The sequence below is a fragment of the Halocola ammonii genome, assembly GCF_049334165.1.
In the GTDB taxonomy this organism is placed as follows: domain Bacteria; phylum Bacteroidota; class Bacteroidia; order Flavobacteriales_D; family Sanyastnellaceae; genus JBEGHD01.
Map to the genome: position 1 here is coordinate 115,343 of NZ_JBEGHD010000001.1, position 57,671 is coordinate 173,013.

At 46.1% G+C, this 57,671-nt stretch carries 48 protein-coding genes and 2 tRNA genes (2 of these 50 running past the window's edge); 21 read left to right on the top strand and 29 right to left on the bottom strand.

The genetic code is table 11. The features are described from left to right. From ABHV44_RS00460 to ABHV44_RS00510, 11 genes are all read right to left on the bottom strand, one after another. A protein-coding gene (locus ABHV44_RS00460; protein WP_459072664.1) for a 4'-phosphopantetheinyl transferase family protein crosses the window boundary here: on the bottom strand, positions 1 to 97 show its 5' portion. Its footprint begins 440 nt before the window's first position; the window shows 97 of its 537 coding nt (coding positions 1-97); its start codon is at positions 95 to 97; its stop codon lies off the left edge, out of view. Further along, positions 94 to 351, bottom strand: a complete 258-nt coding sequence (locus ABHV44_RS00465; protein ID WP_459072665.1) for an acyl carrier protein — start codon at positions 349 to 351, stop codon at positions 94 to 96. The genes ABHV44_RS00460 and ABHV44_RS00465 overlap by 4 nt, the downstream gene beginning before the upstream one ends. Then, positions 348 to 1,628 (bottom strand): beta-ketoacyl-[acyl-carrier-protein] synthase family protein, encoded by a 1,281-nt coding sequence (locus ABHV44_RS00470; protein ID WP_459072666.1) that lies wholly within the window; start codon positions 1,626 to 1,628, stop codon positions 348 to 350. Before ABHV44_RS00470 ends, ABHV44_RS00465 begins: the two co-directional genes overlap by 4 nt. A 138-nt stretch (positions 1,629 to 1,766) precedes the next feature. Next, positions 1,767 to 2,225 (bottom strand): 3-hydroxyacyl-ACP dehydratase FabZ family protein, encoded by a 459-nt coding sequence (locus ABHV44_RS00475; RefSeq protein WP_459072667.1) that lies wholly within the window; start codon positions 2,223 to 2,225, stop codon positions 1,767 to 1,769. 1 nt (position 2,226) lies between these two features. Continuing rightward, positions 2,227 to 3,018: an enoyl-ACP reductase FabI gene (locus ABHV44_RS00480; protein WP_459072668.1), complete on the bottom strand. Its 792-nt coding sequence runs from the start codon at positions 3,016 to 3,018 to the stop codon at positions 2,227 to 2,229. Positions 3,019 to 3,436: 418 nt separating this feature from the next. Next, entirely contained in the window at positions 3,437 to 4,495 is a 1,059-nt protein-coding gene (locus ABHV44_RS00485) for a type III polyketide synthase (protein WP_459072669.1), read from the bottom strand. Positions 4,496 to 4,501: 6 nt separating this feature from the next. Continuing rightward, positions 4,502 to 5,206 carry a methyltransferase domain-containing protein gene (locus ABHV44_RS00490; protein WP_459072670.1) on the bottom strand — a complete coding sequence of 235 codons (705 nt, stop codon included), beginning with the start codon at positions 5,204 to 5,206 and terminating at the stop codon, positions 4,502 to 4,504. 2 nt (positions 5,207 to 5,208) lie between these two features. Then, positions 5,209 to 6,333 (bottom strand): NAD(P)/FAD-dependent oxidoreductase, encoded by a 1,125-nt coding sequence (locus tag ABHV44_RS00495; RefSeq protein ID WP_459072671.1) that lies wholly within the window; start codon positions 6,331 to 6,333, stop codon positions 5,209 to 5,211. A 65-nt stretch (positions 6,334 to 6,398) separates the two neighbouring features. Then, on the bottom strand, positions 6,399 to 7,190 hold the full coding sequence (locus ABHV44_RS00500) for a family 1 encapsulin nanocompartment shell protein (protein ID WP_459072672.1): 792 nt from the start codon (positions 7,188 to 7,190) through the stop codon (positions 6,399 to 6,401). Between the two features lie 21 nt (positions 7,191 to 7,211). Next, positions 7,212 to 7,571 (bottom strand): encapsulin-associated ferritin-like protein, encoded by a 360-nt coding sequence (locus ABHV44_RS00505; protein ID WP_459072673.1) that lies wholly within the window; start codon positions 7,569 to 7,571, stop codon positions 7,212 to 7,214. Positions 7,572 to 7,792: 221 nt separating this feature from the next. Continuing rightward, on the bottom strand, positions 7,793 to 9,364 hold the full coding sequence (locus ABHV44_RS00510) for a hypothetical protein (protein ID WP_459072674.1): 1,572 nt from the start codon (positions 9,362 to 9,364) through the stop codon (positions 7,793 to 7,795). Between the two features lie 215 nt (positions 9,365 to 9,579). Between ABHV44_RS00510 and hemA the strand changes: the two genes are divergently transcribed. From hemA to ABHV44_RS00540, 6 genes are all read left to right on the top strand, one after another. Next, positions 9,580 to 10,818, top strand: a complete 1,239-nt coding sequence (hemA, locus tag ABHV44_RS00515; protein ID WP_459072675.1) for a glutamyl-tRNA reductase — start codon at positions 9,580 to 9,582, stop codon at positions 10,816 to 10,818. Between the two features lie 57 nt (positions 10,819 to 10,875). Beyond that, a complete protein-coding gene (locus tag ABHV44_RS00520; RefSeq protein ID WP_459072676.1) occupies positions 10,876 to 11,091 on the top strand; it encodes a hypothetical protein in 216 nt (71 codons plus the stop codon). Then, complete coding sequence (locus tag ABHV44_RS00525) at positions 11,084 to 11,494, top strand: putative toxin-antitoxin system toxin component, PIN family (protein WP_459072677.1); 411 nt, start codon at positions 11,084 to 11,086, stop codon at positions 11,492 to 11,494. The genes ABHV44_RS00520 and ABHV44_RS00525 overlap by 8 nt, the downstream gene beginning before the upstream one ends. Before the next feature lie 374 nt (positions 11,495 to 11,868). Continuing rightward, on the top strand, positions 11,869 to 12,474 hold the full coding sequence (locus tag ABHV44_RS00530; RefSeq protein WP_459072678.1) for a hypothetical protein: 606 nt from the start codon (positions 11,869 to 11,871) through the stop codon (positions 12,472 to 12,474). 71 nt (positions 12,475 to 12,545) lie between these two features. Next, the gene (hemC, locus tag ABHV44_RS00535) at positions 12,546 to 14,132 is read left to right on the top strand and encodes a hydroxymethylbilane synthase (RefSeq protein WP_459072679.1); all 1,587 of its coding nucleotides are present in this window, start codon (positions 12,546 to 12,548) and stop codon (positions 14,130 to 14,132) included. Continuing rightward, positions 14,125 to 14,730 carry a DNA-3-methyladenine glycosylase gene (locus ABHV44_RS00540; protein ID WP_459072680.1) on the top strand — a complete coding sequence of 202 codons (606 nt, stop codon included), beginning with the start codon at positions 14,125 to 14,127 and terminating at the stop codon, positions 14,728 to 14,730. The genes hemC and ABHV44_RS00540 overlap by 8 nt, the downstream gene beginning before the upstream one ends. Before the next feature lies 1 nt (position 14,731). Here ABHV44_RS00540 and ABHV44_RS00545 read toward each other — a convergent pair whose 3' ends face one another. The 5 genes from ABHV44_RS00545 to ABHV44_RS00565 all read right to left on the bottom strand — a co-directional run bounded on the left by ABHV44_RS00545 (position 14,732) and on the right by ABHV44_RS00565 (position 19,736). Then, complete coding sequence (locus ABHV44_RS00545; RefSeq protein ID WP_459072681.1) at positions 14,732 to 15,520, bottom strand: helix-turn-helix domain-containing protein; 789 nt, start codon at positions 15,518 to 15,520, stop codon at positions 14,732 to 14,734. A 63-nt stretch (positions 15,521 to 15,583) separates the two neighbouring features. Continuing rightward, positions 15,584 to 15,793, bottom strand: coding sequence for an alkylphosphonate utilization protein (locus tag ABHV44_RS00550; protein ID WP_459072682.1), 210 nt, complete (start codon positions 15,791 to 15,793; stop codon positions 15,584 to 15,586). 21 nt (positions 15,794 to 15,814) lie between these two features. Beyond that, positions 15,815 to 16,468, bottom strand: a complete 654-nt coding sequence (locus ABHV44_RS00555; protein ID WP_459072683.1) for a 3-oxoacid CoA-transferase subunit B — start codon at positions 16,466 to 16,468, stop codon at positions 15,815 to 15,817. Positions 16,469 to 16,479: 11 nt separating this feature from the next. Continuing rightward, positions 16,480 to 17,184: a CoA transferase subunit A gene (locus ABHV44_RS00560; RefSeq protein ID WP_459072684.1), complete on the bottom strand. Its 705-nt coding sequence runs from the start codon at positions 17,182 to 17,184 to the stop codon at positions 16,480 to 16,482. Positions 17,185 to 17,291: 107 nt separating this feature from the next. After that, complete coding sequence (locus tag ABHV44_RS00565; RefSeq protein ID WP_459072685.1) at positions 17,292 to 19,736, bottom strand: penicillin-binding protein 1A; 2,445 nt, start codon at positions 19,734 to 19,736, stop codon at positions 17,292 to 17,294. Positions 19,737 to 19,926: 190 nt separating this feature from the next. Here ABHV44_RS00565 and rseP point away from each other — a divergent pair, with 190 nt between their 5' ends. Further along, positions 19,927 to 21,234 carry an RIP metalloprotease RseP gene (rseP, locus tag ABHV44_RS00570; protein ID WP_459072686.1) on the top strand — a complete coding sequence of 436 codons (1,308 nt, stop codon included), beginning with the start codon at positions 19,927 to 19,929 and terminating at the stop codon, positions 21,232 to 21,234. Here rseP and ABHV44_RS00575 read toward each other — a convergent pair. Together ABHV44_RS00575 and ABHV44_RS00580 are read right to left on the bottom strand one after the other, a co-directional pair. After that, positions 21,231 to 21,779, bottom strand: a complete 549-nt coding sequence (locus ABHV44_RS00575) for a DUF4199 domain-containing protein (protein ID WP_459072687.1) — start codon at positions 21,777 to 21,779, stop codon at positions 21,231 to 21,233. The genes rseP and ABHV44_RS00575 overlap by 4 nt on opposite strands. A gap of 113 nt (positions 21,780 to 21,892) precedes the next feature. Next, positions 21,893 to 22,318, bottom strand: a complete 426-nt coding sequence (locus ABHV44_RS00580) for a helix-turn-helix transcriptional regulator (protein WP_459072688.1) — start codon at positions 22,316 to 22,318, stop codon at positions 21,893 to 21,895. Positions 22,319 to 22,443: 125 nt separating this feature from the next. Here ABHV44_RS00580 and ABHV44_RS00585 point away from each other — a divergent pair, with 125 nt between their 5' ends. The 4 genes from ABHV44_RS00585 (at position 22,444) to ABHV44_RS00600 (ending at position 25,544) form a co-directional block, all read left to right on the top strand. Continuing rightward, the gene (locus tag ABHV44_RS00585; RefSeq protein ID WP_459072689.1) at positions 22,444 to 23,367 is read left to right on the top strand and encodes a hypothetical protein; all 924 of its coding nucleotides are present in this window, start codon (positions 22,444 to 22,446) and stop codon (positions 23,365 to 23,367) included. A 12-nt stretch (positions 23,368 to 23,379) separates the two neighbouring features. Continuing rightward, a complete protein-coding gene (locus ABHV44_RS00590; RefSeq protein WP_459072690.1) occupies positions 23,380 to 24,732 on the top strand; it encodes a cation:proton antiporter domain-containing protein in 1,353 nt (450 codons plus the stop codon). Positions 24,733 to 24,751: 19 nt separating this feature from the next. Then, on the top strand, positions 24,752 to 25,105 hold the full coding sequence (locus ABHV44_RS00595; RefSeq protein WP_459072691.1) for an Hpt domain-containing protein: 354 nt from the start codon (positions 24,752 to 24,754) through the stop codon (positions 25,103 to 25,105). 88 nt (positions 25,106 to 25,193) lie between these two features. Next, positions 25,194 to 25,544 carry a hypothetical protein gene (locus ABHV44_RS00600; protein ID WP_459072692.1) on the top strand — a complete coding sequence of 117 codons (351 nt, stop codon included), beginning with the start codon at positions 25,194 to 25,196 and terminating at the stop codon, positions 25,542 to 25,544. Between the two features lie 2 nt (positions 25,545 to 25,546). Here the strand turns inward: ABHV44_RS00600 and dprA are convergent, their stop codons facing one another. Further along, positions 25,547 to 26,650 carry a DNA-processing protein DprA gene (dprA, locus tag ABHV44_RS00605; RefSeq protein ID WP_459072693.1) on the bottom strand — a complete coding sequence of 368 codons (1,104 nt, stop codon included), beginning with the start codon at positions 26,648 to 26,650 and terminating at the stop codon, positions 25,547 to 25,549. 107 nt (positions 26,651 to 26,757) lie between these two features. On the opposite strand from dprA, the gene ABHV44_RS00610 reads away from it, so the two are divergent. The 7 genes from ABHV44_RS00610 to ABHV44_RS00640 all read left to right on the top strand — a co-directional run bounded on the left by ABHV44_RS00610 (position 26,758) and on the right by ABHV44_RS00640 (position 36,570). Beyond that, complete coding sequence (locus tag ABHV44_RS00610) at positions 26,758 to 29,175, top strand: TonB-dependent receptor (protein ID WP_459072694.1); 2,418 nt, start codon at positions 26,758 to 26,760, stop codon at positions 29,173 to 29,175. 3 nt (positions 29,176 to 29,178) lie between these two features. Beyond that, a complete protein-coding gene (gene kdsB, locus ABHV44_RS00615) occupies positions 29,179 to 29,931 on the top strand; it encodes a 3-deoxy-manno-octulosonate cytidylyltransferase (RefSeq protein ID WP_459072695.1) in 753 nt (250 codons plus the stop codon). Positions 29,932 to 30,078: 147 nt separating this feature from the next. Then, positions 30,079 to 31,176, top strand: a complete 1,098-nt coding sequence (locus tag ABHV44_RS00620) for an HU domain-containing protein (protein WP_459072696.1) — start codon at positions 30,079 to 30,081, stop codon at positions 31,174 to 31,176. Between the two features lie 4 nt (positions 31,177 to 31,180). After that, on the top strand, positions 31,181 to 31,840 hold the full coding sequence (locus ABHV44_RS00625) for an HAD family hydrolase (RefSeq protein WP_459072697.1): 660 nt from the start codon (positions 31,181 to 31,183) through the stop codon (positions 31,838 to 31,840). Between the two features lie 194 nt (positions 31,841 to 32,034). Next, positions 32,035 to 32,634: an RNA polymerase sigma factor gene (locus tag ABHV44_RS00630; protein WP_459072698.1), complete on the top strand. Its 600-nt coding sequence runs from the start codon at positions 32,035 to 32,037 to the stop codon at positions 32,632 to 32,634. Next, positions 32,627 to 33,361, top strand: coding sequence for a hypothetical protein (locus tag ABHV44_RS00635; RefSeq protein WP_459072699.1), 735 nt, complete (start codon positions 32,627 to 32,629; stop codon positions 33,359 to 33,361). Before ABHV44_RS00630 ends, ABHV44_RS00635 begins: the two co-directional genes overlap by 8 nt. Before the next feature lie 26 nt (positions 33,362 to 33,387). Next, a complete protein-coding gene (locus tag ABHV44_RS00640) occupies positions 33,388 to 36,570 on the top strand; it encodes a CHAT domain-containing protein (protein WP_459072700.1) in 3,183 nt (1,060 codons plus the stop codon). 2 nt (positions 36,571 to 36,572) lie between these two features. On the opposite strand, the gene ABHV44_RS00645 is transcribed toward ABHV44_RS00640, so the two are convergent. Together ABHV44_RS00645 and ABHV44_RS00650 are read right to left on the bottom strand one after the other, a co-directional pair. Then, the gene (locus ABHV44_RS00645; protein ID WP_459072701.1) at positions 36,573 to 37,187 is read right to left on the bottom strand and encodes a hypothetical protein; all 615 of its coding nucleotides are present in this window, start codon (positions 37,185 to 37,187) and stop codon (positions 36,573 to 36,575) included. A 5-nt stretch (positions 37,188 to 37,192) separates the two neighbouring features. Further along, positions 37,193 to 38,818, bottom strand: a complete 1,626-nt coding sequence (locus ABHV44_RS00650; protein ID WP_459072702.1) for a hypothetical protein — start codon at positions 38,816 to 38,818, stop codon at positions 37,193 to 37,195. Positions 38,819 to 39,059: 241 nt separating this feature from the next. Between ABHV44_RS00650 and ABHV44_RS00655 the strand changes: the two genes are divergently transcribed. Continuing rightward, positions 39,060 to 42,068 (top strand): hypothetical protein, encoded by a 3,009-nt coding sequence (locus ABHV44_RS00655; protein WP_459072703.1) that lies wholly within the window; start codon positions 39,060 to 39,062, stop codon positions 42,066 to 42,068. A 106-nt stretch (positions 42,069 to 42,174) separates the two neighbouring features. On the opposite strand, the gene ABHV44_RS00660 is transcribed toward ABHV44_RS00655, so the two are convergent. Further along, positions 42,175 to 46,515: a gliding motility-associated C-terminal domain-containing protein gene (locus ABHV44_RS00660; protein WP_459072704.1), complete on the bottom strand. Its 4,341-nt coding sequence runs from the start codon at positions 46,513 to 46,515 to the stop codon at positions 42,175 to 42,177. A gap of 501 nt (positions 46,516 to 47,016) precedes the next feature. On the opposite strand from ABHV44_RS00660, the gene leuS reads away from it, so the two are divergent. Then, on the top strand, positions 47,017 to 49,821 hold the full coding sequence (gene leuS, locus ABHV44_RS00665; protein WP_459073005.1) for a leucine--tRNA ligase: 2,805 nt from the start codon (positions 47,017 to 47,019) through the stop codon (positions 49,819 to 49,821). Positions 49,822 to 50,236: 415 nt separating this feature from the next. On the opposite strand, the gene ABHV44_RS00670 is transcribed toward leuS, so the two are convergent. The 7 genes from ABHV44_RS00670 to ABHV44_RS00700 form a co-directional block, all read right to left on the bottom strand. Continuing rightward, positions 50,237 to 50,318 (bottom strand) — tRNA-Leu (locus ABHV44_RS00670). Positions 50,319 to 50,385: 67 nt separating this feature from the next. After that, positions 50,386 to 51,963: a hypothetical protein gene (locus ABHV44_RS00675; protein WP_459072705.1), complete on the bottom strand. Its 1,578-nt coding sequence runs from the start codon at positions 51,961 to 51,963 to the stop codon at positions 50,386 to 50,388. Between the two features lie 7 nt (positions 51,964 to 51,970). Continuing rightward, the gene (locus tag ABHV44_RS00680) at positions 51,971 to 53,473 is read right to left on the bottom strand and encodes a sensor histidine kinase (protein ID WP_459072706.1); all 1,503 of its coding nucleotides are present in this window, start codon (positions 53,471 to 53,473) and stop codon (positions 51,971 to 51,973) included. 92 nt (positions 53,474 to 53,565) lie between these two features. After that, positions 53,566 to 54,405, bottom strand: a complete 840-nt coding sequence (locus tag ABHV44_RS00685) for a hypothetical protein (RefSeq protein ID WP_459072707.1) — start codon at positions 54,403 to 54,405, stop codon at positions 53,566 to 53,568. Between the two features lie 21 nt (positions 54,406 to 54,426). Beyond that, complete coding sequence (cydB, locus tag ABHV44_RS00690; RefSeq protein ID WP_459072708.1) at positions 54,427 to 55,461, bottom strand: cytochrome d ubiquinol oxidase subunit II; 1,035 nt, start codon at positions 55,459 to 55,461, stop codon at positions 54,427 to 54,429. Positions 55,462 to 55,474: 13 nt separating this feature from the next. Next, positions 55,475 to 56,851 carry a cytochrome ubiquinol oxidase subunit I gene (locus ABHV44_RS00695; protein ID WP_459072709.1) on the bottom strand — a complete coding sequence of 459 codons (1,377 nt, stop codon included), beginning with the start codon at positions 56,849 to 56,851 and terminating at the stop codon, positions 55,475 to 55,477. 156 nt (positions 56,852 to 57,007) lie between these two features. After that, a tRNA-Gln gene (locus tag ABHV44_RS00700) sits at positions 57,008 to 57,081 on the bottom strand. Positions 57,082 to 57,227: 146 nt separating this feature from the next. On the opposite strand from ABHV44_RS00700, the gene ABHV44_RS00705 reads away from it, so the two are divergent. After that, positions 57,228 to 57,671: the 5' end (the start) of an aldehyde dehydrogenase gene (locus ABHV44_RS00705; protein WP_459072710.1), read on the top strand. Its footprint extends 999 nt past the window's final position; 444 of the gene's 1,443 nt are visible here — the first part of the coding sequence; its start codon is at positions 57,228 to 57,230; its stop codon lies off the right edge, out of view.

The following is a 57,671-nucleotide window of genomic DNA, read 5'->3' on the forward strand; positions in this document are numbered from 1 at the left end:
TCTCCCGCTGGGTGTAGATTTTCTGTCGGAAACGGCTGAGTCGATCTCCAGACCTGCGCTTCCAGTTGGGAAGGTAAACGAGGTCATTGCCGATCATGATTTCTCTTTGAGCAGTCTTTCGGTAGCGTCAATAGCCTCACCCACAGTCAGCATTTTCTCGGCAGTGTCATCGTCAATTTCGATGTCAAACTCTTCCTCCATGTCGAGGATGATGTCGACCAGGTGAGCAGAATTGACCTGCAAGTCCTGGAGCATGTCGGTGTCCTCATTCACATTTTCAAAAGCCTCCTTGTTTTGCACGTAAGGCTCGATGACGGTTTTCAGTTTTTTGGTTATTTCCTCGCGGTTCATGGAGTGTATTTTTTGAATATGACACATGAGTTGACATCGCCAAAGCCAAAGCTCGACTTTGCCACGACATTAATTTCTGCCTCCTCGAATGTACGTACAATTCGTTGTTCGTCAATAATGGCAGAGATCCCTGGGTGAACCTCTTCGCAATTGATGCTCGGATGCAAGAAGTTCTGGCTCAACTGAAGAACGGCAGCTACGTTCTCTATGGATCCCGCTGCACTGAGGCAATGGCCAATCAGCGATTTTAGCGCGTTGATTCGAGGGAAGTCGGCTCCACTTCTGCCGAGTGCTTCCGACCAGTTTTTCACCTCAGCCACATCGCCTTTGGTAGCCGTGAGGTGACCGGAAATCAAATCAATTTCCTTTGCTCCAATTTCCGCATCTGCCAGCGCTCCGCGAATGCAGTTTTGAATTCCTTCTTCGTTTGGCGCAGTCATACTTCCGCCATTTCTCTGTCCACCGCTGTTGAGGTGTCCACCGAGAACTTCAGCGTAGATTTTAGCTCCGCGGGTTTGAGCTGATTCAAGCGATTCGAGAATTAATGCCCCTGCTCCACTTCCGGGAACAAAACCTCCAGCGTCTGCAGCCATCGGTCGGCTTGCTGTTTGGGGGCTCTCGTTGTGCTTTGCGTTCAGAACCCGCATGGCATCGAAACCTCCCCACACGTAAGGTCCACCGGCATCGCAACTTCCCGCGATCATGATTTCCGCCCTTCCTCTTCGAATGTGATCGGTCGCCAGAATCACCGATTCAGTTCCGGTGCTGCAGGCACTGGCATTTGTAGTGACCCAGTTTCCGAGGCCAAATTTCCCGCTCAGGAAAGCACTGATTCCGCTGGGCATGGTTTGCTCGACTGTTGAAGTGCCGAGTTTTCTCACCTTGACGTCATCGGTTTTATAGATCGCTTCTCTCAGCGTCTGAATTCCCGAGATGCCAGCACCGAAAACGGCTCCACGGCCCCAGTGGGTTTGGCCCTCTTTTTCATCTGGAATTTCGAGTCCGGCAGAAAGCCAGGCCTCACGAGCAGCGAGTACACCGTAGATTACGCCATTTGCTTTTAGGCGCTTTCGCTCGAGAGGTGAAAAGTTGGCGTCCAGCATTTCTTCAGAAAGGTTTGGCGCACCGCCAACCTGGCACCGAAAGTCCAGTTCCTCCAATTCTGGGAAATAAGTGATTCCACTCCTCCCGGCTTTTAGAGCCCCGGTGAAATCTTCAACTCCAGTTCCATTTGGCGCGCAAACGCCCAGCCCTGTGACGACAACTCTTCTGTTCATTTTTTTATTATCTGGTTCATTTTCAATTCTTCCTTGGCCATGTCTCGACTCCGCTAAACTTCCGCAGAAGCTTCAGTTTACTCAGTCGACAACCGGCCTTCGCACAAATGAATCAATTGATACCCCCGATTATTCATCTTACTGGTGTAAAATCTTCACCATCCCACTCAGCTCGCCCACACAAACGCGCTCTTCTTTCTCATTGTAGAGTTCAACCAGACAGTTCAGTTTTCCGAGCCTCCAGTATTTTTTTCTAGAAATCACATGCACCTTCTCACCGGGGTAAACCGGATTTTCAAACATTACTTTCGACTCGGTGAAGGCAAAAGCAGGCTGACCGTTTTCGGAGATCGATTCGTCATTCATAGAAAGGTAAATTCCCAAGCAGGCTACGCCAATTTGTGCCATGCACTCGGTGAGAATCACTCCGGGAGTAACCGGGCGATCTTTGAAATGACCAGCATAAAAGTGCTCGTCTTCGCGGAACGTGTAAACTCCTTCGATGCTGTTTTCATCAATTCTCAACAGCTCGTCCACAAATCGAAATGGCGGACCATAAGGAAGAATTTCCAGTATTTTTTCTTTTACATCTTTCATTTCACGCAATGTTTTCTCCTCCGTCAACCGGAATTACCGCTCCGTTGATCCACTTTGATTCGGGTTTCGAAAAAAGATAAACGGCATTGGCCACATCTTCCGGTGTTGTCAGACGGTGATAGGGATTTCTTTTCAGGCTTCCTTCAATCAGCTTGTCGCTGCCGGGAATCATTCGCAGTGCCGGAGTGTCGGTGATGCCAGGTTGCAAAACATTTGCTCTCAGTCCGAGAGGCGCCAGCTCCAACGCCAAATTTCTGTTGATGGATTCGAGAGCACTCTTGGCGGCAGCAACAGCTCCGTAATTCCGCCAGGCTTTTCGAGCACCTTCGCTCGTGAGCGCAAGAAGTGAAGCATCTTCGGAAAACAAACTGCGACTCAAAATCGCCTTCGCCCAGGAATAGTAGCTCACGGCCATGGCGTTGATGGTGATTGAAAAATCATCTTCCGAAAGCGTGTTTTCTACACTTTCGCCCTGACTTTTGGGTGCCATAGGTTTTAAGTTTCCTTTGGCCAGCGAGTGAAGCATGAGATCGACTTTCACACCAGCTTCTGACAACTCGTCCAAAATGGAGTTGATGTTTTCTTCTTTGAGCGCATCGGCATTGAAACTGCGAATTTCGATTCCACCTCTGCGCCAATCCTCAAAAGCCTCCTCTACTTTTCGGGCATCGCTCTTTCTGCTGCGATACACCAGCACGAGGTCAAAACCTTCGCTGGCGAGTTTCTTTGCGGATGCAAAACCCATCCCGCTGCTGGCACCGAGAATGATAGCGGTATTTTTGTTTTTATTCAATTTTTATTTGTTTTCATTTTTAAGTTAGACCATTATGTCGCTCCTCCGGAGCTTGTTCGTTGTTGGCTCTGTCATTGGCTACCAAAATGTCGTCCCTCTGGGACTTTCTCCAAAAGCAACTAAGTGCTCCGAAATGCTGGAGTTTCTCACAGAGACCACCGAAAAAAAGCACCGAGCTCACCTAGCGTTTTTCACAATTGAATACCCTCCTGATCAACCTACCAAGATTTCTCTGTCTTCTCCGTGAAGTCTCTGCGAGCTCTGCGAGAACATCCGTAGCTGCAAGCAACTCCCACCTTCGTTCTTCTACGCTGGGCAAGCATAAGTCAAAACAGATCTGCCCTAACTGCACGCATTCCAACTTTCGTTTCACTACGGTCGGCAAGCGTAATTCATAATTGACACTTTCATAACTCAATCACTCCCATTTCAACAACAACCGCTGCGCGGAAAAGCCAGGACCAAAACTCAGCATCAATCCGTAATCGTCTTTTTTCACTTTCACGTTTTCGAGGTATTCTTCCAAAACATAAAGAACTGTTGCGCTGCTCATGTTTCCATAAACCCGCAACACTTCCCTGGTGACATCGATGTGTTTGCCGCGTGCATGCAGCAATTCCTCAACCATCTTCACGATTTTCTTTCCTCCGGGATGAAAAATAAAATGCTCCACATCGTCCACCTTCAAATCATTTCGCTCCAGGAAAGGCAACAAAATCCGATCGAAGTGCTCCTCAATCTTTTCGGGAACTGACGGGTCGAGCACCATTTTCAAACCGGAGTTTTTCAGGTCGAAACCCATCATTCGCGATTCATCAAAGAAGTGATACATCGCCCGGTCGACAATTCTCGGCAAGAGTTTTTTATCGTCAGGACCCAGAATCGTGCAAGCAGCTCCATCGCCAAAAATGGCGGCACTCACCATGTTGGTCATGCTGTAATCATCGAGCTGAAAAGTACTCGTTGGTGATTCCAGAGCAATCACAGCAGCTCGTTTGTCGGGTTGCGATTTGAGCAAGTCGTGGGCGTACATTAGAGCAGAAGTCCCGGCAGCACAACCCATCTCCGTTACCGGCAGGCGCATGATGTCCTGCTTCATTTTGAGTCGGTTGATGAGAAAAGCATCTACCGATGGAATCATAATTCCCGTGCAGGAAACCGTGATGATGTAATCGATGTCTGTAGGTTTGAGCTCCGCTTTGGCAAGTGCTTTTCGCAAAGCATCCTCCGCCAGGTCTGTCATTCGCTCCGAGTAGAGGTTGTTCTTTTCTTCGAAAGAAGTTTGTGTAAAAACCTCTTCTGGCGACATGATGCTGTAGCGCTTGTCCACCTGAGCGTACTTAAAAATCCTGAGAACTTTGTCGCGAAAGCGTTTCGGTTGATCGCTCAACCAGCTTTCTACAAATGGCAGAATCTCTTCGGTCGTTCTTGTGTACTGGGGTAATGCTTTGGCGGTGGAGAGTATTTTGGTTGTCAATATTTTTTAGTGTTTGGTGTCGATGATGGCCACCCAGCGAAACGCCCAGCGCCATTTCAATTTAAAGTTTTTGAGATCTGCTTTGTTCAGCAGCCTGTTCCAATCCTTTTTGGTGAAACTCTTTTTTACACTCAACTTCCCATCGTGGCGGCTGATGTGAGAAAATCGAAAAATACGAGAAGTCAGTCGAAAAAGCTGATACGGAATCCAGTTTCGCTGCAAATCGTTGATGACAATGAATCGCGAGTTTTCGGCAGCCCTTTGCAGCAGCTCCACAATCTGATCATCGCTAAAATGATGCAGCACCAGATTGAAAAGAACGATATCGAAATTTTCTTCGGGCCAATTTTCAAAAAGATCGGCACACACAAAATGAATGTTATCGAACGCTGCATTTTCCTTTTTGGCAAACTCCACGGCCGTTGAGTTGGCATCAAGCCCCACAAGTTCAAGTTTGCGGTTCTTAAAAATGGGGGTTTTGGCCAGGGCAGCCAGCGTATCGCCTCCTCCACAACCCAGGTCGGCAATTCTCCAGTTTGATTTTGGGTCATCGCTGAGAATTTCCCTCACCGCACTAATGGCAATTTGATGTCCACCGAGCAGGCGATTTACTTTTCCGAGCTCGCGAAGATTTTCTGTCAGATCATTCCCAGTCAGCTCCAAATCGTCCAGTATTTCAGGCTCTCGCGAACGTTCTCTAATCTTTAGCATTGTTATTCTACTGGTTTTCCGTGGGCCATTTTGGAAGCTCGCCCCAGCAATGGCGGAAATGTGCGCATTAAGCCAAGAGCCGCTCCGGTCAATCGCGGCTTGCCGAAAAGCTTACTCGCCTTGCGGCCAAAATAAAGCCTCGAGCCAAATTCATTTTTCCACGCTTTGCCGTAGCTTTTTTCCATCTCTTCTCTGGAGCAATTGCCGCTCAAAAATTGGTGAATTGCATCAGAACAAATCTGTGCGCTGTGAATGGCCATGGCCATGCCGTTTCCGCAAAAAGGATGAATCAAACCGGCCGAGTCGCCACTCATCATCACGTGATCTTCGACAACCGGCTTTGGGTCAAAGTTGATCTGGCTGATCACAAGGGGTGACTTAAAAATCGGACTTGAATTCTCGAAGAAACTCTTGAGGTGAGGATTTTGAGCGAGGTGGTTCATCTCCATTTCCTCTATTCCAGAATATTTTTCCAAAACTTGCTGATCTACCAGGTAGCAGAGGTTCACCGCTCCGGTTTCCACTTTTGACAGCCCGCAGTAGCCACCATTAAAGTTGTGCAGCTGAACCAGATTTTCCTGAAAGTCTGACTCGTAGTGGCACTTCACACCAACGTAGGAAGTTCGCTTTTGCATAAAACTCCTGTCCAGTTCCTTGTCGAGATTGCTGCGCTTGCCAAAAGCTCCAATCACAACCTGCGCTTTCACTTCCACTCCGCTTCTTGTCTTCAGGAAAAAGTGATCTGCATCGAAAGCCAGTTGTTTCACTCGCTCGTTGATCAAAACTTCAGCTCCCGACTTTTGGGCAACATCGGCCAGATGATCATCAAAAGCAAAACGGCTGATTCCGAATCCAGCGAGGTCTAGCTCCGATCCGACAACTTTGCCCGAAAGGTCGCTGATCTCGAGTCGATCAATTTCAGCGACATTTAAATCAGTCGGAAAAGCTCCGAGTCGATTGAGATAAGGCCTAATCTCGTTGCTCACAAATTCACCGCAAACTTTGTGTTTGGGAAATTTGTCTTTTTCGAAAAGCACCACCGAGTAGCCCCGTTGCGAGAGGTCAATCGCGTTCACCAACCCGGCCAGCCCGCCACCGATGATCGCTATTTGATAATGACTTTTCATCTGTGGCTTCAGGGCGGTGAGTGGTTTTAATCTTTGGGTTCAAGTGCTTTTCGCAGCTCAGGAAATTATTCCAAAACTATCACTGCTGCGGGGTCAAGCACCTCAAAGGTAAACGATTCGGTGAAGTACAAATTCACATTTTTCACTTCGTGGTAGTCGTAGCCGACAGACAAGTCTCGACCGAGGGTCAACCTGAAGTCGCCTCCGCGCTGCGACACCAAAAAGGCATCTTTGATGTGATGGGAGAAAATGATTTTACCACCCAGCAATTTTTCAACTTGTTTTTTCAACGGATAGCCGGAATCAATGTCGCTGGCCAGTTTTTGCCATTTGTCTTTATCAACTACCAGCGAATAAGGACCTTCCACTCCGGCTTTCTTAAACATGCTCAGCCCTTGCGCAATCGTCTGGAGCAGTTCTGAATTCTCGCCAAACTTCAACTTCTCGTGTTCACTAGCATCTTTCAAACCTTTAATCCCGGCCTTGTTCATACCGTAGTAAATCGCTTTCTCTTCAAATTCAGCAATGGCGTTAGCCGCGTCTTCCAGGTTGTCGAGTTCCACGTCTTCATTTCCGCGCTCAGCATTGTCAAGCTCCCACACGTTGAGTTTAAAACTCACTCGCGGTTCCACCAGCGGCTGCACTTCGTGAATTCCGTACTGTAAACTTCCCTTTTGTCCTTTAGGGATTTCCAATCGGCCTTTGCTCACCGATCCGTAGTCCCAACCTTTGGGTCCGTCCACGTCCACAAACTTCCGCGCAGAAAGCACCGAGCTAAAAATCTCAACTGATTGTTCATCTATTTCGTCCCAGGCCTTGTCGGCAATGGGCGCCAAACTTCTTCTCAATAAATCCATTTCTGTAGTCTCCTTTTGTTTTTAGTGATCAATTTTTCCAATTCCGAGTCCCTTGTCAGCACCACCTTTTTTACCAGACGATTTTCCTGTAGCCTCTTTTTCAGCTTTCAGAATGTCGCCCTCGCTAAACAGGTAGGTGCGCAATTGCTCGTCCCATCCAGGCTGATTTCTCCTCAACCACTCCAGGGTCATGCAAGCGTGTTCCATCTCCTCGTTGCGGTTGTGCTCCAGTATTTTTCGAAGTTGTTCGTCCTCGCAAGGATCGATGCGCTGCTGATACCAGTCAATCGCCTCAACCTCTTCTTGCAAGGTGTTAAGAGCGCGTCTGTATTCGCGCGTTTCTTTGCTGAGCTCTTCAGCCGGTTCGTGAAATTCTGACATGTCTTTTTTGTTTTGGGTTTCAAATAAAAAATCAACGACCACCGACCCGAAAAGATCGACAGCCATTGATTTAACAACAAGAGAATCGTAAGATGTTCAAATTTTTGGGCGCCCACCGCTCAATCGCGGTGCCGGGCTTTCCGCTATATCTTGCCCTCAGCCGGGCAAGGATGCCGCGTCAATCCCTGGCGCGGGGCGTAGTAAAGACACTGCGATTAAGGCTACTTGAAAGTTACCTTGCCAACTTTCTGCTTATTTCCGTCAAGGGTATACATAAACAGATGACCGCCATCACGAGATGCCTCAGAAAATCCTGGCACCAGAAGTTGTCCTGTTTCGTCATTGTTACTCAGTAATTCCGAACTCACATTTCCCGATTCATCCACAATTGTCCACGCTGTAAAGTTGGTTTTGAGGGTCGATCGACCCATTCCTTTTTGCTCTTCTTCAGAATAGAAAAACTCACCCGCTACATTGTAGAAAAGATGGATCTGTCCATTCTTAAATACAGGGTACGTATAAGCCTCATGGAAGTCAGGACTCCGGCTCTCGAGCTCTTGCTTTTTATCAACCATAGAAATCCACTGAATCTCACCTTCCGAGCTCGCTGACACCGTGATTATGTCCATGGTTTTCATGAAGTATTTAGTGTCTGATTCACTGTCAAAATACTGTTCAGCAACAAATTGGAAACCATTTGTACTTGCATTCAAACCTCTCAACTCCATTTCTATTTCTGGTCTATACCTGGATTCCGCACCGAGTAAACCTTTTCGAACCATGCTTTTAGCAATAACACCACTTGCGAACTCGTCCGCACTTGACCCTGTAATTCTCATACTGTTCGGGTCAACACTAAAAACAAATGCACCATCAGTCGTAACATCCTCGTCAGACGTGATGTTGTTGCTAAAGATGCCTCCGACAAGCAGGTTATCTGATGATGCAAAAGCATAATCCGATATCAAAACACGTCTATTCTCTAAATCAAGATTGAGATACTTTTCTGTACCCTCAGAAATTGAATATTTATAAAGTAGCAGCCGGTCCATTTTTGGCTTTTCTCCGAGAGAACGGCTTTCAAGACCCGGTTCCTTTTTGTTCTCACTGATCAATTGAATAAAAAGATCCCCTGACCCAGTCGCTCTGGGGACAAAATGAATCGGGTTGTAGAAAGAAGTCCATTTCATAATCGGCTCAATATCATAATCCTCAAGCTCGAGTACAATTTCTTTTTCATGCTGCAGATTCATTTCCAAATCGAAAAGCTTGTAGTCCACTTGCATGCCATACTTATTGTTTAAAATAGCGATTTTAGACTCATCCTCTGAAAAGAGGACTTCAAAGGAACCTCTATAATATTTGTCCGGCAGCCTCTCTTTCGTTGACCAAAATACTTTTGGTGAAGCTGTAACCCTGAAAGACTTAATGTCGATTTTTAGAAACGCAAGTTTATCAGACTTTTCAATCTCCGAGTCGTCTTTCAAAAAGACAAATAATTCATCTCCTACAACAAGTAGTTTGACAAACTCTGCTTCACCTTCAGCAAATTTGCCAGAAACTTCGATCGTACCTGCGAGATTCATATTCCCGTCAAACTTTTCTACTGTAATATCTCTTCCCGCTTTGACAATGAAAAAATCACTATTTGCTACAATGGTTTGCTCAACCTCCTGCTTGCGTGAGTTCTTAACCTCCTCGCTCCACTGAATTTCTGCTTTCTCGGTAAGATCCTGGGCTGTGAGTGAAATAGAAATAAAGGCTGACATTAGTCCAATGAATAGTTTGCGCATAGCTCAATATTTTGGTTAGAATTCTGCAAGGAAAGAATATTTGATCAGTTTCTCAACTTTAACTCCTGATAGCGAGAGTTAGGAAAATGATTCAGATCATCAGTTTCTAAAAAAGACATGACAAAGATCAGTTCTAAACAACACCTCTATGACATTCTCGTGACAAAATGGAGACATTCGGTTTCGATCTTTGTCAACGTTGAAAAAAGAACTGCGTGGAAGAGCTAAAAGTAATTGCATTAACCCATAAAAACCTCAGCCTCGAAGACATTGGCAAGTTTCACCTTGCCGATGACGAACGCGAATCGAGACTGCAGGAAATCAAAGAAAAATTCGGATTTGACGAATTGATGTTTCTCAGCACGTGCAATCGTGTGGAGATCGTCCTTTCGGTAAACCGTTTTTACTGCATGGGCCAGGCAAGAGAATTGCTTCAGGAACTCTCCAGCGATGTGCATCCAGATTTTCTTCAGCGCATCGTGCACAAAGTTGAGCTCTTCTCGGGTCGTGCTGCGCTCGAGCACCTCATCAAAGTAGCTTCATCGCTCGACTCGATGGTGATTGGCGAACGCGAAATCATCACGCAGGTGCGCAAAGCATTTGAAGAAAGCCGTCAGTTCGGAATTTCAGGCGACCTCTGCAGATTGGTGATCAAGCAAACCATCGCTTCGGCAAAAAGAATTTACACCGACACGCACATCGCTCGCAAACCGGTTTCTGTGGTTTCGCTGGCCTGGCAACGAATTCTTTCCAAAAAACTCCCGAAAGACTCCAGAGTGCTGTTGATCGGTGCCGGACAGATCATCCGCAACATGAGCCGCTTTTTGCAAAAAGGGAAGTTCGAAAACGTGACTGTTGCCAACCGCACCCTCCACAGGGCTGAATCAATTGCCGACCTTTTCGAAAACGGCAAAGCCATTTCTCTCGAAGATCTTTCGACCTACGAAGGCGGCTTCGATTTGATGATCACCTGCACCGGTTCTGACGAAGCAGTGATCACAGAAAAAATCTACGATCAGCTCACCAAAGGTGAAGACACACACAAAATCATTTTCGACCTGGCTCTTCCGGCCGATGTGGATCCTACTCTGACCAACATCCACGACATCGACTACACCGGCATGCCGCAGCTCAAAACTGTAGCCGACAAAAACATCGCTGAGCGATCCAAAGAAGTTGAGCGCTGCGAAAGACTGGTTCAGGAAGGCATGGCCGAGTTCGACAAAATGCACGAGCAGCGTCAGATTGAGATCGCTATGCGCGATATCCCCAGAGCGATCAAAGAAATTCGCGAGACAGCCATCGGTGAAGTCTTCGCCAAAGACCTCGAAGGCCTCGACTCTGAAAGCCGTGAAGTCCTCGAAAAAATCATGGGCTACATGGAAAAGAAATACATCAGCGTTCCCATGAAAATGGCCAAGCAGGTGATTTTGGAGAGTAAGGGGCGGAGTTGATAGTTTTGTCTGATGTTAGGTCAGTCCTTTTTCTTACCTTTAGATAAAATCAGTCGTATGGACTCCATCAAAGTAGATATATTAAACCCCACTGCTAAAAAGTTACTAAAGGCTCTGGCGGAATTGAAGCTTATAAGAATTCGTCCAGAGAAATATGACTCTACTGAATTCTCCGCCTTTCTAGAACAAATCCGATCGAAGTCTCAGGAGCCCTTGTCTCTTGATGAAATCACAAAAGAGGTCGAAGATGTAAGGAAGAAACGCAATGAGTAAATCCCGGGTCATAGTTGATACCAATCTCTGGGTTTCATTTCTAATCACTAAAAGTCACCAAGTTTTCGAAAGGCGGATCTCTGAGAATAGAATTGCCCTAATATTTTCAGAAGAATTGATTCTTGAGTTGGTTGAAGTCCTCAATCGTCCCAAGTTTTCAAGATATTTCTCCAAAGAGGACATTGAAAATTTGCTTTTGATAATAGAAAATATCTCTGAGTTGATTATCTGCACATCGCGAACTCGAGTTTGCCGGGACGAAAAGGACAACTTCCTTCTTGATTTGGCTAAAGATGGGCAAGCCGATTATCTCATTACTGGCGATAACGACTTGCTGGTCTTAAAAAATTTTGACGGCACCCAGATAATCAGGTTTTCCGAATTTGAACAATTGTTTTCCTAATTTGAGACTATCAAAGAAACAAGTTAGCGTCCCTACGAAAAATGGCCAAGCAGGTGATTTTGGAGAGTAAGGGGCGGAGTTGATTCCTGATACCGAGTTCGAACAGTCACATTTCAATTATTTAGTCAAAACGATTAGCTTGGAGGTCGAAAAACTATTCGATACTTCTGGAACTCTCAATCCTATATCGCAATGGAGAACACCTGGAAACATTTTCCAGAAATCTCACTTCGGAATTTATCCGTGAGAAAATCCTGTCCCTCAATTGGAATAATTTTCATGAAGTACTGCTAGTTCGGGGAGATAATTTCTCCGCAGTTGGCGGAGACTTGAGCAAGGATGGACTTTCCTATCACTGTGAAGTCAATGGCATTATGGAGATTTCAAACCGAAAGCCAAAATCTATTGATGACCTGGTCAACATCATGTTATTTCATTTTTCCCAGGGGATTTCTCTTCCCTCAGACAAAGCTTTTTCAAATAACAGATTAGACACCAATCGGGGTAAGGTGATAACTCCAGATCTCAATGCCCGAAAGAGAGTCATTAAAAACAAATATTTCGAAGCTGATCGGATCGAAAAGAAGAAACGATTGGTGCGTCTCATTCTCGCGTCTCTCACTTTTCTGATCGTTCCAACTTTCGTTTATATTTCTTTTAGCGGAAACTTACCGTACTACTTAAACAATACTGTGCAAACAAAAGCTGAGGTAGTCAACACCCGCCCATTCCAAATTATTGGGCGTCACAAGATTTATGTCAAATATTTCTACGAAGTGAAAGGTCATGTTTACGAGGGAACATTTAAACAAACTAAGTCTTTTCATCATGTTCCTCTATTAACTAAAGACAGCCTGGTTATCGAGTATCTCGAAAACGATCCTTCAACCTCCCGCCCTATTTCAGTCCACAGTGTCTGGTCTGAAACTCACCCAAATAAACTCAGGCCTCCATCTTCAATTCCTAAGAAATCAAACTAGCTCAAATTTTGTCGCCCAGAAGGCGTTTTTAAAAGACCTCCATCCCCACCACATTCTTATTTTTGCAAGCTATGGCAGAAAAGAAACCGATTATCATTGGCTCGCGCGGAAGCGACCTCGCTTTGTGGCAAGCTAACTTTGTGAAAGATCGCCTCACCGAGCTGGGTGAAAAAGCAGAAATCAAGATCATCAAAACGCAAGGCGATAAGATTCAGCACCTTAGTTTTGACAAGATGGAAGGCAAGGGATTTTTCACCAAAGAAATTGAAGCCGAGCTGCTCGATGGTACTATCGATCTGGCAGTGCACTCCCACAAAGATCTGGAAACGACCAACCCCGAAGGTCTCACCATCGCTGCCGTGAGTAGCAGAGCCAATCCGGCCGACTTGCTGCTTATCAACCCAGACGCGGTGAAAGACAAACTGAAATTTCATCTCAAGTCCAACCCAGTGGTGGGAACTTCCTCTGCCAGACGCAAAGCCCAGTTGCTGTTTTTCCGCCCGGATGCGAAGATCAAAGACCTTCGCGGGAACGTTCCTACTCGCATTCAAAAACTCAAGGACGGTCAGTATGATGCCATCCTGATTGCAAAAGCCGGAATCGACCGACTGAACATCGACCTAAGCGATCTGCACGTTTTTGAGATGGATCCCACAGTTTTCATTCCGGCTCCGGCCCAGGGCGTTTTGGGACTGCAAGTTCGGGAGGGCGATAAAGACCTCATTGAAACGCTCAAATCGCTTAATGATGAAGAAGTAGCTGAGAGAATTGCCGTAGAAAGAAATGTTCTCAAATTGATGAAAGGCGGCTGCCAAATGCCACTTGGTGTGTACTGCGTAAAAACAGATGACGAATACTTTGTTTATTCCGCTCTGGCCGATGCCTGGGATGCTCCCTTGAGGCGCGACTATGTGGAGACCAACACCCTCGCAGGAGTGGCTGAGGGAATCGCCAAAAGGCTTCAGCTCAAAGAACACAAAAGAACAGTTTTCATCTCTCGCGGTTTGCCCGAAAACTCAGACATCAAAAGACTGCTGAGCAATATGGGAGTGAAATTGATCGACACTACGCTGATTCAGTCCGAGGCGCTTTCGTTTAGCTACGACAACGACCCCGACTGGATTTTCTTCTCTTCGAGAAATGCCGTCCACTACTTTTTCGGTCAGCACAAACCTTCTTCAAAATCGAAAATGGCAGCGCTCGGAAAGGGTACTGCCGATGAACTGTCGCGCTACGCTAAAGTCGACTTCGCTGGCTCAGGTGCCGATACCAAAGCCATTGCAGAAAGCTTCAAAGCCAAAGTTGGCAAAGGCACCGTGATGTTTCCGCAGTCGAAGCAGAGCTTGCGCTCAATCCAAAGCGTTTTCCCCGAAGAGCAGGTAGAAAATGTGGTCTGCTACGAAACGCTGGCTGACCCCAAACCGATTCATGCGGATGTACTTTTCTTCACGAGTCCGAGCAACACCAGCGCCTACCTGATGATGAACGACATCGAACCTCATCAACTAGTGGTGGGGATGGGTGCTTCCACTTCGAACTTTATGAAAGAGCGAGGCCACACGGTGGTTGCCACTCCGAGAAACTACTCGGACCTGGCCATTTTGGATGCCATCCTTTATGCGCTGAGCCTCGAGGAACCAGTGAGTGAAGATGCCTGAGAAACTTCCCAGATCATTTTATCAAAGAGAGGATGTGGTGCAGATTGCCAGAGATTTGCTGGGCAAACAGCTGGTAACTGAAATAGGAGGAGTCAGGACCTCAGCAAAAATCGTGGAGACGGAGGCCTACAAAGGTTCCACCGATCGCGCTTGCCACGCTTTTAACTACCGAAAGACCAAACGAACAGCAGTGATGTTTGAACCAGGAGGAGTTGCCTACGTCTACCTGTGCTACGGAATACACCACCTTTTCAATATCATCACCAATATTGAAGGTGAGCCCGATGCGGTTTTGATTCGCGCAGCCGAACCTCTCGAAGGAATTGAAGAAATGCTTGCGCGGAGAGAGATGACAGAACTCAAAGCGAGACTTACAGCCGGACCCGGAAGTTTGTCCAAAGCTCTCGGCATTCGAAAAGAACAAACAGGTGTTGATCTGACCGATGACCAGATTTGGCTGGAAGATTACGGTGAAACTATTAGCTCAGAATTGATCATCGCTTCCCCTCGAGTGGGAATCGACTATGCCGGAGAAGACGCCAAACTTCCCTGGCGATTCAGGGTGAAAGAAAACAAGTGGGTGAGTCCAGCGAAGTAATTTATCGCGCTTTCAACTCTTTTACATCGTTGTGAATTTCGTTGACCATTGAGGTCAGCTTACCGAGACCGTCAAAAGAAGCAAAGCCTTCGGGCAATGAAAAAGTGACGTAGCCCAGCGCTTTCCAGATTTCCGTCACCTGATCTACCGGCACATCGAAAGGATCGTATTCCGGGTTGTCGGATTTCAAAACAAAGCGATTGTTCTCCTGAACTTCGTTGACTACTCGCTTATAAACCACGCCTTCATCCAAAGTGACAAACACACAGCACTGACCGTCTTTCACAGTTTTCCAATCGTCTACAAACTGGCAGATCACGTAACTTCCAGAAGGAACCGGAAGCATGCTGTCACCTTCAGTTTGGAAGATTCTGTAGGTGCGATCCTGGGTCATTTCCGGGAAAGGCATCTCAAATTGTGGCAGCTGCTCGATGAACTCCATGTCACCGTAGTTGCTCAGATAACCGGCCGAGGCGCGTTGCGGTACAAGTGGAATCAACTCCTTGCCCTCAGAGCGATCGATGCTCACCGGGAGAATTCTCAAGTTGTCTTTGATGTTGAGATCGTAGGTTCCGGCTTTGGCGGTTTCGAGTCTTTTGCTGAGAAGGTCATCGAGACTGACTTTAAAAAAGTGCGCCATCGAGATGAGCGTTTTGAGCTTGGGCTCTGCTCTGCCCTCTTCGTAGGCGCCAATTACGGAGCGGTTCACTCCGAGTTTATTGGCTAAATCGGTTTGGGTGAGATCTTTCTGCTTTCGCAAAAATTTGAGGTTTGCCGGCAACGTGGTCATTTTGATCGATTTATGAGCATGCCAGCGAAGTTAGCAAAAATTAAAAATCAAGTTGAACTGATTCTAAGCCTTTTTCAAGAACTGAGTCTTCAAAACTACCTGGCTCTTACCGACTTTGCACTCCACCTCATCGGGGCTTCCAGTAAGTCTAATATTTTTAATCACGTTGCCGCGTTTCAAGGTTTTCGACATGCCTTTCACCTTGAGGTCTTTTACTACGTGAACGGAATCCCCGTCTTCGAGGATGTTGCCGTTACTGTCTTTTGTTTCCATTGACGGTTATAATAATGGACATTAGATCTTCATCTCCGGCACCTCATCGGGCACAACCAAATCGCCTTCTGTCGCAGCTTTAATTTCTTCTACCGTAACGCCAGGAGCGCGCTCTAGTAAATGAAACTTTTCGTCTTTGATTTCGAGCGTGGCCATGTTCGTCACAATCTTGGTCACACACTTCACTCCAGTGAGGGGAAGCGTGCATTCGCGAAGTAACTTCGATTTTCCGGCTTTATTGGTGTGCATCATGGCAACGATGATGTTTTGAGCCGATGCCACGAGATCCATCGCTCCACCCATACCTTTCACCATTTTACCTGGAATCTTCCAGTTGGCGATGTTTCCATTTTGGGCCACTTCCATAGCACCGAGAACAGTGAGCTGAACGTGCTGCCCACGAATCATCCCAAAGCTTGTAGCTGAATCGAAGTATACAGCTCCAGGGCGAGCAGTGATGGTTTGCTTTCCGGCATTGATCAAGTCTGGATCTACCTCATCCTCGGTTGGGAAACGACCCATTCCGAGAATTCCGTTTTCCGATTGAAACTCAACATCGATGTGATCGGGAATGTAGTTGGCCACCATGGTGGGAATTCCGATTCCCAAATTCACGTACCAACCGTCCTGAAGTTCCTGAGCGATGCGTTTTGCAATTCCGTGTTTATCTAGCATGATGTTTTTCTTTAAGATTCGCGAACGGTACGCTGTTCGATGCGTTTTTCGTAGTTCACTCCCTGGAAGATGCGCTGAACAAAAATCCCCGGAGTGTGAATTTCGTTGGGGTCGAGCTCACCTGCAGGAACGAGTTCTTCAACTTCTGCCACAGTGATTTTTCCGGCCATGGCCATCAGTGGGTTGAAGTTGCGAGCTGTCGCTTTGAAAATCAGGTTTCCGGCCGTGTCTCCTTTCCAGGCTTTCACCAGAGCAAAATCCGCGGTAAGGGCCGACTCCAAAATGTGCGGCTTTCCGTCAAATTCACGGACTTCCTTGTTTCCCTGAACTTCGGTTCCGTATCCAGCTGGAGTAAAGAAAGCGGGAATGCCAACACCTCCGGCACGGCATCTCTCAGCCAGCGACCCCTGAGGAATGAGATCCACCTCGAGCTCACCGCTGAGCATCTGGCGCTCGAATTCATCGTTTTCTCCCACATAGGAAGAAATCATTTTCTTGACTTGCTTTTTCTTGAGAAGGAGTCCGAGTCCGAAATCGTCAACTCCGGCATTGTTGGAAATGCAGGTGACATCCTGGACGTTGAGCCTCACCAATTCCGAAATGCAGTTTTCGGGAATTCCGCAAAGTCCAAAGCCTCCGAGCATGAGTGTCATGCCGTCTTTCACACCCTCGCATCCTTCGCGAGCGTCTTTAACTACTTTATTGATAACAGCCATTTCTTCGCTTTTTTAGGGATCGCCAAATTAGAAATTTTGACGGGACTGGAGAAATGAACCTTCAGGAAAGCAGGACGCACTAAATCGATTAGGTTCTGTTTGAAAAATTAATCAAACAATTCACCATCGTCATCACCATTGAAGTTGTTGAAGCGCTTTACATAATCAGAGCAATTCAGATTGATGCCAATGTCAACATCGGGTTCTGTAAAATCCTCTTTGGAAATGCTCAGCGAGTCGTCTGCGTAGACATCCTGCATGTAGTAGCCGTAGATCGGCAGACCGGTATTAGCTCCCTGTCCGTAGTAAGTTCGTGAGAAACGAACGGTAGGATCCTGAGCTCCCACCCACACTCCGGTTACCAAATCGGGAGTGAGACCCATAAACCAACCATCGGTGTTATTTTGGGTTGTTCCGGTTTTTCCGGCCATTGGTGCCTTAATGTTGTCGTACTTTCTGCTGGCCACGTCCATTCTCAGGCGAACTCCAGTACCCATCGTTTCATCCTTTTCACGGTTGTAGGCACCATCCACCACTCCTTTCATCATTTCTAATGTGATGTAAGCCGAGCGTTCATCCAGCGCCTCTCGCGTCTCTGGCGAAGCTTCAAAAATCATGTTTCCGTTTTTGTCTTCGATGCGAGTGATCAAAATCGGCTCGATGTAAACTCCCTTGTTCACCAGTGCTGAGTAAGCAGCCACCATTTCGTAGAGCTTCACCTCGGCAACTCCAAGGGCGATAGATGGCACTGCAGGCAACGGACTCTCGATTCCCATATCGCGCGCCAGCCTGATCACCGGTTCGGGACCGTATTTTTTGATGAGCATGGCCGTGATCGTGTTGATCGAATTGGCAAGTGCATACTCGAGCGTCACCATTTCTCCGTATTCAAAATCGGAGTTGTCGGGACACCACTGCGGCTGCCCGTCTGGCATGTCGATGCAGATTTTCTGATTGGGATACTCCGTGCAAGGATGTTCTCCAAAACGAATTGCCGTAGCATAAACAAATGGCTTGAAGGTAGATCCCACCTGTCTGCGCGACTGGTAAACGTTATCGAACTTGTAATGCTTAAAGTCAACCCCACCTACCCAGGCTTTTACAAAACCTGTTTGTGGATCCATCGACATCAGCCCTGCATGCAAAAATGCTTTGTGATATCGGATCGAATCCAATGGCGACATGGTGGTGTCAATGTCGCCACCGTAGCTGAAGACTTTCATTTCAGTTGGCTCTTCAAAAACCTGCATCACAGAATCTTCCGGAAGTCTTCTCCAGTAGTGGCCGCAACCGCCTTCATCTTCCATACAGTGAAACATGTCTTTTCCGTCCTGGATTACCGGCTCAATGTAGTGAGCCGGCCTTTCGCAATCCGGGCAGAGCTTTCCGGTCATCATTTTGTATCTGCGACTTTCTTTTACTGCGCTGTTCATGATGCGCTCCATGTCGCGCGGATCGATTCCGTTATAAAAAGGGAAGTTTTTGTCTCTCCGTTTGGTGAGGTCGTGCCAAAAGTCTTTTTGAAGCTCTCCCGCAATGTGTGTTTCCACAGCATTTTCAGCGTACTGCTGCATTCTGGAGTCGAGTGTGGTGTAGATTTTCAAACCATCTCCGTATAGGTCATAAGGCTCGCCATCACTATTTGTCATCACGAAGTTTCCATCTTCGTCTTTTTCTTCGAGCATGTTGGTCACGCGCTGCCTCACCACCTCTCTGAAGTACGGTGCCATTCCTTCATCGTGACTTACTCTCTGGAAATCTAGACCGAGCGGCAACTGACGAAGCGAGTCGTAGGCAGCCTCTTCCAGAAAGCCGTATTTCACCATCTGGTTCATCACAACTTCTCTGCGGTCGAGCACCATTTGCTCCCTCCTCAAAGGATTAAAAAGGGCTGCGTTCTTTAACATCCCCACGAGCATGGCACTTTCCTGAATGTTGAGTGAGTCAACCGGTTTGTTGAAATAAATCTCTGCCGCACTTTTAATTCCCACTGCCTGATTGATAAAGTCGTAGCGATTGAGATAAAGCGCAATAATTTCGTCCTTGGTGTAACGCTTCTCAAGACGGGCCGCGATGATCCACTCCTGTAGTTTCTGCCAAACCCGTTCTTTAAAGTTCTTGGTATAATCTCCTGTAAAAAGCATCTTGGCCAACTGCTGGCTGATGGTACTTCCTCCACCTTTGCTTCCCATGTAGGCCACGGCTCGGGCGGTTCCGATGAAGTCTATTCCCGAATGGTCATAGTAACGCGCATCCTCCGTTGCGATCAAGGCGTTGACAAGATGATCCGGAAGCCGATCAAATTTTACATCTGATCTGTTCTCGCGGTAGTAGCGACCGATCACCTTCTTGTCGGTGGTGTAAACTTCTGTTGCGAGGTTGGTCTTGGGATTTGCGAGCTCTGCCGTTTTAGGTAGGTCGCTATTGCTGGCGGCAAAAAGCAGGAGTCCAAATCCCACGATGGGAAGCAAGATGATGATCCAAAAAAGGATCACCAGTCTTTTATAATTAGACTTCTTCTCTCTTTTATTTCCGGCTTGTTTCTTTGTCATAACTTAAAAGGCGAAACGGTGTGATGGAAGATTTATGTTTCTGCAAGTTCTAAACTTTTGCAAAAGTACGCGGGCTACAGCTACTTTTTTGAATTCGATTGACAAAAAACTTTAATCTTTGCGCTGAAAGGCCGGGGGAGAACTCTCAAGTTACTAATTTTGCCGCTCTTCCGAATCAACGAAAGCAAGTATGGAAATCCTTATAAAAGCAGCACAGCTTATTCTCAGTTTATCTATTCTCGTAGTGCTGCACGAATTTGGTCACTTTTTGCCAGCCAAATGGTTTAAGACGAAAGTCGAAAAATTCTACCTCTTTTTTAATCCAGGATTTTCTCTTTTGAAATTCAAGAAGGGAGAAACTGAATACGGTGTGGGATGGCTGCCGCTTGGCGGATATGTGAAAATTGCCGGGATGATTGACGAAAGCATGGACAAGGAGCAGATGAAAAAGCCTGCCCAGCCTTGGGAGTTTCGTTCAAAACCAGCCTGGCAACGATTGATTATCATGGTTGGTGGAGTGACGGTGAATTTGGTACTAGGGTTTTTGCTATTCGCAATGATAATGGGTGTTTGGGGAAGAACTTTCCTGCCGGTTGAAAACACTACTTACGGTGTGCATCCCGACACAGTGATGGAGCAGTACGGTTTTCAGGATGGCGACCTGCCGATAGAAGCCAACGGAAAGCCAATTGAGTCTGTGAACCAGCTCAACAAGGACCTTTTGCTGGAAGACATTTCGACTGTTACCATCACTCGTGAGGGTGCCAGAAAAACGCTTGAGATACCAGCAGACTTCGGACAGTTATTGATCGACAGCGGTGTGAAAGTTCCATTTTCCACAAGGATTCCCGCTGTGATCGACACCGTTATTCACGGTACACCTGCTTTTGCTGCCGGAATGCAAAAAGGAGATAGTCTGATTGCAGTGAACGATGTCAACAGTCCATTCTTTCAGGACCTTGCTTCAGAAATCCGAAATAGCAAAGACCAGGAAATTTCCATTTCATTCTATAGAGACGGAACTCTAAATGAAAAATCAATTGAAGTGACGGAAGAAGGGACAATTGGCTTTGGACCAAAAAACCCATTTGAGTATAAAACCATCGAATACGGTTTTCTCGAGGCTATCCCCGCGGGATTTGAACTTGCAGGAAATGTCTTGAGCGACTACGTGGTTTCGCTTAAGTTTCTTTTCTCAGAAGCCGGAGTCAAACAAGTTGGTGGATTTATAGCCATCGGAAACCTCTTCGAAGCCGAGTGGAACTGGCATTCATTTTGGCACACCACGGCTCTCCTGTCGCTGATTTTGGCGTTTATGAACATATTGCCAATTCCAGCCCTGGATGGAGGTCACGTGCTGTTTTTACTCTACGAGATCATCACAGGTCGTGCACCGAGCGAGAAGTTCCTGGAGCGTGCTCAGCTCATCGGAATTATCATCCTTTTGGGACTGCTACTTCTCGCCAACGGAAACGACATTATCAGGGTGTTTTTCTAGGCGTCAAGCACTTCAGCTGACTGTGTTCTCTTCTTCTTCAAAGCCAGCGCTCCGATGAGCGTGTAGATGAATCCGACTGGGAATATCTCGAAGAAGGTGTAGAAGATCATCATGTGGGTTTTCTTGTAGCTCTCTCTTTGCTCTTCGAGTGTGGCTTTTAGCTCCTTGTAATCCGCTTCCGAGAGATCCTGGTTTTCGAGGTTTTCTATTTGCTGCCCAAAGTAGTTGTCTGCAAAATCCGGCATGAAAATCGGTTGGTAGATCATCCATCCGATGACGTAGACAACGGAGATCACCAGGGTGATGTAAATCCCCGTGAGAAACGCTTTGGAAAATGAGATCTCACCTCCAAGCTCGTGATCGCGAACGCGCTTGATTCCAAAAATTACCGACAGCAAGCCGATAAACATTGCGGCAAAACCGATGATTTCTCCGGCACCAAAATTCATGTCTTCCGAATTTCCCGAGAGAATTGTCATGATGGCCCAGCCTAGAATCATGGTTCCAGATCCAATAAGTCCGCTGATAAAAATGATCTTTTTCATTTCTGATTTTGATTTCGTGATTAATTATAAAGTTTTGGGGCAAACCAACGAAAACCCCGTCAGGAAGCCTTCACCCGTTTGGGTGAATTTAGGTTTTTCACCCGAAAGGGCGATCAATTCAATTCCAACTGGCGCACTTTCTGAACCGCCTGGGTTCTGCGCTGCACATCGAGTTTTGTGTAAATATTTGAGAGGTGGGTTTTCACTGTGTTTTGACTCACGAAAAGCGCTTCGGCAATTTCTTTGTTGGTCATACCGCTGGAGAGCAATTTGAGAACTTCACTTTCTCTTGACGTGAGTTCATAAGTGGAGACCACTTGTTCCCAGGAGATAGGATCTGGGTTTTCACGAGTTTTCTTTTTCTGAAAAATCAGCGCTGTGGCGACACCAACAGCTGCGAAAATCACGGCAATCACCCCTCCGTAAACCTGGAGCGAAAAATCGCTAACCATGGTGCGATACTCCACAACACGAATCGCCAGCAGAAGGATACCGGCCAAAATGGCTACCACAAGTATGATCCAGTCCTTTCTTCTCACTGAGCAAATTTAATCATTACCAGCTCTGGACTGTAAAGTGCTATTAACACAATAGCTTGTAAAAGTCTGTCCTTGTTAACTCACAGCCTCTGCTAAAACTCCTAATTTCGATCAAAATCGTTTTTATGCAGAAACTCGTCTACGCTCTCTTTCTGTCGTTCCTTTTTGTGTGGGCTCCGGAAGCCGATGCCCAAAACGAAACCAGAGCCAAACAGCGCGATCTCTTTGTCGGACAGCCAAAGGCCAAGGTGGTGATCGTACCCTACGAAGGAAAAATGCTGCTCAGCGACATCAATCGCGAGCTTGGAAGCGAACACGACATGACACTTCCAGAAATCAAGGACATCTTCCGCGAAGGACTCTGCCAAATGGTGGCCATGGAAGGAAGCAAGGAGTTCGACACGTTCGACATGATCAACTCTGGGGAAAAAGCAGTTTACCAGGACATTCAGTTTATCTTCAACAATCTGGGCTATAAGTACACCGAAGTCCCTAAAAGTGCAGAGGAAGAAGAAGAGGAAAATGTGATTGACCGCATTGAAGAGAAGGTCGAAGAAAAACAAAATCCCAAGCAAAAAGGTCGAGGAGTTTACGTTGCCAAAGGTGAGATTCGCTCCAACTACGACAACCGCGAACGATTTATGGACGCGCGCATTCTCAAGCCAGAGCTGTTTGAGTACCTTCAGGAAACTTACGAAGCCGATTACTTCTTTTTCATCACTCAGCTCGATGTAAAAGTGATGCGCACACCGGAGATGCCCGAGTGGACTACTGCAGAGCGCAGGCTGAAAATGCACTATACCATTTTTGACGGGTCGGGCGAAAAAGTTGCGGGTTCGGCTTCATACGCCTATTTTGGACCCGAAGTAAAAGACATCTTTCAGATCGTGAAAAATTACTTTCCGATTCTTGCAGAAGAAGCTCTGAAAAGCATTCCAACTGCGGAAGAGGAAGAAGAACAGAAGAGCACCGAGCAGCCCGATGAAGAACAAAAACAGGAAAGCTCGCCTTCTACAAGATTACTGGAAGACGATGACGATGATTTTTAACACAACCTGCTGATGAACCTCGATGCTTACGTACTGGTAATTGCAGCGTCACTTATAGTGATTCTCTCTTACTTTTTCAATGTGATTTCCAAGAAAACGAACGTGCCCAGTGTGCTGCTGCTCATCGTGCTTGGTATCCTCATAAAACAAGGTGGAAAATACATCGGGCTGGACATTCCGGAGATGAATACCTTGCTCGAAGCCCTTGGCGCCATCGGGCTGATACTCATCGTTCTCGAAGCCGCCCTGGATCTGGAGCTTACCCGGGAGAAATGGCCCTTGATCTGGAAATCCTTCACGGTCGCTTTTGCATCGCTCATCATTTCTACCGGAGCCATCGCTTTGGTGTTCTACAACTTTGTTTTCGAAGGCGAAGGAGCAGCCCTCTCTTCTGTGATTTACGCGATACCTCTTTCAGTGATGAGTAGTGCAATCATTATCCCCAGTGTAGGTGGGTTGCGCAAAGACAGAAAAGAGTTCATGGTTTACGAAGGAACATTTAGCGACATCCTGGGGATCATGTTTTTCTATTTTGTAACAGGTAACCAGGACGAGACAGCCGGAAACATTATACTCAACGTTTCGATAAACATCATCGCTACGCTGTTGCTCTCCTTTGTGGCCTGTTACATCATCATTTTCATTTTTCAGCGCATAAAGAGTCAGGTAAAGCTGTTCCTCATCATCGCCATACTCACACTTCTCTACGCAGTAGGTAAAAAAATTCACCTTTCGTCACTGATCTTGATCCTGATTTTTGGATTGATGCTCAACAACTACAAGCTTTTCTTTAGAGGCAGGCTCAGGAAATTTATTGACGATGGGGTGCTGATTCGGATACTTCAAGACTTTCACCTGCTCACGCTCGAAAGTGCTTTTGTGATCCGAACATTTTTCTTTGTGATCTTTGGTGTTACCATCACACTGGCTTCCATCTTCAACTGGGAAGTGGTTTTCTACAGCATGGTTTTCACCACCATGCTCTACGTAATTCGACTCGTTTTCTTGCTGATCTTCCAAAAGGAAAATGTCTTTCCTCTGCTCTACATCGCCCCTCGAGGTTTGATCACGATTCTCCTGTTCTTCGGAATTCCCGCTGAGCTGGCTACCGATGAGTTCGAACCCGGAATTTTGCTTTTCATGATTATCACCACGAATATCATCATGACTATTTCGCTGATTCAAACCGGCCTTGAAATTAAGCCCGTTCTTACTGACCACCAACCGTCTAGCAGCAAAAAGCAAAACGGCAAACAGAACGGTGATAACTCTGGAAAGTTAGAAAAGGGAGGAAATGGTGATAAAAAACCTGGAAGCCAAAGCGAACCTGGAAATCAAAATGGCTCCAACCAACAACAGAGCTGATTAAAAAAATCACACCGCCATGAGCGAGGAAAACCTCATCGACTTAAACCATCTGAAAAACATCAGCGGAGGTAACAGGGAATTCGTTTGTGAGATTTTGCAAATATTCGTGCTTCAAACTCCAGAGGAACTGGACAAGTTGCATTCTCACATTGAAAAGGACGAGTTTGAAAAAATCGAGTACTACTCTCATAAGCTGAAATCGGCCGCAGATTCAATCGGTTTTGTAGAAGGCCAAATGCTTTTCAAACAAATCGAAGACCATGCACATCAGAAAGCTGGCGATCAAATCCCGATGCTTTTCTCCAAAGTAAAAGAAACGTGCTCGCGTGCTTTCTCTCAGGTGGAAAAGGAGCTGGATTCGGGCGTGTAAGATTTCGCTTACACACCCCAAAGAGTGCTTCCTACCAGTGAACTTTCACTTTAGGACTTTATTTGTGTAAATAAATGAAAGCACAAACATGATTGACCTGCATCTTCTCACCAGAATTACGAGAGACGACTACTCGTTTTTGAGTATGATCAGTCAGAAAATCTGCAACAGCAACGACAAGTTCAGAGCACAGTTTGATGCTGCCATGCAGGACAAGAACTGGAATCACTGCTACTTCCTTTTACTGGAGTTTTTCAAGAAAACATCGGCTTACAGCACCGGAAATTTTAAAAGTGCTGTACAAAATACGCTGGACACAGTGAAGATTTCGGACAGCAATGAATCCAGGAAAATGGCTTGTGAAAACATTCTTCAAAGAATTCAGGATGGCACCGATAATTTAAAATCGCGCTTCCCTTCTCCGACTGTTCAGGACTGAGATCAACACAGTTCATAAACTTTGCCCGGCAGCGACCTCACAAGTCCATTGAATTCCATGTTTAGCAGTAGCGAACTCGTCTTGCTCATCGGAATTCCGCTTTCCACACTCAGCTCATCGATGGCCGACTTGCCCGACTGCAAAGCTTCAACAATTCTCTCTTCCTCTTCTGTAAGATCGATGAACAGCTTTTGCTGATTTGACGATGGAGTTACACTTTCTCTGTTCCACCCCATCACGCGCATCACATCGTCTGCAGATTGCACCAGCGAAGCTTTTTGTTCCTGAATGAGTCGATTGCACCCGATGGAGTAAGTGTCGCCCACTCTCCCTGGCAACGCCATCACATCGCGGCTGTAGGAGAAAGCAAGATTGGCTGTGATTAACGAACCTCCTTTGTGACCGGACTCCACTACCAAAACACCATCGGCCATGCCGGCAACTATTCTATTTCTCTTTGGGAAATTCTGAGCATCGGGCTTTGTTCCTTTTCTAAACTCGCTGATCACACCTCCGTTTTTCATCATTTTTTCTGCCGTGCTCCTGTGCAGCGAAGGATAAAAACGATCGAGGCCATGACCAAGGCAGCCAATAGTTGGAAGATCATTTTTCAATGCGGACTTGTGCGCACAGATGTCGATCCCGTAAGCCATTCCGCTCACAATAGTAACGCCTGTGTCGGATAGATCACCAATTATTTTTTCGCACTCGTCAAGCCCATAAGGCGTGGCCCTACGTGTGCCAACGACTGAAAGCATCCGACCCGGATTCATCTTCAAATTGCCCTTTCCGTAGAGAACCAGCGGACTGTCCTGGCAATATTTTAGGCGATTTGGATACTCTTTGTCCAGGTAAAAGTAGATCGAGACTCCATTTTCTTCAGCAAAGTCAACCTCTTTCTGAGCTTCTTCCAGAAGGTCGTCATTAAATTCATCTTTGATCAGCTTGGCACGAACTCCCTCGATTCCTTTAAATCCACTTTTCGAAGCTTCAAATACTTCTTTCACACCTCCGCAGTGCGAAACCAGTTTTCGCGCATTGATAGGACCGAGATTTTTGACAAGAGTGAGTGCTACTTTGTAGACAACATCTTCTGAATAGTTCATTTTCAAGTTGTTTGGCAATCTCAAAAATAGATAAAACGGCCATTGAACCAAAGCCATTCGGCAAACTGCTATTTTAGTATCATTGCATGTCTCCCGACCGAAGCGTTATGAAAAAGCATCTCTGGCTCTCACTTTTCTTCTCGCTCATTTTTGCGATAGCTTCCAACGCGCAAGAAGTTTCGGGAATTGTCAAGTCTGCTGTTTCTGGTGAATCGCTCCCGGGTGTGACGGTCACTTCAAAATCGGGAAAAGGAACCTCTACCGATGCTGATGGTTTTTACCGGCTAGCACTAGACAGCGGCAAGCACACAGTCTCTTTTTCTTTCATCGGTTTTGAAAAAGTAACTGAGAAAATTGCACTGGAGGTTGGCGAAACGCTTTCTCTCAACATTTCTTTGAATCCCTCTGCCGAGCTGCTCGAAATCGCTGTGGTATCTGCCGGAAAATTCGAGCAGGACCTCGAGGACCTCACTGTTTCGATGGAAGTTATAAAGCCCGACCTTATTCAAAATAAAAACACAACCGAGCTGCAAACTGTGATGCAGCAAACTCCGGGAGTGAGCATTGTGGATGGCGAGCCGCAAATCCGCAGTGGAAGTGGCTACAGCTTTGGAGCTGGCAGCAGGGTGCAGATTTTGGTCGATGACCTACCCATCCTTTCGGGTGATGCCGGGCGACCGAGTTGGGGATTTTTACCGGTTGAAAATGTAGAGCAAATCGAAGTGGTGAAAGGAGCCTCTTCGGTACTTTACGGAAGCGCGGCCTTAAGTGGAGTAATCAACATTCGCACGAGTTTTCCCAGAGACACGGCCGTGACCAGAGTCCAGGTTTTTCAGGGAATTTACAGCAACCCTCAAACTGAAGAAGCGGTCTACTGGGAGCGAAACCCGCTCAAGTCGGGAGTGAATTTTTTACATTCACAAAAGTTTGGAAACCTCGACCTCTCGGTGAGTGGTAATGCGCTGGTTGACGAAGGCTACCTCGGCCCGATTGAAGGTGATGGATCGGCCTACTCACCAGCAAACGTGAATCGCTACAATGGTGAATCGCGCATTCGCGGAAATTTGAAAATGCGCTATCGCTCGAAGAAAGTTGAAGGACTGAGTTACGGCCTCAACACGAGTTGGCTCAAGGGCGAATCGCTGGCCACCTTGATTTGGGAAAACAACAAAGAAGGACTTTACAGAGCTTACGATGGTTCGGCTACACGAACACGCCAGGTGGTTTCTTCGGTAGATCCTTTTGCAGAGCTGGTCACAGAAAATGGCAGCAAGCACTCACTCAACGGGAGGTGGTTTCAGCTCGACAACAACAACGACAACAATCAGGATAATTTTTCGGATGTCTACTACGGGGAATACCAGTATCAGCAGGACTTTGGAAGATTTGGAGTGAGCGACTTAAAAACCACTTTTGGCCTTGTCGGCATCCACACCGACAGTCGCGCAGAGCTCTACTCTGGAGGTGAAACGAACGGAGAAAATCAGTCGCAGAATTTCGCTTCTTACCTTCAGGTCGACAAAACTTTTTTCGACAGGCTGAAGATTTCTGCCGGAGTTCGCTACGAGCATTTCAAAATTAACGACTCTGAAGAGGGAAAACCTGTCTTTCGGGCTGGAGCAAACTACAAACTCAGCAAGGCCACATTTTTGCGAGCGAGCTACGGTCAGGGTTTTCGGTTCCCAACTATTGCCGAAAGATTTTTGCAAACCCAGGCGGGAGCCATTCGGATCTACCCCAACCCAGACCTGAAAGCAGAGACTTCCGAAAGTGTCGAGTTTGGAATAAAACAAGGGTTTAAAATTGGGCGGTTCAAAGGCTACCTTGATGCGGCCGTTTTCTACCAACACTACCAAAATTTCATCGAATTCACGTTCGGCCCCTGGGGCCAGAACCCAACCCCTGAGAATATTTACGGACTCGGTTTTGCCAGTTTAAACACGGGAAATTCGGAGGTTAAAGGTGTAGACATCTCATTGCTCGGTGAGGGCAAAATCGGAAATGTAAATCTTCAAATGCTGGCTGGATACACCTACTCCCTGCCACAAACACTTTCTCCTGAGCTTCCTTACAACGAAGAGGACGAGGTAAGTGTTTTCTATTACGCTCTCACCGGAAGCGCCACAGTGAACTACGAGTCATCGAGCTCAAACACGGATGACAATATTCTGAAGTACAGAATGCAGCATCTCGTTCGGGCCGACATTCAATTGTCGTGGAAAAAGTGGACCTTTGGAACGAGCTTCAGATACAACAGCTTTATGCAAAACATCGATCAGGTTTTTCTGGCTTTGGACGATCCCAACACTTTTGAGCAAGCTCAGGTGAACACTGGAATCACCGAGTGGCGAGAGAATCACGACAATGGCGACTACGTTTTTGACGGTCGTCTTTTGTTCAACATCAAACCCAACCAAATTGTGGGATTGATTGTGAGCAATGTGTTGAACAGAGAATACACCATCAGGCCGCTCGTTATCGAGGCTCCGAGAGAAACCACAATTCAATACACTCTAAAATTTTAGTTCATGAACATCATCGGAATCATCCCAGCTCGCTTTGGCTCTACCCGTTTTCCCGGTAAGCCACTTGTCAAAATTGGAGGAAAGACCATGATTCAGCGAGTTTATGAGCAGGCTGAAAAATCCGAAAAGCTGTCTGCAGTGCTAGTGGCAACCGACCACGAAGAGATCTATCAAACGGTAAAAGATTTTGGCGGCATGGCTGTGATGACAATTCCCGAACATCCATCGGGCACCGATCGCTGCCTCGAAGCTGCCCGAAAATATTCTGAACCCGTGGACATCGTGATCAACATTCAGGGTGATGAACCATTCGTAAATCCCGCTCAGATAGATCAACTCGCTTCTTTGCTGGAGAAAGAACAAGTGGAAATCGGAACGCTCGTAAAGCCCATTTCAGACTCCGACACGTTGATCGACCCAAACAAAGTGAAGGTGGTTTTGGGAGCAAAAAATGAAGCGCTCTACTTTAGCCGAAGTGCAATTCCTTTTGTAAAAAACACTTCTTTAAAAGACTGGACCAAAAAACACACTTTCTACAAACACCTCGGGCTTTACGGTTATAAAATGGACACGCTCAACGAGATTTCTCACATGCAGCCAACAGCTCTAGAAGAAGCCGAAGGACTCGAACAATTGCGCTGGCTCGAAAATGGAAAGAAAATTTTCACCGCCATCACCCGCCACGAAAGCCTCTCAATCGACACACCCGAAGACCTGAAAAAAGCGGAACAACAGCTCACTGAAAATCCCGAGTGAAATTGCTAAGCTAAATCGTTAGAGCCGAAGAGAAAAGAACTTCCTCCAGCGAAAAAAGTGGAAAATTCTTTTAAGAATTACCTGTGATGACCTTTCTTTGAAGGCCCGATTTTTAACAACAAAATCGTATTTTAGCTACCGAAGCTTATGGAAAGCAAAATTCTCGAAAATAGCATTGGCAATCTTCTATTCGATCACGACTGTGTGATCGTACCTGACTTTGGTGGGTTCGTGGTAAATTACAAGGCTGCACACATTCACCCAAAGCTCAACGTGATTGAGCCACCTTCGAAGCAAGTCACATTTAATCGTAACTTGGTCAACAACGATGCGTTGGTGGCGAACTACATCTCTCGCAAAGAAGAAATTTCGTACGAGGCGGCTTCGGCCTACCTGTCGAAATGTGTGAGAGAATACAAGCGTGCTCTTGCTGAAGGCAAGCGTCTGGAGATGGAAGGCATCGGGATTTTGTACAAAGACAAAACAGGCCGCTTACAATTTTTGCCAAGTCCGGACAACAACTTTTTGAAATCGTCTTACGGACTTTCTAAAATTTACCTTCAGCCTATTGAAGAAGAAAAAGCACCTGTAGCCGAGTCCAAAGTGATCAGTATGACTGAACCTAAAGACAGCCAAAAAGAAGAAACTACTGAAGAAGTGAGATCTACTTCTCGCAGCAAGAAGTGGCGCATTGCCGCTGCTGCCGTGCTTATTCCGGCTGTGCTTATCGGTGGCTACATTGTGAAAGAATCGGGTTCTGGAAACGGTCAACTCAACATCGCCAGCCTCAACCCTTTTAAAAATGCAGCGAGCCAACAGGCGGAGTACATTCCGAGAATCGAAGATGAAGACATTGTGTTCGATTACGAAGGTGACTACAACAGCATCGAGAAAATTTCGTCTGAAATCGACAACATGCAGTCGATCTACTTTTCTTTTGTTGAAGATCGCGTTTCACCAGACGGCATTCGCGTAAAGCTCGGTGAGAATTCATCTGCTGAAACTTCAAAAGCCTCACGTCTCAACATGTACTTCGTAGTTGGTGGAGCTTTCAGAGAAAAAGACAATGCTGAAAACCTGGTAGACAAGCTGCGCATCAAAGGCTACGATGCTTCGATCTTTGGAAAAACAGGAAACCTCCACATGGTTTGCTACGGAAGCTTCACCACAAAAAATGCAGCGACCAGAGCGCTACGCGAAATCAAGCAATCTGAAAATCCATACGCCTGGCTAAAACGTCACTGATCGAATGAGCAGACGACTGAGTGAACTCTCCCTTAAAGACATCGACACTATTATTTTTGATTTTGGAGGAGTCCTGTTCGATATCGACTACGACCTTCCCGTTAAAGCATTTCGCGATTTTGGAGTTCCCGGTTTCGATGAGCTCTACAAACAATCCAAACAAAGCGATTTATTCGACCTACTGGAGACAGGAAAAATCAGTCAGAGCGACTTTTTGAACGAACTCCGAAGAATTCTTAAAACTGAGCTTCCAGACGAAAAGCTACTCGAAGCCTGGAACGTGATCTTGCTCGACATTCCAAAGGAGCGCATCGACCACATCTACAAGTTGAAGGAGCAATTTCAAACACTGCTGCTCAGCAACACAAATGCTATCCACGTAGAAGTTTTTGAAAAGCGCATTGACGAAAAAATGGGGCTCGATTATTTTTACGGGGCTTTTGAAAAAGTCTACTACTCCAATCAAATCGGCATCAGAAAGCCTCACCCAGAAACCTTTCTGGAGATCTGCAAATGGCACAAGCTAAATCCTTCGAGAACCCTTTTCATAGACGATTCTAAACAGCACGTAGAAGGCGCCAGGGAAGCCGGTTTGCAAGCCTATCACCTCGAAGTTGACAAAGAGGACATACGCGAACTGGGCCGGGAGATAGTGCATCAGTAACTCTCTTTTTTTTTTATTCTCTTTTCAGCGAGAAAGAACCAGCTGTTCACATTTAAGAAACTTTTCGATAACTATTATACGAGAACATCTGTTTTGGAACGCTCTGACAAAGTTGAATTTATGTAGTCTGGCGAATTGTAAAGCTGGAGAGATTTGTTTAAAATTGGTTTGTAAAACAACACCTTTCCAAACCCTTGTCCGACTCAAAATTCGACCCGTCCAATTCAGCAGACCGACTCGCCAGAGGATTTGCCAACAACGATGCGCAAGTGCTCGAAGAAATCTATTTGAAGAATTTTCCAACGGTGAGAAATTACATTTTGAAAAATAACGGCACTGAAGACGATGCGAAAGATATTTATCAGGAGGCTGTGATTCATGCCTGGATAAATGCCAGAGACGGGAAATTCAAGCCGCAGTCAAATATTGCCCCTGGTGCTTACATCTACCAGATCGCGAGGCACAAGTGGCTCGACAAGCTGAAGTCGAAAAAGCATCGCACCACAGTGAGACTAGCTGAAGAAGAGAGTCATCGCCTGGCTGAAGAAGAAATTGAGCAACTGGAAAATCGCCAACAACGAATCGATTATTCGCTTCAGCTCTACAATGAGCTCGGAAATCAATGCAAGCAGGTTTTGAAGATGTTCTACTTCGAAAAACGAAATCTAAATGAAATTGCCAGCGAGTTAGAAAAAGAGCCCGGCAGCATTCGAACGATCAAATACCGATGCATGATGAAGTTGAGAAACCTGCACCAGGACATGCAGAAAAAGGAAGGAAAACGGAATGAGTGAGCACTACGAACCATCACAAGAGCAGTTTGAAAAAATTGAGCGCTACCTCAGCGCAGAGTTGAGTGAAGTGGAACGGCTTGCTTTCGAATCTGCTTTAAAAGCTGACCCTGACCTCAAATCTGAGCTTGACCGACAGAGAGAATTGAGGGAAGTCGTTGAGATCGGAGGCATGAAGTCCAAACTCGATGAGTTTCACCAAAAGGTAGCATCCGAGCACTCAAAGAAATCGAGCGGGATTCGCTGGTGGGCAATTGCAGCTGCGTTTATCGGACTGATCGTAGCTTCCTATTTCATTTTTTTCAATCAAACAAAAAGTGAGAAGCTCTTCGCAGATTATCACACCATTGACCCTGGTTTGCCAACCCCAATGAGTGCGACAGACAATTACGATTTCTACGATGCCATGGTGGACTACAAAAACGAAAAGTATGAGCTGTCAATTGAAAAGTGGAAGCCCTTGCTAAAAGAAAATCCCGATAACGATACCTTGAATTTTTACATCGGAAGTGCTCATTTTGCCAATGAAAAGTATCAAAAAGCACTGCCATACTTCTCCACCGTACGCGAATTGGATCAATCGGCATTTAGCGACAAGGCCGAATGGTACGTGGCTCTTTCCTTTCTCCATTTGGAAGAGCTCGAGAAGCTCGACAGTTTGAGCACTGCTGCGACTGGAAAATTTGCCGACAAGATTAGAGAGATCAATTCTCAGCTTCAGCAAAAATGATAGTGCGCGGGTTAAATACAGTTCTGATGCTTTTGCTGAGCATCGTGGCTCTTTCTCAAAGTTTTGACCCGAAACTCTACAACGATCGAAGTGAGGCAATTGACTCACTAATGGCCAACGGAAACTATACCGAAGCCGCACCTCTGCTGGATGCACAAGTTGAGATGCTCGTCAGCTCGAAAACTTACGATTCGTTGTATCACTTTTCTTACAATGCTGCTCGCGCCAGATGGAAAACTGTAGATGCCCGGGCTGGACAAAGGCGAGTGGATGAGCTACTTGAGATGGTGGAGGAAAAAGACGGAAATCCGCATCACATCCTTCAGGTGCTCAACGATAAATCCTGGATTTACTACGAAACAGGTGACTACAAAGAAGCGGTGGCAGCTGACAGTGCGTATCTCAAACTGTGCTTTAAAATACCGGACCCCACACCAAATGAGCTTTACATGGGCCATTACAACGTAGCTTTTGGCCTGGTAGACGCTGGCAAACCCAGGGAAGCTGCACACCATTTTGAAAAATCCATCATACCGCTTCTTGCCGACACAGCGAGTTTCAGAAATGACTTAATAAATGGCTACAATGGTTTAGGTGCGGCACTTTTTAGAGCAGGAGATTACAACAAGGCAGAGGAGGCTTACAAAAAGAGTCTTGAGCTCATTCAGCAGCAACGCGACCCTTTTCAAAAGCTCGCCAACACGGCAAACATTTATGGCAACCTCTCGCTCATCAAGCAAGACAAGCAAGATTTTATTGGGTGCAAAGAATATTTGAGCAAGGCAATCCAATACAGAACAAAGTCTTTCGAAATAGCTGAAAGTGAACACCTTCGTGATCAGGAGCGTGACCACTTGATGAAACATTACCGCGGGCTGGCTTCGGTGTACCTCTCTTTAGGTGATTTTTCAAAATCTCTAAAGCTACTCGACCACGTTCACAAAGAGCGTTCGCAGCATCTCGAGCCAAATGATCCCAAACTCCACAATTATTACGAAGGTTATGGAAGTGTGCAACTCGCCATGGGCGACTACACAGCCGCTCTTGAAAACTTAAAAACCTATGCCGACCTGTGCCTCCGTGAGTATGGCGTTGAAAGTTTCACAACTGGAATCGCCTTCAAGCGACTCGGCCAAATTTATTTGGAACTCAATCAGTTTGAGAACGCGATTGACGAATTTGACCAGGCCATAAAATCTTTTGAGGCAACCGAAGATCCTGACAAGGGCAACCACCTTGCCTCGGCATTGCAATACAGAGCGGAGGTATTCTCGAAACTGGGCCAAACCGAAAACGCAACCAGAGACATAAACCGAGCGGTCAGAATTTTACAGACCAGCCGTAGCGGATTTGACATTACCATGGCAAGGGCTTACTTGATTCGAGCCAGAATTTTTCTCCGGGACAAGCAATTTGATGAAGCTGAAGTTTCAGTTGATCAGGCCTTCGAATTGTTTGGTAAAGAACGAAAACTACTTTCTGAAACCATTGCTCCTGAGGCTTTTTTGATTAATTCTAAGATTCAGTTTGGGAGAGACCAAAGGAACCAAGAGAACATCGAGAAAGCGCTCAACCTGGCATTACAGGCATCTGCAAAGCTTTCAGAATCTCGCAGCTCTTTTGATAAGGATGAATCGCAGGTGTGGTACTACGAAACCAACAGCGAAATTTTTGATTTTGCCAAAACTCTCAGCTTCAAAATGTATGAGGTTTCGGGAGAATCAAAGTATTTGGAAAGTCTGTTTCAGCTTGCCGAAGGGAGCAAAATGCTCGTGCTCAGAAATCAGCTCAACACTTTTTCTTCTCTTGAGTTTGCCAATATTCCAGACTCCATCCTCCAGCGAGAAAAGGAACTTTTAGATAGCTTGAACTTTCTGGAATCAAATCCGCGGGAATACGATCAACTGCTCGTAGCTGAGGCTAATTACCGAGATTTCAAAAAAATGATTGAGCAAGATTTTCCAGAGTACTTTGCCCTGAAATTCAACGACAAAACCCCAAGTCTTAAAGAGATTCGAGCAGAGCTCCTGAAGGAGGGTGAAACGCTCATACAATTCTCTGCAGACGATTCCCTGCTTTTCGGAACAGTTATAACTCGTGAAAATATTAAAAGCCTGACGCTTCCAAAGAATTTGATTTACCATTTGATCGATTCGCTGAACAACGCCTTGGTAAGCAATGACCTCACAAGCACAGGCAACATATCTCACGAACTTTATAAAGAGCTATTTCAGCCTTTTGAAAAATGGATTGCAAGCGAGAAACTCCTTATCGTTCCCGATGGAAAACTATTTGCACTGAATTTTGAGGCATTGCGAAAAGAAAAGGGCTCCGAAGTGACGGACTATCTTCTGTTCGACTACTCCATTTCATACCTCTTGTCTGCCAGTACGTCCATCGCCTTCAAACAACTTGAAACTTCCGCAAAAGGAATACTGGCAGTGGCACCTGGTTTTCATGAAGACCAGAAAGCACGCTATCGACAGCTGATAGAAGACAGCCTCAATTTTGATGAAAAGTATCTAACTCTTCTCCAGCAGCCATTTGCGGTGCAAACAGCGGAGCGAATCGCTCGACTCTTCCCGGGTGAAGCTATGGTGAAAGGAGAAGCTACAGAGGAAAAGTTTAGGGCGAATGCAGGCCGCTATGGAATTCTGCATTTTGGAACACACGCTGAAATTAACCATCAATCACCATTGCTTTCCAGGTTGATGCTGAATGCCCAAAGTTCTTCTCCCAGTGACGATGGCATGCTGCACGCCTATGAAATTTACAACATGCAATTGAGGTCGGAGATGGTGGTTTTGGGTGCTTGCCAAACGGGAGCAGGAAAGTCCCACTCGAGTGAGGGAGTGATGTCATTGGCTCATAGTTTTGCCTATGCCGGCTGCCCAAGTGTGGTGATGTCACTGTGGCAAATCGATGAAAAAACTTCGAGCGAAATTATAGAGGCATTCTATGAAAACCTGTCTGAAGGAGAGTCGAAAGTAGAAGCATTGCGAAAGGCAAAAATTGAATACTTGCAAAACAATCAAAATGAACTCACCGCTCCATATTACTGGGCCGGGCTGGTGCTTATGGGTGACACTACTCCGATAAGCACCTTGCCTGGCAATTCATTCCATTGGGTCTGGTGGACTGTAATTGTGGGTGTACTCGTTCTCTTCTTGATCTTTTTAGGAAAACGAAGAAGAACTGTAAGAAAATGACGCTAGCCCCTCGCTCGCATGGCTGTAGCACCAGCTCCTACCACCAGTAGAAATATCCCAGCCCATTGGGTGTAGTTCATTCCACCGCCTGGTTCGTCCATTTCGAAAACGAACACTGTTTTGCCAAAAGCATCGGTATCGATTTTCACATTTTCTGCCTGGTTCGGTAAGGTAACAGTCGTTGTTTGACGAATGGATCCGCCATATTCCTGAGGGCTTTCAACCATCATAAATTTTCGCTCAGTCAGTTCAGTGACGTTGGCATCTTTGGTTTCGGTGTTCATGGTCCACCTCCCTTTTCGATCTACGTCACAAGCGCCATAGGCTTTGAAAGTGAGTTCAAATGAACGGTTCATATCGTCCTTCTCAAACTTAAAATCATCGAGAAAATAAGAAGGTAAGGCTCGTTCCATTTCCCGCTTGAGAGCTGCTGGATTGTTCCCGTAGGATTGGACCCAACCTTCCCATTGCTGGGCATTCATTTCCATCGATACTTTCAAATGTGCATCGCCAATGCTGTCGATTCTCATATCAATTTGCTGGTCCGTGACCTGGCTTGTAGCAGTTTGAATAAAAAAGCTGGTTACAAGAAAAACAGTGATTAGATAAGTTCTCATGTCGGTTATTTTATGGTTCTAAAAATTTGATTGAGCTGCGGTGAATACTGGTCGTAAACTGCCTGGGAGGCGCCAACTGTGGCAATTCGAATTCCACCTGAAGTCTGTGTTGCAATTCCTTTCCAAACGAAGTTGCCATACTGCTGGTAGGTCAAGCCACTCACCTGGTTGCCGCTAATTTGATAGTCGATTTGTGCACCCATCTGATTGAAGTACTGCTGCAAAACCATCATGGCCTCATTCAACGACCCGGCAGGAATATCATACACGGAGGCATTGGCCATTTGGTCAGGAGAGTTTACAATCATGGTCCAGATAGGAATCTGCGGTGAGGGATTGCGCGACAGCTGCCAATTTGGTGGAACAGCCATAGAAAGCGGGCCAGGAGTTCGATTGCTGTAGTTGGAGCTTCCTCCACCTCCTCCACCGCGATTTGAAGCATACTGGCTTTGACCTCCACGCTGCGCATTGGGTGAAGTAGAAAAGCTTTCTGCGATCTTATCTACCTTGGCCTTCAGAAAATCATCATCTGGCAGATCCATCGCTATCGCACCTTGCTGGTTTAACTGGTGAATGTCTACCAGTGAATACCTCGGATCGCCCATTTGCATTCGCTGGATAAATTCCTGAAGTTGCTTTTGGCCTTTTTCCAAAGCCTGCTCAACCGACCCAATTCCTCCAAGACCTTCTCCGCTAATCATCGTAGCTTCAATAGCGTAGTACTGTCCGTTCATCCTGAAACCGGGATATGCGTGACCGGGAACTAAAAAGATCACTGGATCGACACCAGCAGCAGAAAGCACGCTGGCATAGAGACAGCTCAGCTCGATGCACAATCCTGTATTTCCTGTGATCACCTCTCTGGGAAGCCGAACACTTTGTACAATTGATTGCACGTCATCGGTCGACTGAGGAACGCCTTTGGTTCCGCTGTAAACCATGTGGGCCATGCGGGTAGCTTCGTAAATCCCCGCCAACAATCGCACACCGTCTTTCGGATTGTTGCTTACCGTAGCCTGTTCTCCCTTCAGCACCTTTTCCTGGACAATTTGGGTGTAGTATTTCACTACAGGATCGTTGGGAGTTACAAAGCACGCCAGCAGATCATCGTTGTCGAACATATCGCCCCAGCTCGCCACTTCGTCTGTAGGAACGCTCGTGTACACGTACTCATTTCTGCCAGTCATTTTGAATGAGAATTCTTCTTCGAGTGCATCCTCATTTCCATCCCAGCCGATACTCAGCTTCACTTTCTCTAGTGACTCATTTGTTTTGGAAGTGATCCCTTTATCAAAATCTGGATAACAAGCCACCACAGCGGATTGGCCAGGCAGCATTCGTTTGATGTCTTTTAACTCAGTGGACTCAATAAACCCGGGGATTTCATAATTCACCTCTACATCCTCTATGATGTGTCCTGTGTTGTTTGTAATTCTGGCTTTAAACAGGTGATACTTTCCATTGAGTGCTTCCGGATTCGCGTAAACATTGTGAACAGCCGGCATCACAAAAGCGGATTTCTCAATCTGAAGGTCGAGTTCGCCTGAATTGGCTGAAAAGCTAAAAGTCCCGAAGGCCAAAAGTGCCAAACCTGCTATAGCAACAGCAATTGGCAGAAGTAATTTTCGCATAATAGATTGATTTTGGTAAGGGTTTTAAAAAGGAAGCTTTTTCGCTTCCGTGGTTTCTAATTCTCTATCGAGAAGCCACACCAAATGTGAACAGCAGAAAAAACTTTGTTGCTCGGTGTTCACATTTCAACCAATCATTCGATAAACAATCACATCACGCCTCTGAACAAGTTAAATCAATCGACAGATGAAGTCGAGTTTGGAGTGTCGTGAATTCTATTTAACCAAAATCAATTGAGCTATGACAACAATATTCTACATCAAAGGGAAAAGGGCGCTTGCGCTGACTTTTTTCGCAGTTTTTTTCTTTCTCACCAGCCGGGCAGATACTGAGCCCAATGACGCGATAGGAACGGCCAATCCCATCAATCTTGGCGAAGAGCAATTTGGTGACTTAGGCATTACGCCCCCCGCAGATGCCAATGATTACTATTCTATTAGTTTAGAAGCTAATGGAACGCTCACAGTGAATGCTAGCAGCGATGGATCGCTGGGCTACCGCATTTTCCTCTACAACAATGCGGGTAGCCTTCTATCTGCCTCTCCTTCTGGAACTGAAGATTTGGAATTGGTTCAGGGGTGCATGGCCCCCGGTACATATTTCATTCGAATATTCCGACAAAGTAGTAATGGTAGCTACTCTTTTAACACCTTGTTCGAAGAATCAGCACTTGCCAACGATGTTGAACCAAATGGTTCCATTGCACTGGCCAATCAAAACTTGTTTCCCGGTGAAACAATTACCGGACAGCTAGGTCATACAAATGGTCCTTCAGACAATCAGGATTTTTTCAGACTGATCTTCGGTACAGAAGGCGTACTTGACTTGACTAATTCCGTGCAAGGTGGGTTGAGCTCAAGACTGATCGCCTACCGAAAAAATGGAGGTTTGATCGGTAGCACAGGCTACTCAGATGTGTTGAATGAACTAACAATTACTTGCGAAGCACCGGACACGCTTTATGTGATGGTAGACAGAAATGCAGGCTGTGGAAGTTATAGCCTCAGTTTAGAACTCGATGCGAGCAGCTATGAAAATGATGTCGAACCCAATGGGTCGATCGCAACAGCTGCAGGTCCGGTCTTTGCCAACTCTCCGCTTCAGGGGCGCCTGGGTTATAGTACTGTTCAATTTTCAGACATTGGCGATTATCACCAATTGATTGTAGAGGAAAACGGGAACGTAACGGCTTCAGTAAATTTTGAAGAAAGTATAACCGGTCGCCTATTCCTCTACTACAAAAATGGAGGGTTAATCGGATCCACTGGAGCAGGAACAGGTGAACTAAGCCTCACCGGCAATTGCCTCGCAGCGGACACTGTGTACGCTTTAGTTAGCAGAAACTCTGGTTGTGGTGGTTACGATTTTAGTTTTTCAGTAGAAACTCCATTGGAATCTATCGATGACGAGCCCAACAATAGTCTTGCTGAGGCCCATGATTTGATTGGCGTGGGAGAAATTCAAAGTGGCCACCTCGGGCATAACCGTGTAGGTAGCGGCATTGATCAATCTGATCACTATTTATTGAATGTAGCAGAAGACGGAGAGATTCACATCAACCTCACATCCTCGGGAACTCTCGCATCAAGGCTTTTTGTTTACTACTCCAATGGGGGGCAAGCCGCTGTGTCTGGGATTAGCACCGACTCCGTTTCGCTTTCGGTGGATTGCCTTGCAGCTGATACCTTATTTTTAAGAGTGTCCAGCAATGGAGGTTGCGGGGGTTACGAAGTGAGCTTCGAGCTGGAAACACCTCAGTGGAGCAATGATGAGGAGCCAAACAACTCGTTGCAAACTGCTGATTATCTTTTGGAACCCGGTGAAGTAATAGAAGGTCATTTGGGCCATTACAAACCTCAATCGGGGATTGATCAAAATGATTACTACCTCATCAATTTCAATCAAAATGGAAATGCATTTGCCACTGCCAATTTTGAAGAAGGACTCACCGGAAGAATCTATTTATACTATTCTAACGGAGGATTGGCAGGACTTTCAGGCATCGGCACCGGAGAGGTCAACTTAGACCTCAGTTGTTTCACTGCAGACACACTTTTTGCTCTGGTACAACGAACAGCAGGATGCGGTAGCTATCAGTTTAGCTTTGAAATTGAAGAACCTTCACTGGCTCCAGATGTCGAACCGAACAACTCCTTTGCAGAAGCGATTGAAATGAACAATGGTCAGCAAGTAACCGGCCATTTGGGCCACTATTCACCAACCAGCTCGACAGATCAGAATGATTATTACCAACTCAACGTCATCTCAGCACCATTCGACATGGAGGTGACAGCGGAATTCTTTGGGACACTAGGCGGCAGGCTCTATTTATACAACTCCAATGGAGGACTGATCTCGCTATCTGCGATCAGCGATGAAAGCGTCTCATTAAATCACACCTTCGAAGAAACAGGAGATTACTTCATTCGAGTTTCAGCTACTTCGGGATGTGGCTCTTACAGCCTTGGAGATTTTTGTGCAAACCACCCGGATGTAGAAGCATCAGCTTTAGGAGCGACTGACTTTTGCCCTGGAGACGAAGTGCAGCTTCAAGGAAACGATGGACTCACATATTATCAATGGCTGAGAAACGGATCTGTAGTGGGAAGCAATCAATCCCTTACAGCAAGTGAGAGCGGAACTTATGAGTTGGTTGGCTCAGACGAAAACTTCTGCTCTTCCGTTTCTGAGTCTATCCAAGTGTCGATCTTCGAAGTTCCTGAACTCACCATCTCGGCCAGTGGTCCAACAGAGTTTTGCCCTGGCGGAATGGTTGAAATCACAGCCTCCTCAGGATTCAGTGATTACGATTGGAGCACCGGAGAAAGCGGAGTTTCAATAATTGTAGAAAGCTCCGAAGAAATAGATGTGGGAGGAACCACTGCGGATGGATGTGAAGCACAATCCAACTCCATTTCCGTGAATGTGCTAGACCCTGGTCATCCTGATTGTTTGGATTGTCCAGACCTCGGTGGAAATATTGGCGACTCGTGCGATGATCAGGACCTCAATACAGTTGATGATGTTATCACTGAAAGCTGTGAGTGTATTGGAACTCCGATTTCGGGATGCCCTGGGGATTTTGACAACAACCTCTTCGTTGGAACTAGTGATCTTTTGCTTTTAATTGGAGAGTACGGCTGCATGTCTGATTGCCAGACAGATTTGGACGGAAACGAACAAGTGAGCAGTTCAGACTTGCTCATATTTCTCTCGCTTTTCGGAACATCATGTGTAGATGTAAACTAGAGCCGTTCTCATAGCTCAACACCAATGAGGCCAGTATTCTTCATCAACTGGCCTCATTGTTTTTCTTTTCCACCACTCACTAAAAATACAATTGGGGTTTTGACTCTTACCGAAGTACAGTAATATTCCCGTAGTAAACTTCTTCATCAGCTTTACAGGTGCTCTTTACGGTGACCATGTATGAGTACAAACCATCTTGCACATAGTGGTCTCCACCATTTACCGAACCGTCCCAGACTTCAGTGTGATCTTCAGTTTTGAATATCACCTGTCCCCAGCGATTGTAGATTCGCATCTCAAACCTTTCAATCTCATCTCCAACAACCTGGAACACCTCATTCACACCGTCACCATCTGGAGTGAATGCATTGGGAATGTACAGTGACGCTTCCGGAAGCAATGCAGTTACGAAAACCGTATCGCTTTGAGTACAGCCGCCTGCATCAATGAACGAGTATCCATAATTACCTGCTCTCGTGATGTAAATCTCATTGGTCGTTTGTCCGGTTTCCCATTGATAGCTCTGGCCGTAAGCTGGAATATCGATTACATTTGACACACCTTCGCAAATCTCCACGGAGTACGCTCCTTCGAACTCCGTGCCCTGACCTATCTCCACTTCACTTTGATCGATACAGGTGCCATCAGTCACTGTCACGCTGTAGGTACCCGGAGTGGATACCTCAATTTCGGGAGTATCTAAGTCTCCCGTGCTCCACTCAAAATTCATTCCCTCTGGATCTAACCCGGTATCGAGCATCACGGAGTTTTCGTAATAGCAGATGTCCCGATCTGGTCCGATTGTCATGTCAAATCCTTCGATGATAGTGACCTCTTCGGTGTAAGAATCACTTACAGAGCAGACTGGTTCTGTTGCCGTGAGTGTAACTGTATAAGTCCCTCCTGCCGGAAAAGTATGTGTGTATTCTTCTTCATTTTGCACTTGTGTGCCATTGAAATTCCAGCTGAGGTTAAGGTTGTTGCCCTGGCTGAGGTTGGTGAAGTCAGCCATGAAGTCATCGCACAGTCCCGATTGCTCCGAACTAAAGAGTGCTTCCACTTCAGTGTCGATCACGGTAATCGAAGTGTATGCAGTATCCTGCCCCGGGCAAGACTCCGAGCCATAAACCACCAGCATAACTTCGTATTGTCCAGGAGTTTCAAAAATGTGCACTGGTGCTGCATCAGTGGACGTTGTTCCATCTCCAAAATCCCAAAAAGACTCCTGTACAGCCATGCTATTGCTGAACTCCACTTCAAATGGCGGACATCCTTCGGCACTATCCAATTGCACGTTGGCCGCTACTTCGTTGCTCACCAAAACGTCCAGAACAACTTCATCCGTAATCGAACACAGTGTGTCCTCAATACTCAATGTTATTGCGTAATTTCCTATAGCATCGTACTGGTGTTCAACCTCTTCTTCTTCCGGGTAACTAGTCCCATCACCCATTTGCCAGTCAAAACTTAAGAAGTTACCCGTACTCTCATTTTGTGTTTCGATGATGAATTGCTCACAGTCTGTTTGAATCACGCTAAACGCAGCTTCAATAGTTTGTTCTGCTCCAACCGCAATCGTGATGGTATCGGTGTCTGTGGAGTTACAAGTCTCATCGTTAAAGGCAGTCAGTGTGACACTGAAAATTCCCGGGCCGGTGAAGTTATGACTCGGGTTCACCTCATCACTCGTAGCTCCATCTCCAAAATCCCATTCGTAGGTCTGTCCGTTACTTAAGTTCTCAAAATCTACGTTGATCTCTCCACAGGCTTCTACTGATTCATTGCTTATATCAGCTTGTAGGGCATCCAGTATTTCTATCTCAGCTTCTGCCACCTCAGTATTATCGCAAGCGTTGTCGGTAGCAGTTAACACCACGTTGTAAACACCGGGCTCGTCAAATGTATGTTCAGGACTTTCCTCAGTCAATATGGTACCGTCTCCCATATCCCATTCATAGTCGAGAAAATCAGCACCTGTCTCATTGTTAAGAATAATAGACTGTGTTTGACAATCAACCTCATAAGTAAACTCAGGCTGGAAAGATTCTGGTGATCCAATCTCGATGTACAAATAAGCCGTATCTGCCAGATTGCAACTCAACGAGTCAGTTGTGATCAGGCTGATGGTGTACTCTCCAGGTTCGGTGTAGGTGTGAGTTGGCTCTTCTTCGGTGCTCACTGGTGAGCCGTCACCAAAATCCCATTCGAACTGATCTCCAACACTGAAGTTGTTGAACTGAACTTCGTGAGGAGCACAACCACTAATATCATCTTCGGTAGTAATCGCTGCGTTTACTCCTGACAACTCAAAATCGATCTTGAACACTCCGATATCCCAACCCGGTTCCTGACCGGTGGCCCAGGCATCGGCATTTGTAGGAAAACCACCACCGCTACACACTCCCTGGTAGACGATACCGCTCTTATCGAAACGGCTGGTTCCGCCATCTACATGGTTTCCACCATAATAAGTTGAAAAAGCCAATTCAGACATATCTTCTTCCCAGGCGCAAAGCACGAATCCTCCCGTTGTGTAAAGAGCATCATCGGTGAGCTCAAACCCACTTGAAGCATTGTAGCCACAGATATAAATTCGATCGCAGCGATCTACAAGAAATGCCACAGGAACGGCATCCCCATTAAAACCAGTTCCCGGCCCTATTCGGGAAGATATTAAGAGCTCATCGAGGTCTGGAGTGAACTTGGATACGAAAAGCCCTCCATTGTCGGTTGAATAAACATCGCCTTCAGTTGGCCATTCACCTTGAGACTGTCCATAAATCCAGACGTCCTCGTCATTATCGAGATCTATGAAAAACGCCTGATCAGTCTCACTCGTTCCAACGAAAGTTGAAATGAGCAATTGCGAACCGTCAGCACTAAATCTCGCAATAAAAGCATCGAGGGTACCATCCGCGTTTGCCATACTGTTTTGGTAAACGCCATCAGTAGTTGGAAAATCGCTTCCCAAGGTGGATCCACAGACAACAACTTCTCCATTATCAGTGGCTCTCAGCCCGTAGCCTGTATCTTCGTTGGATGATCCCAAATAAGTTGACCACAGCATTTCAGATAAGTCTGTGTTCATTTTGAATACCACAGCATCCTGCCCTCCCTGGTGAGCGGTTTGATAAGCGCCAGCAGTTGTGGGAAAATCGTCAGACGAAGATGATGATGAAATGTAAGGGAAGCCGAATTCATCGAGGACAATTTCTCCCCGATAAACGTCTCCGTAATTCAGAGAATTATTATTTCGTCCATCTCCTGCTGATCCCCCAACATAGGTACTACCCAGCATTTGAGTTCCGTCAGCCGAGATCTTGGTAATCACAATATCGGTCTGTCCAAAAGTACTACCATTATCATTAAAGTCACTATCATACGCATTGGCTGCAGTAGGATAATCATTGGAATCTGTGGTACCGTAAACATAAAGCTCCTGAAACTGGGAGGCAATGGTAGAGTGGGGGTAGTCACCGCCATTGCCTCCGATGTATGTGGCATAAATCAAATCGGTACCCGTAGGATTGTACTTACTTATGGCGATATCAGTGCTTCCTCCACCAGAATTGGTTTGCATAGCCCCTGTGGTAGTAGGATATTGACTTCCAAATGCAATAGCATGAGAATATATATTTCCAGCCAAATCGAAAGTTGCACCGTGGCCATAGTTGCTGGAAAAACCCGGGGTCCCGGAAAGTGTTGATGCAATAACCACCGGATCAATAACAAGCTCCGTGTTTTCGTCATAACCTTCAGGGAAATTAAACCAGACCCTATTTCCTTCCAACACATATTCGCACATCACCTGCCTCTTGCCTACCAATCCATTTTGATAAGCATAAGGTTGAAGCTCTCGCACTTCACCAAGAGAAGTGGTCAAGACTAATTCGTCATCAACTATGGAAATATTATCCAATCCTTCAAAATCGAGAACAATTGAGTTCGGGTCTGCACCAGGATTCACCACAAAATCGTACTTGAGGTTACCTTCGTCAATGCCCGCATGTAGATCAATGCCCTCGTAGAGGTCCAGATATCTTACCTTTTCATAGGATCGAACTCCACTAGCCCACTTGCTTTCATCCGACCCGAGAAAATAGTTGAGCGTGTAATCGTGTGGCGATTCCTTTTCCGTAGCCACGTTTTCGTTGGCTCCAAGAAAGCTCACACGGTAGGTGTGAGCCCGAACAAAGAATTTTTCTTTCTCTTCTTGAGAGGCCTTCTGAATATCGTGTCGCGCGTGAAGATCTTCTGCACTTTCGAGCAAAAAGGTGAACCTGTTGTTCTCAAGAAAAACAGTGTAATTATTGAATTGAGCCTGAAACCGAACATTTTCGTGAAACTGGTTTTGGTTCTCGATAAACCCGATTCCCGGATCATTGTGCGCAAATAGCAGAATGGGAAGGAACAGAAGTGCGCTGAGTAAAGTAAACTTAAGTCTCATAGGGTAGATGGTTTTGCATTAAGGCTTTAACATGATATCGTGGTTCAGTCCATTCAAAACGAACTTTTTAAATTTAGTGATTATACTTCTTGAAACACCCCAGTTTTTATTCTGGGGCCTACTCATCATCGATTAGTTAGCTCTAGGAATACCAGTTCTTTTTCCACATTTAGAAAGAAAAAAAAACCAGTAAATACTGTAAAACCTTTCATATGGCTTAGTTCTTCCTCAAGATTCTTCAATCACAACGGCCTATCCCGGCAAAAAGATCCTCAGATTTTGTGTAGTTCAATGACTGTTAGAGTAGATTTTTAGTTGCCTCAATGTCAGAGATTAGATTCAGTCAGACCTGTAAAGAATGGTGAGATTTTATTAATCGCCAAAAGAGTTGCGTGATTACAAAATCCACAAGATGCCGCTTAGCCTGAATAGCTTTCTCCTCTCTAATTTCCCTAAATTCGCGACTTCAACAGCTCACGTGCAACACGAAAAACGAGAATGATGCAGTACGACTTTAACGCCATTGAAACAAAGTGGCAAAAAAAGTGGAAAGAGGAAAAGACTTACCACACTGAAATCGATAAGGACAAGCCAAAATTCTACTCACTAGAGATGTTCCCTTATCCTTCAGGTGCGGGGCTTCATGTGGGTCACCCGCTGGGCTACATCGCTTCAGACATTCTCGCCAGATACAAGCGCCACAAGGGATTCAACGTGCTTCACCCTCAGGGCTACGATTCTTTCGGACTTCCTGCTGAGCAATACGCTATCCAGACTGGACAGCATCCGAAAATCACCACTGAAGAAAACATCGCAACTTATCGCAGGCAGCTCGACAAAATTGGATTTAGCTACGACTGGGACCGCGAAGTGCGCACCAGCGATCCAAAGTACTATAAGTGGACGCAGTGGATTTTCAAGCGACTCTTCAACTCGTGGTACAACAAAGAAACTGACAAGGCTGAACCAATCGACACTTTGATCAAAAAGTTCGAAGCTAACGGAACATACAACGTGGATGCGGCTCAGGAAGAAAACTGGTGGAAAGACCTCGATACTTCCGGTTTTCACTTCGGTCAGTACTTTTCCGGAGAGTTTACAGCTACCGACTGGAAATCGATGAGCGAGGAGCAGCAGCAAAAAATCTTGATGCACTTCCGCCTCGCCTACCTGGCGGACAGCTGGGTGAACTGGTGTCCCGCTTTGGGAACCGTTTTGGCCAATGACGAGGTGAAAGATGGCGTATCAGAACGTGGTGGACATCCGGTTGAGCAAAAGCTGATGCGACAGTGGAGCCTTCGAATCACCGTTTACGCTGAACGCCTTTTGCAAGACCTCGAAAAAATCGACTGGAACGATGCGATAAAAGAAATCCAGCGCAACTGGATCGGGAAGTCCAAAGGTGCATCCGTTTTCTTTCAGGTTGCGGACCACGATGCTTCAATTGAAGTTTTTACTACCCGCCCCGATACGATCTACGGGGCATCATTCATGGTTTTGGCACCGGAGCATGAGTTGGTAGAAAAAATAACTACAGACGAGCAACGACAGAAAGTTGAAGAATACGTGAAACAGGCGGGACTCAAAACCGAAAGAGACCGCCAAACCAACGTGAAAAATATTACCGGGGAGTTTACCGGAGCTTATGCCGAGCATCCACTCAGTGGCAAGAAAATTCCAATCTGGATTGGCGACTACGTGCTTGCAGGCTACGGAACCGGAGCTGTGATGGCCGTTCCGGCAGGCGATCAGCGCGACTTTGATTTTGCGAAGCACTTCGACATTCACATCGAACCGATTTTTGAAAATGTAGACATCAGCGAGGAAGCTTACGCAGACAAAGATGCAGTGCTCAAAAACTCTGATTTCCTCAACGGAATGAAAGCCGCTGAGGCTATTCCGAAAGCTATCGAAGTACTGGAGCAAAATGGATTTGGAAGCGGCAAGGTGAACTACAGATTGCGCGATGCTGTCTTCAGCCGCCAGCGCTACTGGGGCGAGCCATTCCCAATCTACTACAAAAATGAAATGCCCTATGCGGTGAGCGATGAAGAGCTTCCTGTCACTCTTCCTCCGGTAGACAAATATCTGCCTACCGAAGATGGAGAGCCGCCTTTGGCTAGAGCCAAAAAAGAAGACTGGAACGTGAGCCACGGAGACCGCATGGAATTTAACACCATGCCAGGTTGGGCCGGCTCCAGCTGGTATTTCTTGCGCTACATGGATCCACAGAATGACGAGCAGCCTTTCGATCCTGAAAAAGTGAAATATTGGGGGCAGGTTGATCTTTACATCGGTGGGGCAGAACACGCTACAGGTCACTTGCTTTACTCCCGCTTTTGGACCAAATTCCTTTACGATCTTGAGTTAATCCCATTTGAGGAGCCATTCAAAAAAATGATCAACCAGGGAATGATTCTGGGTAGGTCGAACTTCGTTTACCGCATCAAAAACACGAACAAATTTGTGACTGCCGGCAAGCGAAAAGATTACGACATAGCTGCCATGAACGTAGACATTCACCTCGTGGAAAACGATGTGCTGGATGTGGAAGCATTTAAAAAATGGCGTCTCGACTTTGCCGATGCGGAGTTTGTGCTGGAAGACAACGGCACTTACGTTTGCGGTGTGGAGGTCGAAAAAATGTCGAAGTCGAAATTCAACGTTGAAACGCCAGACGAGCTCGTTGAAAAATACGGAGCCGACACCTTGCGCTGCTACGAAATGTTTCTCGGGCCGATTGAGCAATACAAACCATGGGATACTCAAGGGATCACCGGAGTTCACGGGTTTTTGAAAAAATTCTGGCGACTTTTTGAAGCAGCTGGCAATGGCGAGCCCACCAAAGAGAATTTGAAATCGGTCCACAAAACCATCAAAAAAGTGACGGACGATCTCGAGCGCTACTCATTGAACACAGTAGTAAGTGCCATGATGATTGCCGTGAACGAACTGACGGATCAGAAATGCGCGAGTCGCAGCGTTCTCGAACCACTTGTTGTTTTGATCAGCCCTTACGCCCCTCACCTTGCTGAAGAAATGTGGGAAATGCTCGGGAAAGAAGGCTCGGTGACTGACGCGGAATGGCCAAAGCACGAAGAGAAGCACCTGGCTGAGGACGAAATTCAGTATCCGGTGCAATTCAATGGAAAGGTGCGCTACCAGATCACGGTAGCTGCGGATGCTGCAAAAGAAGATGTAGAGAAAGCAGCTCTCACGCACGAAAGCGCTAGCAAATACCTCGAAGGAAAAGATCCCAAAAAGGTGATTGTAGTTCCGAAAAGAATTGTGAATGTGGTGGTTTAGAAATTTTACTCACTCAAAAATTCAAAAGAGCAATCAGCTTCGGCTGTTTGCTCTTTTTTTGTGCTTACGAAAAACGAAGGCAATAAAGTCAGAGCGTAAATGAAAATCAAAAAAGTGTGAGTATTGAGCCCCTACTTCGCTAAAGCTTGCGCCTCCGCTAAAGCTTCTGCGGCACGCGGATGTAGGGTAAAAGAAAAAAAAGCGTGGTGTGCCTCGCTCTCGCGATCTATGGGCTGGAGTCAGAAGAGGGGAGAAAAGTTTGAGTGTGAGTTTGAGTAAAGAGGGAAAAAACAGAGCAGAATGTTCGCTGTCGCTCTCAAGGTTTAAGACAGTTTGAGTTGGAGTGTGAGTATTGAGTAAAAAAAAACAGCGTGATGTGTCTCGCTCTCGCTCTTCACACTCACACTGTTTTTTGTACCTGAGGTGGGAATCGAACCCACACTCCCGAAGGAACACGAGTTTGAGTCGTGCGCGTCTACCAGTTCCGCCACTCAGGCATGGCTCCCTTTCAAAAAGGAGTGCGAATTTAGGGTTTTTTCCTTTTCTCCAAAAACTCTTTCTTATTTAGTCGAATCGAATGCGTCCGAATTTATAGTCGCGTCTCCATTTTCCGTAAATCAACAGTTCTTTGGGCCCTGACTGAAATGCTGTCTTGGGTTTCATTACTACATTTTCGTCACGTGATTCATAAAGATTTTGCCGTTTCATCTTTCCGTCTCGTTCGATAGTAACCACAGTAGCGACAGATTTTCTGACATTGCCAAATGAGCGGAGCCCTGCATTTTCATCTTTTCTTAGCCGGGCCAGATTCTCCGGATGATCGTTGAAGACGAGGTGAATTCTTTCTTTATTCCACACCAAAGCATAAGAGGAATAAGGTCCGTTGTCGTTCACCGTAGCCTGATACTTCGGCACCTTCACATTCCAGGCAATAGATCCATTCGCATTGATTTTCACCAAAATGATGTCGTTGTAGTTGTATGTGTAAGTGATGGTTTGGTATCCCGTTGCCGGGTCGGTTCGAATCATTTCGCTCATGTAGTACTGCTCAGCCACGAGCAGCGCTTCGCCATTTTCGAAGAGCAAAAAGTGATCAAAGAAGTAATCTTCTAACTCGCGGTTCTCAGACTTTCGACCGCCATCGTTGAACTTGCGCAAAAACTCTCTGTCGAACGGCATCAGGCCAGACGCTTTCACAGACTTGTTGGATCCATCGAGCAAAAAGTAGAAAGTTCCTGCAATCGCAAATCGAAAGTCGTTGGAATAAAAGCCGCCTATCGCCAAATCGCCATCGGGAGTAACTCCAAAAGTGACGGAGTTGATCCATTTGTCCTTCACGCTCACATCGTATTCCTTGAGTTTGTTCGACTCAAAGTTGTAGTTAAGGAGCACGTAGCGCTTGTTTTCCGGCCCCACTCGCTGGAGTCTTCTTTCCTGCTTTTCTGGCGTGATGCCACTTAGCAAATAAATGTCTGACCTTCCATCAAAAAGATAATCAGTGATCTCGTAAGCACCCTGATCGTAGGGCAGGGAAATTTCTTTCTCGTGTACCAGGTGCAAACTTTTGTCTAGCACTCTAAAGGAGAAAACCTCATCGCTTTCTTTTGAGTACGGACGATTGTGGTAAACCAAAAAGTGTGTGCTGTCAACTGAAAGCTTCACGTCAAATTCGATTTGCTTTTCCTTTTTCCCAAGAAAAAAATCATCGATTTCTACCACATCTCCAATAAACTTCCCGTCTAGACCAACCTGCACTCCGTAGGCCTTTCTCCTCTCTGTCTTCGTATTTTGATGACTGCTGAAGAGGAAAAAACGATTGTTGAGATAAAAGAAATTGTCGAGAAAAGTCGGCTCGCCTTTAACCAAAGGAAGCTCCACTTCGGTTTCCTTTTCGAGCTTCATGGTGTTTCGACTAAACTGCTCTAGCTTGAAGGTACGGTCGCTCCCCCTCACGGCTTTAAAAACAAAAAAGGAGGTGTCGTTGGCGCCAATGATATCGAGATATCGCTCGCTCCGATCTCGATCGAGGTCCTTGCTCCACTTTACACCTGGCTGCTGTGCACTGGCAACAAAAGTCACTGCCAAAAGAATGACGAGAACAGATTTTAGCCTGAGGATTTTTTGAATTTTGGACTTCGACATCTATTGTTTAATCTTTGAGTATGATCCTGAAGGTGGTTCCTTTGCCCACTTCTGATCTCTTAACAAAAATGCGGCCGCTGTGATAATTCTCAACGATTCGCTTCACCAGTGAAAGCCCAAGACCCCATCCGCGTTTCTTGGTGGTAAACCCAGGTTCAAAAACGGTCTTTTTCTTTCTGTTTGAAATTCCTTTTCCGGTGTCGCTCACATCGACAAAAACTTCATCTTCAAGGCGAGAGATATGAATATTAAACTCCCCTTTTCCGCCCATCGCATCAACTGCATTTTTGGTCAAATTTTCTATAACCCAACTAAAAAGTGGCTTGTTCAGCTTTGCGAAAATTGGTCGCTCATCAGCCTCGATGGTGAACTTAACCTGACGAGAAAGCCTGTTTCTCAGGTATTCCATAGATTCTTCAAGCACTTCCACTATGTCAAGCTCCTTCAAATCCGGCTTGGACCCAATCTTAGAAAATCGGTCCGTAATCATCTCCAACCGCTCCACATCCTTGTTCAGCTCAATCATGGTAGCTTTATCCACACCTTGCGATTCGAGCATCGACATCCAGGCCATTAGCGAGCTGAGAGGCGTGCCGAGTTGATGAGCTGTTTCTTTGGCCATTCCCACCCAAACCTGGTTTTGCTCTGCTTTTCTAAAAGTGCTGAAGAGCAAGTACGCTACCAGCAAAAACACTCCTATCAAAATCAGTTGGATCACCGGGTAGTACTTCAGCTGAGTAAGAATAACGGAGTCTTCGTAAAAGATGTAGTTAACTCCCTGGCCGGGAAGTTCAATCTGAATGGGTTGATTCTGTTCGGCCATGCTTCGAATTCGAGCCTGTAGTTTCTCAGGCGTGTCGATAGAGCTCTCTTCTACATTTCCCACCCTAATCACTTCAGAGCGACTGCTGTCAGTTAGGATCACAGGAACGCTTGCCGAGTTCATCACGGTTTCAGAAATGAAGGAATTGATGAGATCATTTAACACCACCTGAAGCTCCTCGAAAATGTAGCTGTCGTTGTAGTAGAGGTACTGCTTATCGGAGGCAATGTCGAACTCAATGATTTGCTCCTTTTCTTCAATCACCGTTTTCAGCGAATCGATGTACTGCTGATCGTTTTGTTTGTCCTCAGGCAAGTTCTTGTCGAGCATCTTTCTGCCACTCTCATCAAAAATCATCACCGGAATGGTGGTATTCGACCATATTAATTCGGTCACAAAAGTAAGGTCGCTCGCGTCTTTCGGGTTGTCGAGAATTTTGTAAGCTCTTCTCAGGATTTCAGCTTTCTTCCGCTCTTCATCACGCAGTTCGTCAAAAAGCTCCTGGGTAAACTTCACAAGCTTTGCCCTTCGCTGAATCGCCTCCGACCAGAGTTCTACTTTCTGCCGCTCTTCATTCTTAATCTTGTCAGCGATGAAGTTAGAGTACCACAAAGTGATTCCCACGATCACAGCAGCGACAATGAGGAGCGCGAGTTTCCAGCGTTGTTTATTGGAGTAAAGATTCATGCGATAAGAATACGGTCGAAATATAGCCAAATGCTAACGGAATGCTCGACAGTTTATTTGGATTTCGAAAAGAATGGTCGGTCTTTCTATTTCTAATACACTTCCCACAAAAAACCTAAATACTGGCTGTTGAAAGACAACTTTCCAAGCGGTGGTCGAGGCTGGTTTTCACCTTTTTCCATTTTTATGTCCAGTTCATTTGTGTAGATAGTGTTACCGCCTACATGAGCTCCGCGAGTGTCGATCAAAAGTTCTTTGGGATAGCAATTTTCAGCCGCAAAAATCAAACTGTAAGTGCCAAGTGTAGAGTCCATTATTGTTGCTTCCATTTCTGCGAAGTGCAGCGTATCGGAGAAGTTGTCGTACTGCCGAATCAAATCCCACCCAGACTCCAGCTCGATTTCTGGCTTGATGTTGATAATGTATTCAATTTTCACTCCGGACAAGGAGCGATCCTTGAGAATCAGGCTATCCACAGTTTCTTCTCGCCCGAAGCTGTAGATCGTCAGGTTTTTTCTTTCGTCTACAAGCAAGCTTCCCGAAAATCTGTCGCCTTCCACCTTATAGGCCTTCAGTCCAGTGGGCTCGTGCTTAAAGGAGCGACCAATTTGCCGCGTGTTGATTCCAAATGAACTCAGCACCTCTTCAGGAAAGCTTACGTATTTGCTCTCTTCTCTTTCACCGTAAAGCAGGATGTGACCCGATCGCGTTGCCTGCTCAAAATCGGAGGTCAACATCGTTTCCTTTACCAAGGTTTTATTTGGACCGTATTCAACCTCTACTTCAGGCGGATATGGAAAATAGGACTTGAAGAAACCCGATTCTGTTTCAAAAAATCCTTCGTTGGGATACTTCTCTTCCTCTTGAGGAGAGCAAGTCACCAACGCCAAAGACAATAGAACTAGACCTGGTAATAAAATCTTGTGGCTCATGTTCGTCAAAGGTTCAAATTTTCAGTAGCTGGTTTCATCGAGCTTCACCTTGCCCCAGAAAGTTTTGTAAACAAAGAAGGTATAAAAAGCCACAAGCGGAAACCCAATAGCCACCATGGTAAGCATTATTCCAAGCGACTTTTGCGAAGCCGAAGAGTTGTAAACCGTCAAACTGTTTTCCACATTTTCCGGAGAAAGAAGAATTGTTGGATAAAGCTCAAAAGCCACCAGTGCAAGTGAGAAGCACGTGGCGAGAGTAGAGAACAAAAAGCCCATTTGATACTTCCTTTTGTTCAGCAGCCTCGGGATGTTGGCAATACTCAAAAACGCGAGCAAGGGCAAAATGAAAAATACAGGTGAACTCGCCACCTTGTCGGAAAGGTGCGGGAAATAAATCAGCGCGTAGAGCGTGCTGATGGCAAACAAAACGATGAAAGCAATCATGGCTCGATTGACGAGCTTCGTGATTTTCACGAATAGCCGGCCTTCAGTTTTCATGGTGAGGTAGATGCCGCCATGCGTGGCAAAAAGTGCTACTGCCGTGAGTCCAATCAGAATGGCAAAAGGATTGAGTGCCTCAAAAAGTGAGATGTGGACCTGCCCGGTTGGATCCATTTCGAAGCCCTGCAACACATTGCCTACAACCACTCCAAGCAGAAAAGCGAGCATGGTGCTGGACACGAAGTAGCAAACATCCCACATATTTCTCCACCACTTCATTTCCTCTTTGCTCCTAAATTCTATAGAGATCGCCCTAAAAATGAGGAAGATTAAAAACAGCATGAATGGCAAGTACATGGCCGAAAACAGCGAAGCGTAGACTTTTGGAAAACCTGCAAAGAGCGCTCCTCCTCCAATCACGAGCCAAACCTCGTTGCCATCCCAAACCGGTCCAACGGCATTCAAGGCGATTCTTCTGCTTTTGTCTTTTTTCAAAAATAAATGCCAAAACCCTGCTCCCAGGTCAAATCCATCAAGCACTGCGTAGCCGGAGAACAGTCCACCGACCACCAAAAACCAAAGTGTGGGATAATCAATGCCGAATATCGTTTCCATTTCTCCTTGCATTTTATGTCAGTGCTTTGGTGTAGTCCTCTGTTTTGCTGCGCTGATCAATCATCTCTCCTTCGTCAGGTCCATGTTTTATTTTTTTGTTGAGCATGTATAAAAACAACACGAGCAACAGAGCATAAACAATAGAGAAAAGAATCAATGAAGTCATAATCTGACTCGAGGTAACGGCCGAAGAAAGCGCATCGGATGTCCGCAACAAACCATAAACCACCCAGGGCTGCCGGCCCATTTCGGCAGCAAACCACCCCACCTGATTGGCAATTTGCGGAAGAAAGACTGCCCACACCAACACCCAGAGAAACCAGCGTTTGTCAAACAGTTTTTTACGCCACAGCAGATAAGCTCCATACAGAGAAATCGCAATCAGAGCCATGCCGATTGCTATCATCAGGTGATAAAATTGGAAAATTGCATTTACAGCTCCGGGTCTTTCATCTTCGGGAAATTCGTTGAGTCCGGTCACAGGTGTTTCAAAATCCTGATGAAGCAGAAAGCTCAATCCTCCGGGAACAGCGAGTCCTGTGACCTCCTGATTTTCTTTGTCTACCCAGCCAAAAAGGTAAAGATCAGCAGCTGTGGCTGTGGTGTCGTAGTGTCCCTCAAAAGCCGCGAGCTTTGCGGGTTGGTTTTTGGCAACACCTTCTGCAGAAATGTGGCCAACAAAAAGCTGCGCCAATGAACAAACAACCGCCCCAATGAGCGCGATGCGAATGGCTTTCTTTGAAATTACTTCAAAACGGCCCTTGAGCAAGTAGTAGGCATGCACACTCAACACCAAAAAGATTCCCGCCAGAAACGCTCCGATCCAAACATGCGTTAGCCGCTCTACAGAAGATGGATTAAAAACCATGGCCCAAAAATCTGTGATCTCGGCTCGGGCATCCATTCCAGTACCTACGATGTGATATCCCGCAGGGGTTTGCTGCCAGCTGTTTGCCACCACAATCCAGATGGCTGAAAACAAGCTCCCTAAAAATACCCCAACTGTGGCAATGAGGTGCACCGCTGGCGAAACGCGATTCCAGCCGAACAGCAACACGCCCAAAAAGCCACTTTCAAGAGCAAAAGCAAAAATTCCTTCTGCTGCCAGAGCACTTCCAAAAATGTCACCCACGTAGCGGGAGTAAGTCGCCCAATTGGTTCCAAACTCAAACTCCATCACAATTCCGGTAGCCACGCCAATTCCAAATGTCAGCGCAAAAATTTTGGTCCAAAACCGGGCTAGTGCATGATACTGCTTGTCTTTTGTGGCCAGGTATTTCCCTTCGAAAAAAACCATCAGCAAACCCAGGCCAATACTCAGCGGAGGATAGATATAATGGAATGCAATTGTGAAGGCAAACTGGATCCGGGCTAATATTTCGACATCCATAAGTAGGTGTATTAGAAAATCACTCAAATTTACGAGCCGTAGATTCTGGGGCAAGTTTTCGAGGCTCTTTTTGAGAAAAAATCACTGACTCTGGAAAAGAGTAATTGGAAAAGTCTGGGCATAAAAAAAGAGGAAGCTTTCACTTCCTCTTTCCTGCTGTCCCACTAGGACTCGAACCTAGACTCTTCTGGACCAAAACCAGACGTGTTAACCAGTTACACCATGGGACAATCGTCCTTCGCTTCCGCGAATTAGGACGGCAAAAATAAAAAACTTTTTTCATTCGCCTAACACCCTCCAGAAAATTTATTGGCCCCATTTTCTTTCTCTGCAAATGGCTAATTTTACCTCCTCACAAAGAAAAGCGCAAGACGGCATGGAAAAACTGGCAAATTACATCGGTGGAAAATTGTTGGCTCCTCTATCGGGAGAATATCTCGACAACGTTGAACCAGCTACAGGTAAAGTCTATTCCCTAATTCCTGATTCTACTGAAAAAGACATCGAAAGCGCTGTGAAGGCTGCCGAAGAAGCTTTTCCAAAATGGTCTAACACGCCCTACACCGAGCGCTCAAAAATCCTTAGCCATCTGGCAGATTTAATCGGCCAAAACTTGGACAAGCTCGCTGCGGCCGAGTCGAAAGACAATGGCAAGCCAGTTTCCCTTGCCACAGCCGTAGACATTCCCAGAGCTGAAAGCAACATTCGCTTTTTCGCGTCTGCCATCAATCACTTCCACAGCGAGGCGCACATCATGGAAAACCGCGCGGTGAACTACACCAACCGAAAGCCAATCGGAGTAGTCGGCTGCATTTCTCCG

Coding starts and splice junctions, on each gene's coding strand:
- ABHV44_RS00465 (WP_459072665.1), bottom strand. CDS start 351: ATGAACCGCGAGGAAATAACCAAAAAACTGAAAACCGTCATCGAGCCT.
- ABHV44_RS00470 (WP_459072666.1), bottom strand. CDS start 1,628: ATGAACAGAAGAGTTGTCGTCACAGGGCTGGGCGTTTGCGCGCCAAAT.
- ABHV44_RS00475 (WP_459072667.1), bottom strand. CDS start 2,225: ATGAAAGATGTAAAAGAAAAAATACTGGAAATTCTTCCTTATGGTCCG.
- ABHV44_RS00490 (WP_459072670.1), bottom strand. CDS start 5,206: ATGCTAAAGATTAGAGAACGTTCGCGAGAGCCTGAAATACTGGACGAT.
- ABHV44_RS00495 (WP_459072671.1), bottom strand. CDS start 6,333: ATGAAAAGTCATTATCAAATAGCGATCATCGGTGGCGGGCTGGCCGGG.
- ABHV44_RS00500 (WP_459072672.1), bottom strand. CDS start 7,190: ATGGATTTATTGAGAAGAAGTTTGGCGCCCATTGCCGACAAGGCCTGG.
- ABHV44_RS00505 (WP_459072673.1), bottom strand. CDS start 7,571: ATGTCAGAATTTCACGAACCGGCTGAAGAGCTCAGCAAAGAAACGCGC.
- ABHV44_RS00510 (WP_459072674.1), bottom strand. CDS start 9,364: ATGCGCAAACTATTCATTGGACTAATGTCAGCCTTTATTTCTATTTCA.
- ABHV44_RS00520 (WP_459072676.1), top strand. CDS start 10,876: ATGGACTCCATCAAAGTAGATATATTAAACCCCACTGCTAAAAAGTTA.
- ABHV44_RS00525 (WP_459072677.1), top strand. CDS start 11,084: ATGAGTAAATCCCGGGTCATAGTTGATACCAATCTCTGGGTTTCATTT.
- ABHV44_RS00530 (WP_459072678.1), top strand. CDS start 11,869: ATGGAGATTTCAAACCGAAAGCCAAAATCTATTGATGACCTGGTCAAC.
- hemC (WP_459072679.1), top strand. CDS start 12,546: ATGGCAGAAAAGAAACCGATTATCATTGGCTCGCGCGGAAGCGACCTC.
- ABHV44_RS00540 (WP_459072680.1), top strand. CDS start 14,125: ATGCCTGAGAAACTTCCCAGATCATTTTATCAAAGAGAGGATGTGGTG.
- ABHV44_RS00545 (WP_459072681.1), bottom strand. CDS start 15,520: ATGACCACGTTGCCGGCAAACCTCAAATTTTTGCGAAAGCAGAAAGAT.
- ABHV44_RS00550 (WP_459072682.1), bottom strand. CDS start 15,793: ATGGAAACAAAAGACAGTAACGGCAACATCCTCGAAGACGGGGATTCC.
- ABHV44_RS00555 (WP_459072683.1), bottom strand. CDS start 16,468: ATGCTAGATAAACACGGAATTGCAAAACGCATCGCTCAGGAACTTCAG.
- ABHV44_RS00560 (WP_459072684.1), bottom strand. CDS start 17,184: ATGGCTGTTATCAATAAAGTAGTTAAAGACGCTCGCGAAGGATGCGAG.
- ABHV44_RS00565 (WP_459072685.1), bottom strand. CDS start 19,736: ATGACAAAGAAACAAGCCGGAAATAAAAGAGAGAAGAAGTCTAATTAT.
- rseP (WP_459072686.1), top strand. CDS start 19,927: ATGGAAATCCTTATAAAAGCAGCACAGCTTATTCTCAGTTTATCTATT.
- ABHV44_RS00575 (WP_459072687.1), bottom strand. CDS start 21,779: ATGAAAAAGATCATTTTTATCAGCGGACTTATTGGATCTGGAACCATG.
- ABHV44_RS00585 (WP_459072689.1), top strand. CDS start 22,444: ATGCAGAAACTCGTCTACGCTCTCTTTCTGTCGTTCCTTTTTGTGTGG.
- ABHV44_RS00590 (WP_459072690.1), top strand. CDS start 23,380: ATGAACCTCGATGCTTACGTACTGGTAATTGCAGCGTCACTTATAGTG.
- ABHV44_RS00595 (WP_459072691.1), top strand. CDS start 24,752: ATGAGCGAGGAAAACCTCATCGACTTAAACCATCTGAAAAACATCAGC.
- ABHV44_RS00600 (WP_459072692.1), top strand. CDS start 25,194: ATGATTGACCTGCATCTTCTCACCAGAATTACGAGAGACGACTACTCG.
- dprA (WP_459072693.1), bottom strand. CDS start 26,650: ATGAACTATTCAGAAGATGTTGTCTACAAAGTAGCACTCACTCTTGTC.
- ABHV44_RS00610 (WP_459072694.1), top strand. CDS start 26,758: ATGAAAAAGCATCTCTGGCTCTCACTTTTCTTCTCGCTCATTTTTGCG.
- kdsB (WP_459072695.1), top strand. CDS start 29,179: ATGAACATCATCGGAATCATCCCAGCTCGCTTTGGCTCTACCCGTTTT.
- ABHV44_RS00620 (WP_459072696.1), top strand. CDS start 30,079: ATGGAAAGCAAAATTCTCGAAAATAGCATTGGCAATCTTCTATTCGAT.
- ABHV44_RS00625 (WP_459072697.1), top strand. CDS start 31,181: ATGAGCAGACGACTGAGTGAACTCTCCCTTAAAGACATCGACACTATT.
- ABHV44_RS00635 (WP_459072699.1), top strand. CDS start 32,627: ATGAGTGAGCACTACGAACCATCACAAGAGCAGTTTGAAAAAATTGAG.
- ABHV44_RS00640 (WP_459072700.1), top strand. CDS start 33,388: ATGCTTTTGCTGAGCATCGTGGCTCTTTCTCAAAGTTTTGACCCGAAA.
- ABHV44_RS00645 (WP_459072701.1), bottom strand. CDS start 37,187: ATGAGAACTTATCTAATCACTGTTTTTCTTGTAACCAGCTTTTTTATT.
- ABHV44_RS00650 (WP_459072702.1), bottom strand. CDS start 38,818: ATGCGAAAATTACTTCTGCCAATTGCTGTTGCTATAGCAGGTTTGGCA.
- ABHV44_RS00655 (WP_459072703.1), top strand. CDS start 39,060: ATGACAACAATATTCTACATCAAAGGGAAAAGGGCGCTTGCGCTGACT.
- ABHV44_RS00660 (WP_459072704.1), bottom strand. CDS start 46,515: ATGAGACTTAAGTTTACTTTACTCAGCGCACTTCTGTTCCTTCCCATT.
- leuS (WP_459073005.1), top strand. CDS start 47,017: ATGCAGTACGACTTTAACGCCATTGAAACAAAGTGGCAAAAAAAGTGG.
- ABHV44_RS00675 (WP_459072705.1), bottom strand. CDS start 51,963: ATGTCGAAGTCCAAAATTCAAAAAATCCTCAGGCTAAAATCTGTTCTC.
- ABHV44_RS00680 (WP_459072706.1), bottom strand. CDS start 53,473: ATGAATCTTTACTCCAATAAACAACGCTGGAAACTCGCGCTCCTCATT.
- ABHV44_RS00685 (WP_459072707.1), bottom strand. CDS start 54,405: ATGAGCCACAAGATTTTATTACCAGGTCTAGTTCTATTGTCTTTGGCG.
- cydB (WP_459072708.1), bottom strand. CDS start 55,461: ATGGAAACGATATTCGGCATTGATTATCCCACACTTTGGTTTTTGGTG.
- ABHV44_RS00695 (WP_459072709.1), bottom strand. CDS start 56,851: ATGGATGTCGAAATATTAGCCCGGATCCAGTTTGCCTTCACAATTGCA.